Here is a 57671-nt window from a genome sequence, read left to right on the forward strand (position 1 = left end):
TGCCGCTGCCACCGATGCTGCCGGTGGCGCTGCCGTCAATGCTGCCGCTGCCGCTGCCGTCAATGCTGCCGCTGCCGTCAATGCTGCCGGTGGCGCTGCCGTCAATGCTGCCGCTGCCGTCAATGCTGCCGCTGCCACCGATGCTGCCGGTGGCGCTGCCGTCAATGCTGCCGCTGCCGCTGCCGTCAATGCTGCCGCTGCCGTCAATGCTGCCGGTGGCGCTGCCGTCAATGCTGCCGCTGCCGTCAATGCTGCCGCTGCCACCGATGCTGCCGGTGGCGCTGCCGTCAATGCTGCCGCTGCCGCTGCCGTCAATGCTGCCGCTGCCGCCGATGCTGCCGGTGCCGCTGCCGCTGCCGGTGGCGCTGCCGTCAATGCTGCCGCTGCCGCCGATGCTGCCGGTGCCGCTGCCGCTGCCGGTGGCGTGGTCGCCGACGCTGCCGCTGCCGGCGATGGTGTCCCTACTAGCTGTGCCTGTCGGATGGCCCTCGCCAGTGGTGAGCGGCGGGCACAAGCGACATTGCTGCCCCGCCGAGATCTGGCGCTCAATCGCCTGCGCAAATGCTGGAACGGTCGCCGCTGAGCCGAAAAACAGCACCATACCGGTGCCGGCGAGGAGATGATGGATGGTTTTCATTGTGTTGCTCCCTAAGACTTTCACCTTGGGTTAACAATTGAAACTCAGAGCTTGTTAAATCGGTTCCCTGCCATGTCGTTCTTAGGCGGGCCGTGGCCGGAAGCTGGCCGTTTTGGCAAGCGCCTGGGGTTGAATTTTGAAACGCAGGCGAGCCGCTGGACGCGATCTCGCCAAGCCGCTGGCGTAATTAGGCGCCAGAGACTCCCTCGTGCTTAGCTTCTTGATCAGCCGCCGCCGCTTCCAGTTCAAGCCGCGCCAAATGGGCTTTGATCTCCTCGGGCTGGGCGTGCTCGAGCCCGACGACATTGTTCCTCGTTTCCTTCAATGCGACAATGATCTCGTCGAGCTTCGCATGGATGGCAGCAGTGTCGCGATAGCCCTGAATCAGCACGACGCCGGTAATCACTATCGCAGCCACTGAGAGCGCATAAGTGATTACGTTTGTGAGCCCAAACGGAACCATCGCAGTGCAGGCGATCATTGCAGCGATTAGCACATAGAAGCCGGGCGGTCGGGATAGAAAGTCGGCCATCACAAAGAGAAATCGGTTCATGCGAATCCCCGTATGAACGATGTGATCCGATTGGGGCTGCATTTCGGGTGCTCGTCAAGGGCACCGTGTTAATGGCCATGTTCGTCGTCACGCCGACCTGATCTGTGGCTGGCCAGGTTCTGCCTGTTGCCCGCGAGCGCTTGGAACCACGGCAGACACGCGGCGTTTGGCGTTCTCACAGGAGACAAGCCATGCCCGACAACGATCAGGAATTCAAAAGCAAGTTTTGGGATTCGATCCGTTCCGACATGACGGCAATGATCGGCGTCCCGAGCGTCCACCCTCGACCGATGACAGCGCAGTTCGATGGTGACCGCAACGTAATCTACTTCTTCACAGCGAAGGACACCGACTTGGCCGAGGCCGTTGCATCTGCAAAGGAAGCGACACTGGTCTACTCCGCCAAGGGACACGACTTGTTCGCCACCGTTGAAGGCACACTGAGGATCGACGATGATCGGGCAGTCATCGACCGGTTGTGGAATCGCTTCGTCGCCGCATGGTTCGAAGAAGGCAAGGAAGATCCGAAGCTGTGCTTGCTCAGGTTTGATCCTGCGGACGCCGAAATCTGGAAAGATGCTTCCAGCATCGTCGCCGGGGTGAAACTTTTCCTCGGGATGGGCGACCCGAAAGCGGACTACAGGGACAGCGTGGCACAGGTTCGCATGAAATAACCCGCCCTCTAGATTGGACCCAGGCGAGGAGTGGACGGCGTTCCTTTTCACTGCCGACCGTATGCAGCCATTCATGCCGCGCTGCGAGTCGCAACTGCAGTTCTATCGGGATACACCGACGGATTCTCGTATATCGAAGATGCCGTCATGACTCCGATCGGGCTTTCGAAGCCAAGCAAAACCCAGCTCCAGGTCACAATCAACTGAAAACGAGAGCTCCTCCTGACTTTGTGTTTGGAGTGCATCAGCGAGGTGCAAGAAACTCTGCGCCCGGCACCCTATTCACGTCACGAGTTGTACACGCAACTGCGCTAAGGCGCGAATGCCAAGGCGCTTGCGCCACTCGATCTTCTCTCCTTCGCTGCCGAGGCGCATAGCCGGAAAGCGCGCGATGATACGTTCGAACGCGATCGCGGCCTCCGCCCGAGCGAGTTGGAAACCGAGGCAGAAATGCACGCCTGTGCCGAAGGAGAGGTGCGCGTTTGGGTGGCGCGTGATGTCGAAACGGTGCGGATCCTCAAACTTGGCGGGATCGCTGTTTGCCGCCGTCAGGAAACCGGCGAACATCTCGCCGCGGCGGAATTGCCGTCCCTGCCAAACCATGTCGCGGGTCGCGAAGCGCGGCTTGGTCATTTGCACTGGCGATACATAGCGCAGGCACTCCTCGACGCAGGTGGGCATCAGGCTAGGGTCGCTCTGCAGCCTGCGGCGTTGGTCCTCGTGAGACAACAATGAAAAGAGCCCGCCGGAGATCAAATGGGTCGTGGTTTCCTGCCCCGCGCCGAAAAGCAGAAAGATCATCGAGACGAGTTCATCCTCGCTGAGCTTCTGCCCATCGGTTTCAGCATCGCGCAGCGCCACGATCAATCCATCGGGCAGCGCTCCGCCTCCCTGCCGTGACACGCGGCGAAGATAGCGGACTGCACGGATCACACCGGGAATGGCGCGGAGCACGGCGCCGATATTGGCCGTGTCCTTCAGCCCACCCAGCCAGTTCTTGAATCGATCGTGTTCCTGCTCCGGCAGGCCGAGCAGCGCACAGATGACCGAAAGCGGAAGATCGCGACAGAACTCGGCCATCAGATCGACCTCCGGCCTTCCCTCCAGCTTGTCGAGAAGCCGATCGGCTATTTGCGTGATCATCGGCTTCATGGCCTCAACGGTTCGGCGCTGGAACGCCTGGTCGACGAGGCCACGCAGGCGCCGGTGCTCCGGGTCGTCATGGCCGAGCATATTCAGCGCCAGAAGACCGAGCGACCTCGGCAGAATTCTCAGTATCCGCGCCTGTGTCCTGCTCCCCGCGTTGGCAGGGTCGCGCGCGAAGCTCTCGTGATCCTTCAACAAGGTTGCGCAGGCGTCGTGTGTCACGGCGAGCCAGGTGCGGCCGATAATCGGCAGCCTCATGGAAACCACTGGTCCTTCGGTGCGCATGCGGTCAACCGTGGGGAAGGGGTTTGCGTGGAAGCCCGGCGATAAGATGTCGAAATCGCGCGTCTCGACCATACCCTCACTCCAATGTCGTCAGTCCTTCATGAGGCGCTGCGCTTCGCCGGTTAATCCGCCTCGGCCCTTCGAACGCACCGGAACGCTAGCATAAAAGATGACCGAGGGGTCGACTGATCCGAAACGGATGAAATCATATCAGCTGGCGTTCCTTGCTGCTCGAGCCACATAAATCTGGTTGGGACTGGAGCCTGTGAATTGGCGGCCGTTGAAGTCACCGTATCGTCCGGGATTGCAGCCATGATCGGGGTTGATCCCAAGACCCTGCGCAAGCATTACCGCCATGAGTTGAAGATCGGCCACACCAAGGCCAATTCGGCTGTGGCGCAAAGCCTCTTTCGCAAAGCCACAGGCGAAGGCCCTCAATCCGTTACCGCGGCAATCTTCTGGGCCAAGACCCGCATGGGCTGGAAGGAAACGATCGTGAACGAACACAGCGGTGAGCCAGTGCGTAAGATCACTCGCATCATCATCTCTCCGCCGGATTCGCAAACTCTTCGAGCAAGACGCGCCATCGCAATCGAACCTGAGCCGGTCCAATGGGAACCGGTCAGCTCACGCCAGCGGGTTTTGCTTGAGAGTCCTGTGACACACCCCGCGATAGTGAATAAATAACGAGCCAGATCCGACGGTTAGCTTGCTATCCAAGGCCGGCGAGCACACTGCAAACGGTGGTTTGCAGTTTGAACACCCCGGGGATTAGCAACATGCCGCGCGCGGTCGCCTACTATCGAGTCTCGACACAGCGGCAAGGACGTTCTGGGTTGGGCATCGAGGCCCAGCGCGTCGCGGTCGCCCGCTTTGCCGAGGCCGAGGGAATGATCATCCTCCAGGAGTTCACCGAGATCGAAACCGGAAAGGGCGCGGATGCACTTGATCGACGTCCGCAACTGACCGCTGCCCTCGCCCTTGCCCGGCAGGTTAAATGCCCAGTCGTTGTGGCGAAGCTTGACCGCCTGTCGCGCGATGTTGCCTTCATTGCCGGCCTGATGGTTCAGCGGGTCCCGTTTATCGTCGCCGAACTTGGCGCCGACGCCGATCCATTCATGCTGCACCTTTACGCCGCGTTGGCAGAGAAAGAACGGCGGTTGATCTCGGAACGGACCAAGGCCGCCCTCGCCTCTCGCAAGACCACTGGAATGAAGCTCGGCAATCCGACCAACACAGCGGAAGCTGCAGCGAGAGGTCGGAAGATCTCGATCCGGGAGGCTGACAGATTTGCCCAAACCGTGCTGCCGATCATCGCCTCCATCCAGCAGTCCGGCATCACTAGCCTACGTGGACTGGCAATCGCTCTAAACAACCGCGGCGTTCGCACAGCGCGCAATGGCCAATGGCAGGTGTCGAACGTGCGCAACGTTCTCGCGCGGCAAGCCCCTACTCTTATATAAGCGGGAAATACCCACCGGCGCGGCCGGAACAAACGGGATCGACGCCGGTTAAATACTATCGAAGGGACCGCAACCGCAGAGGACGCGGGAAAAATGTTTGAATTTTATCGCCTCGAAGTGGCCAAGGCCAGACAGGGTGTAAAACGAGCCGAGAACTCTCTGAAGCGCGCGAATGAGTTGCTGGACGAGGACGGTGGCGTCGCCCTGAATCTCGCGTTGTGCGGCCGAATAAGGGCCGAGCAAAGGCGCGTGATCGATGCCAGAGAGCGACTGACGAAGATCGATCCGAACAGCACGGATAACGTGGGCTGAGCCTTTCGGCCCGTTGGGAAGGCATGATCCCCGTCGGCGCACCATCCCGATTTCTACAATGGGGCGATGACGGCGAAGAATTGCCCGGCGGTGTCCGGCGTATAATCAGCGATCGCTAAATTGGGACGGAGCAGCCGTAAAGCAGAAAAGCGTCCGTTTTTGGGCCGGGGCCAACCATGGCCAACATGCTCCCTGTTCTGATAAGGCCCGGGCCGGCCCGACGCGCGCCGGCACCGTAGGTTCTGGAGCACTATTGCTGGTCGAGGTAAGTCGGCGTAACCCTTGCCGCAGTTCGCCTGCCGAAAGGGACTTTGTCCGGGGCGGTGAGAGTCATGTCAAACCGTGCCGCGTGGGTATGAGCCGGTCTGCAAAGACTGGGTGAACCACCCCGGAACGGCCACCAAACCAGCCCGCAATCGCGCCAAGCACAAGGGAAGCGAATGCCAGGAGTGCGCCGGACGATACGACCGAAGCAGCGATATCTGCGGCTTCCGCCGCTTGTTGCTTCGCCTGCTCGACGGCTTGGTGATATTGTTGTTCCATCTGCGTCACCTGCTGCGTGGCTTGTTCGAGAGGGATGCCGCGCGCCGTCGCCAGTGCTTGTGCCGCGTTTTGACGCGCTGCGTTCGCATCCGCCTCGTTGCCCATGATGAGAGCGCGCATCGCGTTAATGGCCGCATTGTTAAGGGCTTCTGGATCTGTTCCGGTCGAGCGCACCTGAGCTTCAATAGCTTCGAGAGGATTGGCCTCTGCGACGATCGGGGCCGCAGTCTGCGCAACAGTCTCGCTCAAGCCGCCGACGGCACGTGCGATGCCATTGAAAGCTCCGCCAACAATCATGCCGACGGTGCTGGTGAGGAAATATAAGACCAGCAAGGTTGTGAGTGCCCACGTTGTCAGACCATGGAAGGCGCCCGTGGTCGGGAGCGTCTTGCCGGACATCCGAGCAGCGATGTAGCCGCCAACAAACGCAGCAACAATGCCGGACAGGACATACCAGATACCGGCTACAATCGAGAAGGTCGACGCTTCGGGATTGTCACCGGTCCCGGGATCGAGCGTGGCGATGCCGATACCCGCACCCAGCAAAGTCAGCAGGACTTGGACCACGAGAGCGACGACCACCCCGGCGAAAATGGCGCCCCAGCTAACTTTGTTCAGCAAGATCGTGTGAGCGTCATCACTGGCGGTCGTGTAAGCCAAGTTTTCGTCCTGGCGGGAGTGGGGAAATGCGTCGCTCATCAGTTTTATCCTTAATTATTACGGCGAGTTACTGGGGGAAATTATTGCGGCGAGTTACTGGGGGACCAGCGCTGCGAATGATTTGCCTCGGCTTGCTGGTGACTGCATCGAAAGGGTCACTCCTAAACGCGCGCCTCGTCGAACTGGAGGGCGGCGGCGGAGATGGCCGAGGTGGTTACGGCACCGCCCGAACCCTTTTCGCCAAACGTTCCTAGGAGCCGGTGGCGCGCGCGGCTCAAGCGGCTCTTGATCGTTCCGATGGCGCAGCCGCATATGCTTGCCGCATCGTCGTAACTGGTCCCGAGAACGCCTATCAAAACAACAACCTGGCGCTGATCGTCGGGCAAAGCTTCGATGGCCCGCGCCATCTCCTGGCTGCGTAGCGACCATTCCTGGCTCGCCGCGATCGCGGGCCGGCTCGAAGCGCAATCGAGCAGACCGGGTCCCTCGCGATTCGCCATTTTGATGCGCGTATAGAAAGTGTTGCGCATTATGGTGAAAAGCCAGGATTTCATATTGGTCCCGGGCTGGAAGCGGTTGATGTTTGCGATACCTTTCATCAGCGTCTCCTGGACCAGGTCGTCGGCATCGTAGGCATCCCTAGAGAGCGTGCGGGCGAAGGCCCGCAAGGCAGGGATGAGGGTCACAAACTCGCTCCGCTCTGTTGGCATGTTTATCTCCGAGTTCGAATAAGCTTGGTCGGTCTGATAAGCCCACGCTAACCCGTCGAAAGAAGGTCGGTTCCACATTGGCGTCGCGGTTTTGGAATTACTTACGTGCAGACTAACAAATGCTAATTTTCCGGCATCGTGCGGGTCGGGACGACAGCTTCGAATCTTATTGGCGGTCGTCTTCGCGAGCGAGACGACACGCCCTCATCAAGCATTTAGCTGTCCGTGAGGGTTACCTCCGTTCCGCACATTCGGACCTGATGGGCGCGGCGCGTGGGACGAAACGGAGCCCCGGACCGACAAAGGGGATTGGCCAGCAAACCGCAATCGCTTAAAATAGGGGTTGGTCTGATCATCGGTGTTTCCTCGCCCGATGAGCGACCATAAGCACCAGAAGGAGAAGGCTGTGCCACAACGCGACCAACCACCTCCCTGGGGCGTCGGTGCCCCCGGCATATTATGACTGGCACTTTCACAGCGCTGATCCTGGCTCTCGAGCGCCGAGACCACATCAGCGAGGAAGAGAAGAGGTTATTGGAGCAGCTGCCGTTCCGAATCCGGACGTTTGCTGCTGGCGAGAAACTTGTGGTGGAGAGCTCCCGTCCAACCGAAAGCTGTCTTGTCCTGAACGGCTTTGCGGCCCGCCAGCAATACGTCTCCGAGGGCAAGCGCCAACTTACGGCAGTTCATATAGCGGGCGACTTCGTTGACCTGCACTCGATGCTGCTAAAGGTCATGGACCACAGCGTCGTGTCGCTTGGGGATTGCATCGCTGCGTTCGTGCCCCATACCAGTCTCCAAGCCATAATCGCTGCGTCGCCACATCTCGGTCGTCTGCTGTGGCTCTCTACTGTGATAGATGCCGCCATAGAGCGGAACTGGGTCACCTGCCTTGGCCGCCGGCCGTCCAATACTCACCTTGCTCACTTGATCTGCGAGCTCTACGCACGTCTGGAAACTGTGGGGCTTGTCCGTGGCCAAAGCTTCCAACTACCCGTTACGCAGTCCGACATTGCCGATATCGTTGGTTTATCAGTCGTACACGTTAACCGGATGATCCAGGAGTTGCGCGCATCTGGGCTGATCAGATGGGATCGCAAAATGGTGACCGTTCTCGATATCGATCGCCTTCACGAGTTGGCGGATTTTGACCCGACTTACTTGAACTTGATACGAGAGGCTCGGTAATGGTGAGTGCAGTTTTCGCCACGACCACTAGATCGATTGCTTTTAGCTTCGCATAGCTGAACATGATCTATGAGCGGCTTCCGCAACATGTGACCAGGCGCTGCCGATCGCCGAGAAGCCGATGGGCCGACGCACCGCAGTGGTTGCGGACACACGCTTGGGAGACCCCGGAGGAACTGTAGTCCGGCGTTGCGCCTACAAATGTTCTCGCCGCCGCTCTGCGATTCTTGTTGTGGATGGCGGTGGCGGCGATGGCCGCGTGCCCCACGGCCACGGTAATCTGATTTAGTTCGTCAACAATGTCGCCCGCGCGAATGGCTGGAAACCAACGCCTATCTGCCGGTCCGGGCGATCGACGAGGAAAGCGAGACGGACGGCAGCGCGTAGGCGGGGCGCGACCCGTATGCAGAAGACCCGCCGCTACATTTGCGAAGCGACGGGCCTCCACCCCACCCCATACCTGACCAGGCAAGTACGGTGCCAGACTTATTGACTCATTGCGGGGCACCTTTGGGCTTCTACACAGCGGAATTACCGATTCATGCATCCAGTCATCGCCTTGGGGCGGCTTGGCGACCAAGGTAGGCATCATTGGCGGAATGAACTCAAGCCGGCCGAGTCCGGCACACACTGGTTTACGCACGGGGCCACAATCACAGAGCCAGGCTGTCACCCCTTACGCCCTGCTCCGCAATTTCAAAATGACCCACTACCGCAGCTTCTGGACTCTCGCCCGGAATGGCGTCATTCTCTCTTCGGGGAGAGCGGGCGTGGGCAAAGGCCTCCGCAGGGCGGGTGGCGCGGCTTCGCAAAGCGCACATGATTTCGTCACGAGAGATGCCGATGTCGCCAAGGACGCCATCGGGTAAACGGCTCAACTGGTCCGTTGCCGATAACAGAGCCTTTCGCTCGGCGTGCGTGCCCGCACGGCGGGCGGTGGCTGGCCCCGGGCCACGCATATAATAAAGCTCCGGCCGGTAGCGCCGCGCGGCGAATTTGCGAAACGCCGCAGCAAGTTTTGTGAAGGGAGCCAAGAATTTCATGACCGTTCCCTTTCCCTTCGCCTGCTTGAACACGAGCCGGCGGGCCTGGATGTTGCAAACAAGGATATGCCAGTCGGACCAGGCTCGGCTGTGGGAATTCCCACACCGGGGAAAACATTGGAAAAATCCGCTCCCAGTTTAGCTTTCCGGAAAGCGGGGCCTGCGGCCATCAAATTTCCTTGGATAGGGAGTAAGATGAAGTACACCTGATTGAACAACCACACCTACGGCCCCGATTAGGCCGATCCGGCCAATCCAAGCGTCCCTCGCCGACATCGAGGCGCCCGACCCCACGACATCGACCGCAGCCGCCTATCAGGCCTGCGTTCAACATGTGACAGGCTGGTCATCCGGCCCGTCCTTCCGGCCACTGAAACCCAGTGTTAACGTCGTTCGCGGGTGAGAGGATGCAGCCGCAGCTGAAAGTGTAGGGTACAGCTCGCTGCCAGGCACGGAGGCGAAAATGAAATTGCTTGGGATTGCGATTTTGTGCACGGGCATGATCAGCGCAGCAATGCCGGCCGTTCGCGCTGAGGATCAGCTTGTACCACCTAACCATGTTGAAGCGCCAGAGCCGGCAGTTCATTGCGAGGGCCAAAACTGCCTTCCACCAGCCGATAACCCTGTCGAGGAATGCAAGGGGGAGGATTGCGCGCCGGCTCCGCCGGTGGACCCAGGTCCACAGATTGAACACGTCGACTGAACAGCATCAGCCGAACACCCCGACTACGAAGGTGATCGCGGATCCGCGGAGAAGGTTGGATTTCAGGTCCTCTCCCTCCGCCATCTGCCGTTGATTTATCTAAGTAATTCATCGATTTGCCAGAGTTACTTCTTCCAGTAGAGAAGGGCCCGCCACATGAGGCCGGCGAAGCGAAGTGAGCTACGACCTACCGCCCAGGAACACGGGAGCCTTCGATCTGCATTTGACAGACTTGGAGTTCGAAGGACTACTGGCTTTCCTTAGATCTCAACAGAGAATAGGCCGAGCCTGGATTTTCGGCTCCCGGCGGTCTGGTCGGCGCCGGTCAAAGGATGTCGTTAAGCCCGCTGATATCGACGTTGCCGTCGAACTCGTGGACGTTCCTGAAGCAGACACGCTACTGGCGATGTTCGATGTCCGGTTCGCTGCCAGCGATTTTTTCGTGCATGGGCACCCGCAATATGGCCTCTCGACTACGGAAGGTCAGGCTGGCTTTGTTCAAATCGAGTTTCCTGGCAAAGAAGGCCCGACCGTCGCGGCGTTCATCACCGCCGACGGCGCCACCCGGATCTTTGAGCGGGCCGGCTTGCTGCCGGGGTAGCTTACGCGATCAGGCTTGACGCTCTGCCCTGCCGCGCGATGCTGAGTACGGCTTGGGGAGATCATTTGCTTACCCGCGGTGGGAGGGGAACATGACTCCTGAGTTCTTTGGGAGTTGGCTGCTCCAAGTAGCCGTGATGCTTTGCGTCGTTGCGGGATTGGCAATGACCATCGTTGCGGTTCGCACTGGATGGAGCTCCATTGGTTTCGTGATGATCGGCTTTGCCAGGCGAGGCCGACACGAGTACATGCGGTCTGTGTCATCGTGGTCAAGAAGATCCTGACCACGTATCTGCGGGAAAAGGGCTACCTGCCGAAAGGCGCAGCAGAATAGCTATGCTCGTCACCGTCAGCCGGGAGGAGTGTAGAGCGGCTCTCTGCATCGATGAACCAAGCACTGGCCATCGAGCGTCGGCACAAACCCTACCGCTGGGATTTCCGACCAGTCGCACGCATTGCTGTACCGGCGGACGTAGAGGGCATAGGTGTTCGGGCCGGTGGTCAGCACCGCCGAGCCATGGCTCTGGATTAGCGCCTGCGTCTGTTGGCAGGTCATGGCGCGGGTGTCCGGCCTGGCCTGGGCGAGGGTTGTGAAGGCAAGCGTGACCGCTGCCGAGGTCAACGCAATCCGGCGAATGGACATGACGAGACTCCCATGATGAGCCATTTGGTTGACAAACTCGCATGTCGCAGGGCAGCTGTGCAATGGCGGCCTCCAAATCGGAATTTCCGGACTGGAGCAAACCGCCCGCCCCGTGCGAATTGACGGCGTGCCGCTGGAGCCCGCAACCGAGGACGCTCTCAACCTGCCGGCGGTCACGGCCGGCAGCCTTGCAATTTGAGCAAACAAATAGCCCGACCAGGTCGTCATGCATCGAGCCGTGGTCACGGCCGAGCCTGTCAATCAGCGCCTGGATGTCGAGCTTCGTCGATCTGCAGCACGTATTCATCAGCCAAGTGGAACACGCCCCCGAAGGCTCGCCAGGCCCAGCGACCTCCTCCGCAACCAAAGCCGCTGGGCCGCCCCGCTCCGCCAGTCCGGCTAGAGCTTCCCTTTGAACCGATCTCCATTCATGGGGCTGGGCAGCTACATCACAGGCGAACGAATCCTATAAGCGGCAGATGATCGGAGGCGACCCGCGAAAGCGGCGTGTCATGGGCTTCGACGGAGGAGATCATTCCGTGTCGGTTTGCCATGATCCGGTCGAGCGACAGCAGCGGCAGACTCGATGGAAAGGTGGGGACCGCCGGTGGCGCGGGACCGAAAGTCGTGTGCAGCGTATTCAGCGCGGAACGGTTTCCGAGTCGCCATTCGTTCAAATCGCCGAGCAGCAGTGTTGGCTTTTCGTCCGGTCTGTTCATGATTTCGAGCACGACACGGGCCTGTTCGGAGCGCGATCGGCGCAGCAAGCCGAGATGGGCTGCGATAATGCGCAGAGTTCGTTTCTCGTCCAGATCGATTTCGGCAACCAGGGCTCCGCGCGGCTCCAGCCCCGGGAGCTTTATCTGATGGACATTGCGAACGATGCCACGTTTGAAAAGCAGAACGTTGCCGTGCCAGCCGTGTCCTTTGCCGTTTCCGGACACCGGCACCGGCACCAGGCCTGTTTCCAATTCGAGACGCAGCAGATCCAGAAGGCCGGCACGATCTCCAAAGCGATTGTCCGCTTCCTGCAACGCAATGACATCCGGGCCGATTTCCCGGATGACGCGACCGATTCGTTCGGGATCGAACTTTCTGTCGACGCCCACGCATTTGTGAACGTTGTAAGATGCGACCAGAGTCCCCGCGGGGCGTGCCCCTTCGGACGGCGCAGCCTTCGCCTTCTGCTTTTTTCTGTCGCGAATGGATTTGAGCACACTTGCAGGAAAGCTATGTCCAGTTCTTTGCATGAGTCTGCTGCTCGTCCTCACCACCTTCAAGACTTAGCTTTGTCTCACTCAAACAGGATGTGCAATCGCTGCTTCCTGCCCTGACGAGATGCGGCGCTCGAAAGGAGCGATGGCTGCGTCGCCCGAATTGCCGCGGGCAGAACGAGAAAGCCTCTAAAGGTAGGGCGATCCCAGCCACAACACTCGGTCGAACAGGCGGACGATGAATGGCCGGGCTCTCAAGGTTTCGATCGTTACAGACGTGGCGGAGGCGATTGCCGATCCGATCCGCGCTTCAATCTCCGCGGCAAAGCCTGCATCAAGAACCTCTACATCAATCTCAAAATTCAGCCGCAGGGACCGGGCGTCAAGATTGGAGGATCCTATAAAAGCCCAAACCCCATCGACCGACAGCAGCTTCGAATGATCGAACGAGCCCTGCGTGCGCCATACGCGGCAATAGTGCTTCAGGACCTGATCGAATTGCGCCGTCATCGCCCGGTCAATAAGGAAAAGATTGTTCGTCGCCGGTACCACGATGTCGATCTCGACGCCTCGCCTGGCTGCGGTCGTCAGCGCGCTGATCAGTTCCCGATCCGGCAGGAAATAGGGCGACATGATGCGGATCGATTTGCGGGCGACGGAAAATGCCCCGATCAGCAAGTTGTGGTTCGTTTCGATGCTGGCATCCGGCCCGGATGCAACCGCCCGCGCCAGCATTGGTTGACCGGGAGCCGCGGGAAGCGCGGCCACTTGCCAGGTGTCGCCTTTCAGGAGCTCGCCGCTCACGAAGCGCCAATCTTCGGCGGCAACCGAAAAAAGGTCGGCAACGACCGGCCCGGTGACCTGAAAATGCGTGTCCCTCGCGCTGGAGGAGCCGGCGAACTCGGCTGAGAATCCCTTTCGGATGTTCATCCCTCCGGTGAACGCAATCGTGCCGTCGACGACCAGGATCTTCCGGTGCGTTCTGAGGTTGGCGTAGGGAAGACGCAGGCCCATGCCAATGTTGCCGTTGAAGAGGTCTGCTGTGATTCCTGCCTCTCGCAGGCGCCCAAGAATGCTGGGGACGGAGTAACGCGCCCCGACGGCATCGATCAGCACGCGAACGCTGACACCCCGCTGGACGGCTCCGGCGAGAGATTCCACGAAAAGCCGCCCGACATCGTCATTGTCGAAGATGTAGGTCTCGAGCAGGATAGCGCGTTGAGCGCCATCAATCGCTCGGCACATTGCGGCATAGGCCTCGTCACCTGTCTCCAATATCGCAATCGCGTTTCCCGAGGTCAGGGCACGCCGGGCCACCCTGTCGCCCAATGTCTTCAGGCCGGTGAAGCGTTGGCCGTACCGCTCGGCAATCAATTCCTCGGCGGCAAAGTTGCGCTCATGTTTTGCGGAAGCCGCCTCGCTGGAAGGGGGCCGCATGGCGCTGATCGTTGCACGACGAATGCGGTTTATGCCGGCAACGGCGTAGATGATCGCGCCGAGGAATGGCGACAGGAACATCACGCCGACCCAACCTGTGGCGGCGCGGACGTCTTCCTTCGTCATTATGGCGTGGACGATGCCGATGGCCGCCATCACCACCGAAATGATCGCGAGGACCTGGGGCCAATGAGTCATCAAGGTCTGCAACATCGCCAGGACTATCCAGCGAGCGGTTGCAGAACGCAATGCAACTCATCCCCGGGGTCAGACCACGGTAACAAACTGGACAGAGCCGCTGTCGGGTTCGATGGAACGGCCCCGTCGCCGGAGGCCAACAGCCACGAGCGGGCACTACAGGCCTAACTTCTCCCGGAGTGCATCGATGCGTTTAGAGGCTTCCGCCTTGCTGAGGCCGTCAGCATAGGCGTCAGGGTCGTCGGCCTGTTCGGCTAAAGTTTTCAAATAGGAGGCTTGTGCGGGGGTCATGGGATCATCTCCGCTGATCCAATCTTCCGGGTCCTTTTCGACATTTGCCGGTGCCTCGATTTTTGGGTTGTGCCGGTCACCCATGATCAATCTCCCTTGATGATCACCACAATGAGAATGATCATGATTTGTTCCGCCAGATTGGTATGCGCGTCGCGTCCGCCCGCGTAGGCCTCAAATCGGTGAGGACGCCCGTGAGCAGCGATCAGGGCATTGGAGCCGTGCCTGGCTCATAAACGACCCCCAACTCGGGAGTCGGCTTCTTCAAATTTTTTGGCCTTCAGCCATGTGCTCGACAGTCCGCTCCTGTAGCGGCTGTCGGCGCGCTTCGAGATAATTCCATTGAGCCCGATCTTCTCGACGGTGCGGAAGAGCGCCAGCGCGCTGCCCTCGAAATGCTCACTGTATTGGATCTTGCCGAGGCCAGGCTCAATCAGTTGCCACAGCGCCTGCTTGCGCTGCAGCAGCGGCAAGGAGCCTAGATCGTGGCCGTCGAGATGGAGGATATCGAACGCGACGAACACCAGCCGGCTCGGCTCGTTCCAGATCGCCGCTTCCAGCGCAGGGCAATCGAAAGCGCTCTGCTCGCCGGGAACAATGACTTCGCCGTCGAGAATGGCAGTCCGGCATGGCAGATCGACGGCTAGTGCGATGGGCCAGTATTTCGTGGTCCAGTCGCGGCCGTTCTTGTTGTAAAGACGCACACCGCCATTATCGATGATGATCTGGGTTCGATAGCCGTCGAGATTGGCCTCGTGGACCCAGCCCTCACCTTCAGGCGGCCGCTCGACCCGAGTCGGGATCTGCGGCGGAAGAAACTCCAGCCGGCCGCCAACGACCTTGGCACGCTTACTCAATGACGCCACCTTTGACCGCGCAGCGGCGGCTATCGGCACAGGCAACACGACATCTCCCCAACATGATGCCTGCCACCTGTGCCGAGCCCCCGCCAAGCCGCCGAGCCCCCGCCAAGCATTGCAAGCATCTACGCACGAAGCCGATCTGTCGTTAGCTTTGCATCCTAATACTTATCCCGGCGTACATATCTTGCCCGGCGCGGCGCTCTTGCACCGTTCCCGACCGGCTAATTGCTGTCCGGGATCGCCGCCAGCCTACGCAGCCCTTTGCTGGTGAGATAATCCGGGCTAGAGCGGTTCGTCATTTCAAGGAACCGCAGAACCGCTCTATCTCTTTGTTTCTTGACTTGGCAAACATACGACTCGCGGTCTCAACAAGTGTCTTATGCTGCGTAGTTGCAATGTATGCTCCGCTGTGATGCGCGGCGACATCGATGAACAGTTGGTCGATAAATTGGGAATTGGCTATAATTGATGGCGCGGTGGACGCGACACGAAAATATTCTGGTCCATGAGCTTCCCGATCCTGTACTCAGCTTCCGAGCGCTTTGAGCCAATGTTCAAAGGAAGAGGCCTCCTCGTGTCCGGTATGCGAAACAGAGTGGGCGGGGCGCGGTAACACCACGGAGCTTCGGACTTCGCGGGGGCTGTAGCCGAATTCCTTGCTAAAAGCTCGGCTGAAATTAGCCGCTGAACTAAACCCGACGGCTTCGGCAATATTAACAATGCGCCGGCTGTCCGCCGGATTGCTAAGCGCAACATGGGCTGCCAGAAGTCGGCGACTTTGTATGTAGTGGAGAACACCACCGCTCGGTTCGAACAACTGATACAGACGAGAGCGCGAGACGCCGAGCGCCCGGCACATTGAATCCGGCGTCAGATGAGCCGCATCCAGATTGTTGTGGACGTATCGACGGGCTCGCTCCATCAGCGCGACACTCACCAATTGTTCGGTGGCCGCGGCATGTTCCGCCGGGGGCGAGAGGCAGGCAATGATCATGCTGCGTGTTGCGTGCACGATGCGGGGCAGATCGTCAACCGTGAGACTGCGCAGTCTTGCTTCGATGTTCTTGAGGTAGTCGAGCAAAAGGTTGGCAAAGTTGCCGGACAGAATTGAATTATTCTTTGCGTCCAGGGTTGCCGCCGCATCGGCGAACAAATCACGCGGCAAATAGAGAAAGAGACTTTGGGATTCCGTTGCCCTCCCCCGAAACGGGTAGCCAAGCGATCTAATCTCCAATTTGCCCGGCTGGTTTTCCGCTACGCGGCGATCGACCTCCGTCCACGACCGGCCAGTATGCGGCAAAGCGATATACCAGTGATCGATCGAGCTGGACCGAAGCTTCGCAGCAGAACGCATATAACTATGTGCCGGTGCGCGCTGTTGAACGATCAGCATGCCGCCGAGGTTCCAAGCCGTGTGGTCGGCGGGAAAGCCATCGTCGAGCGATTTGTCATCCGGCAACTTGATCTCGACAAGCGGAGCCATATGCGCCTGCCAAGCGACGAATTGATCTTCTGGCGCCAGTTCGAGCGTCGAAAAGGGCAAAGGTTCGAGCGCCGGCGCAAGTGACGGGGCAGCCTCATTGTAAGGCTGAGCTTCGCGCGGCCAACGACGTCGATCGCGCTCAAGCGCCTGCCTCGCAAGCGCCTTGTCCTGCCTCTTAGCGTCCATCGCGTAGTGCCGTATCCGATTCCGGTATGCCCATCGCCACCGCAATCATGTGGTGTATCACAGCCATCTGGCAAGACCAGCTGAACGCGAGTCCACAGAGGGCTATCACACTGGGTTACAGCAAGAAATGCATTCCGAGATAAGTTTCTGGATGCGACGATAACGACACTCTTCAACGTGGTGCGTATAGAGTCTGGCACGGTGAAAGCGTAGTTGAGGAGGCAACGAAATGAACGCAAACCTCAAAACAGAAGCTCGTCGCAAGATAATTCTTGATGGATATTTTAATAACGAACCTTTGAAAGATATTGCAGCCAAGGTCGGATGCTCACTGGCGAGTTTGAAAGTCACCGCCAGTAGACTCGGTTGCACACGAACTCCGAAAGAGGCGGCGGAATTTCGGCGAGGATTTCATGTCCCAGAACAAAAATTGCGGGATTACCGCCAACTTATGATTGCTGGACAGTATAGAGCTCGCGAGTGCGCCCTGATTTTGGGACTATTGAAAGACCAATTATCGGTCAGCGAGTAAACTTATTCCAATCACGCCTCAGCGGTTCATCGACAAAAAAAATCCGCCGCAAACACTGGCAACAGGCCCTGAAAGGTTCGCACAGATGCTGCGTCGGCGTTTCAATCGCACCTGCCTCAGCCCTCATGATCTGGCTATTTGCGAACGCGTGTTCGATCAGGTTTGCGCAGATGAACACATAGACTCTTCAAGCCGGGATGCCGAGGCCTTAGCGGTGGCGATTGTCGCAATCTTCCGAAACATTACTACCAAGGAGCGCGAACTGCTGGATGAATTGAGGTCTCTTCGTCTCTCAAAGGGCGCAGAGAAGGCGCACTAGCTGGGCGGCTTTCCCTGACGAATTGTTCTAGTCCCGCGTTGGCATTCGCATCTGCATTGCCCCATTGAGTCCCGCCAGAGTGTAGCCACAGCGCTTGCGAAGGAGATGGAAATGGGTTTAGCCCAAGACTTGTCTGATGTTGCGCTCACATTCGATTGTCCGGATTGCTCGCATCCGGCGGTAAGGAAGGGCTCTGCGCTAAGAACGATCGCGCACTTCAGATGCGACGGGTGCAACGCCAAGGTACGGATCACCTATCCGCAGAAGCTAGCGATCTTCGAAAAGTACAGGCTATTAGCCGCCCAAGGGGCATTGCGATAAGACGATCCGGAAACGCGTCGCCAATGGCGGTGACGCGGACCAGATGCAAAAGGTCGATGCCCCTGGTGGGTCCCCGCTAAAGAAATAACGGCAGTAGCGCACGTTCCCGCAGCTGCACTCGGCTTTGACGAGCATGTTGTGCCGGGTCGCCTTGCCGAGCGTATCGATCGGATCATGCGCCATGGAGGATTCGCAGTATCGAGTCCCGGCTACGTCAACCGATTTGCGACTTCTCCCAAATTTCTCGTGAAGCGCTGGGGGATAAGCGCACTGACCCATTTGCGGCGGAATCGGTGTCCATTACCGTTCCGTTAACAAATGAACGATTAGATATTGGTGGGGTCAACCGCGAAAATGTTGCGAGAACGAGGAGCCCATCAATGGCTGCGATTGCCCTTCCTGGCGATTGGACCGAACAGTACAAAGGATCGGAGCTGAACCTCTCCGGGTTCAACCTCTCCTTTTCCGACGAGTTCAATACGCTTGATGTCGTGCCGAACAACGGCACCGGTAAGTGGTTCGCGCCTGTTCACGCCCCCGCGGGGGCCGCAAAGTACATGCCGCCGGTCGGAGAAACCAACCCGTTCTCCGTCTCTGACGGGCTTCTGACGATAACCATGAAGCAGGTGGACGGCGCCTGGCAGTCGGGAACGATGCAAACGGTTAACAGCGCCGGCGAGGGTTTCGCGCAAGAGTACGGGTATTTCGAGATGCGCGCCGCCTTTCACGGCGGAGCGGGAGCGTGGCCGGCCTTCTGGATGCTGTCGCCCGATCAGACTGTGCCACGCGTCGAGGTCGACATCGTTGAAGCGTATGGCGGCGATCCCGATGCTCATCACCAGGCGGTGCACTTGAGCAATAAGGAAAGCCACGCTTGGGAAAGCAACTATACGGGCCTCGACGGTTCGCTGTTCGACGGAGCGTTTCACACGTACGGCGCGAGGATAACGACTGACTGGATCACCACATATTATGACGGCAAAGAGCTGAGCCGCTTTCCAATGAGCGACTTTTTCCGCACGCCGCTCTATATGCTGGTCACGTTAAGCATGTATTCCTCCGAGCAGGCTTCCGGCACGTACGACATGGTCGTCGACTACGTGCGAGCCTATGCTGCGCCGGACGTGATGGAGCAGCACCCGACCGGGACGGATGCGGCGGATATCCTGAACGGCGGCAATTTTGATGACGTTCTGGACGGCGGAGCTGGTGCTGACAAAATGTCCGGCGGTTTCGGCAACGATACCTACCGCGTCGACAACGCATTCGACGTAGTCATCGAGGCTAAGGGCGCCGGCATCGATCTGGTCATCACCTCGATGACGTATTCGCTGTCCGGCCAGCAAATAGAGCAGCTCACACTCACCGGCGTTGCCGACATCGACGCGATTGGTAACGAACTCGACAACAGGCTGGTCGGCAACGCTGGCAGCAACCTGCTCGACGGCGGGGTCGGAATCGACAGCATGGAGGGCGGCGCAGGCAACGATACCTACTATGTCGACAATGCGCTCGACCGCGTGGTCGAGGCCGATGCGGCGGGCAACGATTGGGTGTTCAGCTCGATCACCTATTCACTGCCATCCTATGTCGAAAATCTGACTCTCATCGGCCTTGCCGCTATCGATGGTCGCGGCAATTCTTCCGACAATGAGCTGACCGGGAACAATGGGAACAACACGCTTGTCGGCCTTGCCGGCAACGACACCATAAGGGGCGGGGCGGGTAGCGACCGGTTAGCGGGCTATGATGGCGCCGACCTTCTCGATGGCGGGACCGGGGCCGACCAGATGAATGGCGGAGCCGGCAACGATACCTATTATGTGGACAATGTGCTGGACAACGTCATCGACGAAGCGGGCCTCGACCAGATTTTCAGCTTGGTCACGTACTCACTGGCGGTCGATCGCCGGCTGGTAGAAAATCTGCGTCTGACCGGAAACGCCAACGTCGGAGCCACGGGAAATTCCCTCGACAACGTGCTCGACGGCAACGACAGCGACAACAAACTGGACGGCGGCCGAGGCAATGATACCGTGCTTGGGCGGGGTGGCAACGATGCACTAACGGGCGGCCTGGGCATTGACCGGCTTACTGGTGGCGCCGGCAACGATTTCTTCGTTTTCAGCGCGCCGCTCTCAGTGGCCAACCGCGACATCATCACGGATTTCAACCATACGGCCGATACATTCAGGCTCCAGAATTCGATAATGCAGGGGCTTGGAGCCACCGGAGCCCTCGAGCCAGGGTACTTCTTCGCTGGGACTAGCGCGCACGACGCCGACGACCACATCGTCTATGACAAGGTTACGGGTGCGTTGTTTTACGATTCCAACGGAAACGTCGCAGGCGGCGTGACACAGCTCGCGACGCTGACGAACAGGCCGACGCTGCTGGCCGACGATTTTTTCGTGATCTGATCCGACACCTACAGCGATGCGCGTGAAAAAGAGATCAAGCACCGCTGTAACTTCTTGTTTGCGCATCGCTTTGTTCGAAAAACCGGTGACCTCTTTTCGAGCAATGCTCAAATTATATTGCTAGGCGATACGTATCAAATCTCTATCTGACGACGTCCTCAGGTCTGCCGCAACGTTTCAAAAATTCGATGACGAACCATCATGTAGAGTGAGTGCGCCGGCCGGCGTGATCGTGAGATCCTCGCTTACTCGAACATGATCCGAGAGGTTCCTCTTTCTGCGATCGACATTCTCCGAGCTTCCTGGATCCGCTCGGCCTGTTGTTTGGTATAGGGACCCATCGGCCGGGTCTTTTCACCGCCGCGACGAACCCGGCAGTACCAGTGGCCGCTGTCAGAGAAGATTTCAACCGAGGTCGGTGCATCGTTGGCCGCCTCCTTGGCGACCTCGTCGATGAATTTCACGACCTTTGAATAGTACTGGGCGGGTGCAACCGTGCGCAAACCACTGGTGACGCTAAGTTCCTGCTGCACTGGGGACATGGTCGAACTCCTGTCGGTCATTTGCTTGCGCTCCCTCCCACCGGCGCTGCGCAGCATTCAGCGCAGAGCTGGGTGGATAATCTCGAAGCCTATTGCTCTGACTAGCTATCTAGAAAACGAAATTGATTGACATTTAAACGCAATTTTTATGCTATATGTTTTATGGACATTGAACTCGCCCGGACTTTCATCGAGATCGTTTCGACAGGGAGTTTCATTCGGGCATCGGAGCGCTTGAATGTCGCCCAGACGACCGTAAGCGCACGGATTCGCAGCCTCGAGCAGCAATTGGGCCGCGCGCTTTTTGTTCGCCACAAAGGCGGAGCTTCTCTCACCCCGGCCGGTGAGCAATTTCTGCGCCACGCCCCGATGTTCGTCCAACTATGGCAACGCACCCTTCACCAGGTTGCCGTGCCCCCGGGACGTCGAGCTGTTCTGACGGTCGGCAGCGAAGTCAGCCTAGCGCAACCTCTTCTGCTCGATTGGGTCCGATGGATGCGCGGGTCGCTTCAGGACATTGCACTTCGAGTACACGTCGATGTGCCGAAGGATTTGATCAATCAGGTCGCGTCAGGAATGGTCGACTTGGCTATCATGTACGCGCCCCCCCACAGACCGGGTTTGAAAATCGATCTGCTTCTGGAGGAAAAACTCGTCCTCGTGACGACCAATTCCGAAGCGCGCCTCCTGGACGAATCCGATTATGTTTATATGGATTGGGGGCCGGATTTTGAACTTCACCACGGGATGAATTTCCCGAGTGCTGCTCCGGATCTTTCTTTCGATCTCGGTCCGCTCGCACTGAGCTATGTTCTTGCGACTGGCGGCTCCGGATATTTCAGGATGAGTTCTGTGCGGCCTCACATGGAGGCCGGCCGGCTGCACCTTGTGCCTGAAATGCCGCAGTTCTCCTATCCGGTTTACGCGGTGCAATCCGCAAGTGCGGACGAGAGCGTGGTAGGTCCTGCCCTGGCAGGATTGCATTCCGTCGCGAGCGCCGACATCAAATTGTAGGAGTTGTTGGGCGTCTAAAGGTCCGCTTGGATTGACGGGAACAGAAGGTCGACCGTTGTTCCAATCCCTCGCTCACTCTTTATCCGGATCCGACCACCAACCATTTGCGCCAATGCCTGCACTTGCAACATCCCTATCCCGGTGCCCTTCTCACCCTTCGTCGTAAAGAAAGGATCAAATACCTTTCGCAAGACTTCCGGAGCCATGCCGCAACCATCGTCCTTGACGCGAACGCATGCGTAGGTTTCGGGTCCGGGCAGGTCAGGCGTCGGGGCCGTCTGCACCAATCGCTCAGTGGTGACGCGGATCTCCCCGGCACTTGGCATCGCATCTCGTGCGTTCATTACGAGATTAAGCACTGCAGAGTCGAACAGCGCCGGGTCGATCAAGCAGTTCGGGATATCGGAACCAAGCTCCAGCTTGACGCGGACATCGGGGCCTGCGCCATATCTCAGGAAAGGCTCAAAAGACCTGAGGAATTCATTCAAATTGCCAGCGTGGATTTCGAGTTCCTGATGTTTTGCGAAGGCCAGTACCAGTGATGTCAGTTCGATACCTCGATCGATTCCCTGCCGCGCTGCAGCAATGTAGGTCCTCACGCTTTCGGGCTCCTCGGCTCTTATTTCGGCAAGCCTCAGGCCGGATCCGATGACTGCCAGGAGGTTTCTGAAATCATGGGCAATACCGCCAGTCATCTCGCCTAAGGCGGCAAGCCGATGTGTGGCACGCTCACGTTGTTGGGCTGCGGCCCGAGCACCGAGAGGCATATCTACCTGACGCTCGTCGCGCTTCGCTCGTGTTTCATTATCGTATGGAAACGCGCTGCCGGTCATGATGGTCGCCCCTATCGATCATTGACGACAAACAGGAAACTCGGGCTCCCATTCGCATCGTCGTTTGGGTTCTCCTGTTGCTGGTGTCACGCATCCTGCACGCATGCCTAGGCGCGCCGCACGATCCCTTTCGTCATGATGTCTTCGACCATCGGAAAGGCCTTGACGGCCTCTTCCGGTAGGTCTCCCTTCGCTCCGGTTAGCTCCGTCCAGTCATGCGCCTCGGGCTCGCCGACGACGATACGACCGACCATTCCAGCATGCTCATGCGGAATGCAGTAATAATCATAGACCCCCTGCTCGGTGAAAGTAACCGAAAAGCTTTCGTCGGGCAGTAGATAGTCAGAATCCCAAGATTTTGCCGCTTTCGGCATGCGGAGCGGCCGCTCGAAGTTTGTGGGATTGTATGCCGTCGTCGTGTGCGAATTGCCGGGGTTGAGATTGGTCCAGCGGATCGTCTGTCCTGGTTTGATCAGAATGCCTATCGGGTCGAACCAGACGTGTGAACCGTCGTCGCGCCCTTGCATCTTGACTTCGATCATCTCGCCACCCAACACGGCCAGAGAAGAGAGGGAAAGGGCGGCGGCGAGCCCGCCGCCAGCGCCCAGTATCTCACGACGCGTCAGTGTCATTTGGCGACCTGTGCCTCGTCAGCCGCCGAAACATGCCACAGCACGACATGGACATGCGGCTCTTCTACCCCCGGATGGCCGGCATTGTAGTAGACGTCCACATGGTCGACATTGCCGCCGGGTGAAGCGAGGTCGTCAAAACGCTTGTCCGGATTGAGGTCTTTGATCGGCAGCATGTAAATCGTGCTGACAAGCTCGCCATCGTGGTCATAGGCAAGGAATGGTCCGGCAGGCAATGTCGTCGGATCGACGAAAAGTTGGCCCATGCCCGGCAGGAAGTCGGGCAGTTTCACAAGCTTGCTGACCTGTTCGTAAGGAGCGGCTGGCGGAGCTTTGGTGACCTCATTCGCCGCCATGGCGCAAAGCGAACTGCCCACTGTCAAGGCAACTGCGAGGACGAGTTTTTTCATCACGGCATCTCCTGGTTGAAATAAAAATTGCGACGGCTGAAGATCTGGAAGTCCGTCTAAAAATTCGATTTTCACTTTCTGACACGGCATGTTCGCGCCCAGCTAGTAAGCAGGAGACTGTTCTGTTCGTCAAACGAAAATAACTGGCATTTAAAAGCATTATTTCTGTTAGTCAGGCCCGTACCTGTTTTGCTTGATTTTCAAAATATCTTCCACTACCTCTGAATTTCTATGAATATTTTCAGCCTCAATTTTCGGCGGGAGCCTAAACGCCTCAAAACGGGCCATTAGCCCGGACGCGAGAGAGTTCGCGTCCGGGACAGCCAGCCTCATCTCCACTCCTCAGTCCACTGAGAACTCTGTCCTGCTTGACCAGTGCGGCTGAACGCTCATTTGCGATCGCGTCTGGATCGACACGGAGGTTGACCCTGATGATCTCCCCCATCCTGTCAGAAGAAGACATTTCGCTTGATCTTGTGACGAAGGGAAAGCAATCAGCCTTGTCAAGAATTGCGATCAGGATTGCTCGGAGAAATGGGCTTGACGAGCAGATGGTTATCCGTGGTCTTTTCGACCGTGAGTGTCTCGGCTCGACGGGCATCGGTCGTGGCGTCGCGATCCCCCACGCTCTGCTCGGTATGATCTCTTCGCCTGCCGCGTCTTTGACACGTTTGGCTCAGCCTATCGATTTCGACGGCCCGGACGACGATCCCGTCGACCTCATTTACACTATACTTTGGCCGGCCTCTGCCACGTCCGCCTTCCTCCCTGCCCTCTCCCAAATATGCCGGCTGCTTCGGGCATCTCAGGTTCGGGCGCGACTCCGACAGGCACGGACATCCGATGAGGCGTTGGCGATTCTCGAAGCTAAGCCGGTTCCGGCAATTTCCACCAACTTGCATACTTGCTGCTTCGAGCCTGGCGTTCTGGTGTCCAGGCACCTGAGCAATGCCTAGTCAGATGGCCCTGCTCGACCAGCGCCTTCAGATGGTCCTTGATCGTGTTGCGGCTCGCGCCGCTGACCCTCGCGGTCTCGGCCACCGTAGCCCGGCCATGCTCACTCGCCAGTTCGAGGATCGGGACCGATGACTCCGGCAGCGCAGCGAGCATGACCTGCTCGCGCTCCATCTTTTTCTCGAGGTGCTGTTTTTGGCTCTGCAAGGCCCGCAGGAAGAACTCCAGCCATGGGTTCCAGTCCGGCGCATCCATCCGGATCGTCCCCTGCGTCCGCCGAAGCGACAGGTAATAACTTCCTTGTTCTGCTCGATCACGCTCTCCAGCGAGCTTGTAGGGCACGCAGGCATAGCCCGCGCGCAGCAGCAGCAGCGTCGTCAGGTGATGCCGCCATGGCCGTTTGTCCACCTGTTTCCATCCAATTGTCGTTCTGCGCAACACTCCTAACAGAGGATGGCCGGAAGGGGCCGTAGCGTAATCCAAGCGCACCTCCGCGCACATCGCTGGCAAGCATCGCACATCGCGGAATCGCCAGATATACAGTAAGCGTTCGTTATCATTGCGCTTTGTGAGTTGTGGCCTTTCTGTTCCAAACTCCGTTTCTAACCTCCACAAACGATGAAGCTCGGCCATCGTGCCGCGCTGCTCAGTCTCCTTTGACACGCGCGGTGAACGGCGAGCGACCGCACCCCTAAAGTTTGGAAAGACTGCTCCAGAACAAAGACTGCTCCAGATTGGTATCGAGTTCGTGGCGTCGCCGTGGTTCCGCGCAGTTGCGGGTTGCGCCGACGCATCTTGCACGGCAAGCTGCCTCGAAGCACTCCAGCGATCGCACGTGGCCGCTCCAATGAGGCTGTTCTGGATCTTCAGGTTCTGGCGTTCCTTCTCAGCCGCTGGCCTGCTGATCGGAACACTCTTCTTGGCGGCCTCGCTCACCCCTACGCTGCTTCCACGCACGTTTGTGACGCAAGGCATTCTATCGGGATGTTCTTTCGCGGCCGGATATGGGCTTGGCGTGTTCGGGCGCTGGCTGGCCGACTACCTGGAGTTGCCCAAGCCCACCGGCCGCATCTTGCGGGCCATCAAACTCGTCGCTGCGGCCACCTGCATCCTGGTTGCCGTGGCGTTTCTCTGGCAGGCTTCGGAATGGCAAAATTCGATCCGGCAGCTCATGAGGCTCGAGCCGGTAGACACTGCGCACCCCCTGAAGGTCGGTCTGATCGCGTTGCTGACCTTCGTGCTCTTGATCCTCTTGGCGCGATTGTTTCAGGTCACGTTCCTGTTCATCTCGCGAATGCTTGGCCGGATCGTGCCGATACGCGTGTCATACGTGATCGGCATTGCCGCTGCAGCTGCGTTATTCTGGACAGTGGTCAACGGCGTTTTCTTCAGGGTTGCGGTCCATGCCGCGGATTCGTCGTTCCAGGCATTCGATGAACTGATCGAGCCCGAGACCCAACAGCCTGCCGACCCCAGCAAGACCGGAAGCGATACCTCGCTGATCGAGTGGGATGAGCTAGGAAGGGCGGGACGGGAGTTCATCGCGACCGGGCCGACGAGCAAGGATTTAGGCTCGTTCCTGGGGATGGATGCGCGTGAGCCGATCCGCGTCTATGTCGGATTGCGGTCTGCGGAGACAGCCGAGGAGCGCGCAAAGCTCGCCCTCGAGGAGCTCAAGCGCGTCGGCGGATTCGATCGCTCGGTGCTGATCGTAGTGATGCCGACAGGTACCGGTTGGATAGACCCTGCTGCAATGGACACCGTCGAATATCTCCACGGCGGCGACGTCGCGAGCGTCGCCATGCAGTATTCGTATCTCACAAGCTGGCTGTCTCTCCTGGTCGAGCCCGGCTATGGCGCCGAGGCCGCTCGTACCCTGTTTGCGGAAATCTACGCGCATTGGACCACGCTTCCCAAGGAAAGGCGCCCAAGGCTCTACCTGCATGGGCTGAGCCTTGGCGCCTTGAGCTCCGAGCAATCCGCCGAGTTGTTCGAAGTGATCGGCGACCCGTATCAGGGGGCACTTTGGAGCGGCCCGCCATTTCCGAGCAGGATCTGGCGTTCCGTCACCGACGACCGCGAGCGAGGATCGCCGGCCTGGCTGCCACGCTTCAGGGACGGGTCGTATGTGCGGTTCACGAGCCAGGAGAACGGCCTGGCGATCCCGGACGCACATTGGGGACCGATGCGGATCGTCTATCTTCAATATGCGAGCGACCCGGTGACGTTCTTCGACTACCGCTCCCTGTACCGACAGCCGGAATGGATGGCGGGGCCGCGCGGTTCCGACGTGTCTCCCGAGCTCAAATGGTATCCGGTGGTGACGCTTCTCCAGCTCACCGTCGACATGGCGATGGCCACAACGGCCCCGATGGGGTACGGGCATGTCTATGCGCCGGAGCATTACATCGATGCCTGGATCGAAGTGACTGACGTTCGGGGATGGACCGCGGAGCAGATCAACCGGCTGAAGCTGGAATTTTTGCGACGGCGGTGAAGGGAGCGGCTGGCGAAGGCCAAGCGCCTGGACGTATGCCGTTCACGACCATTCCGGGCGCGCCTGAGCTGCGCCTCCAACTGGCCGAAGACGTTGGCCGCGGCGGCAGCCGCCTGCTTCTCGTCGTTCCCGACCTGCACCGTCGGCTGGGCGAAATTGATGCCGTTCGCCGCGAAGGCCTGCGGATCATGGTGTAGGCGCGCGGCCTGACGACGGACTGGTGGCCGGGTCTGGCCATGAATGCGAAGCTCAATTCCATACCACCTCTTCTGCCACAGCGCAGGGTTTTGCCGATCGACTCGAAAATAACCCGGCTTTTGATCCATTTCTCTCAGTCGCCCACGACCTGCCAGGTATCGTCCGGATTGAAGCGGTCGATGTATTTGACGATCTGCTCGGTGGCTGGCCCGAGATCCGCCTCGTAGACGACGCCGTGCTGGTTGACGGCGAAGGTTTTTGCGCCTGTCTCGCCATATTTGGCCGGCCAGGCGATAAGGCCGAAGCCGGCGATCATGTTGCCGTTGATGACGTAGTCGTAGGCGCCGCCGGCGATCTGATCGCCCTGGCCGGTCAGGATCTTGTATTTGTAGCCGAAATAGCCTTCGCCCTTGGCCGCGTCCTGAAGTTCGGCCTGATCGATATTGCCACCGGCCGGGCTCTCGCCGTTGATGTCGTCGGTCGGCCAGTAGAGGCCGTCGGTCGCGCCCTCCGAGCTTATCAGTTTCTGCGCAAACTCCTCGACGCCATCCTCGTCGCGGTCCTGCGACGCATAGTCCTCCTGCGCGTCGACATAGGTGCGCATCGTCTCGATCGCGGTGAGCTCGTTCTCGCCGACATACCGGTTCACGATCTCTTCGAGCCCGGCATAGGTGTCGAAAGCCCACTTGCCGTCCTCGCCCTTGACGATCGGAAAAGGCAGCGGCCACAGCTTGTCGCCGATCTGCAGCGTGCGGCGGTCGCCCTCGCCATCGAGGACAAGCTGCTTGGCCACACCCTCCTTGATCGCCGCCAGCGTCTCGTCTGCGTTCTCGTCGGCCTTCAGCTTTTCCGCATCGAGGCCGAGTAGGGCCGCAACCGCACCGTTGCCGGCGTCGTTGAGCGCCTGCTTGAATGCTTCGACCGCTGCCTCGGGCGTATCGAAGACAGGCGGCTCGGCGGCGGCCGCAAAGGCGGTGATCTCCGGCGCATCCGGCGCATCCTGTGCAGCGGCTGGCTGCGAGACGGCGATGCTGGCTGCAAGCGCCACGGCGCAGACAGTGCGGAGAACGATCGTATGCAAAAGTCCCGTGTGACGGGTGGTGCTGAACATCTGTGTCATGGTCCTGTCCTCCCGTACCGTTAACGCCGGCGTCCGCCGCCGCCGCGTTTGATCTGCTTGTGGCTGCCGCCACGGCTGCCGCCACCCATCGACTTGTGGCCACGGTTGGAGCTGACCTTGGTCGCCTTGCCGCGATCGACGTTGCCAAGCCCCGACGGTTTCTTCGGCCGGTTGTCGACCCTTGCCGCAGGTTTTGGCTTGCCAGCCGGACGGTTCACCTTGGCCGGATTCGCCGCCGGGCGGTTGGCGGTAGGCCTGGCCGCAGGTTTCTGGATGTTGGCGGGCTTGGCGGGGCGGGTCACGTTGGCGGGCTTGGCCTTCAGCCCGTCGAGCGTGCTCTTGCGCACGTCTCTCGTTCCCGCCGTCTTGCCCGGCGCCCTGTTGGCGAGGCTGTCGTTCTTCTTGATGTCGCGGGCGCGGTCGCGGATGGCGTTGTCGCCATTCTTCTCGATCCTGTTCTTGATGTTGTTCTGGTCGAACTTGTTCAACTGATCGCGGTCGATCTTGATCTTGCTGCGATCGACATTCTTCCAGTCGACGTCGTTGATGTTGATATTGCCGTTGAAGTCGCGGTTGTTGAAACAGTTGTTGCAGTCGATATCGATGTCGTTGCCGTTCCAGCCTCCACCCCATACCCCCCAGTCGTCCCAGTCGACGGCGGCGGCCCAGATGGCGCCCGTCACCGCCCCGGCGAAGAAGGTCGCGCCCGGATACACATAATAGGGGTAAGGATCGGGATAATAGCGGATCGGTTCCCACACGTAACCCGGCTCATAAAACATCTGCGGCGGATATTGCGGGACGTAGATCACTTCGGAGCTCGCCGACTTGATGACGACATTGTCGTTCTCCTTGACCACCTGGATCTTGTCGTCGGTCTTGATCACGCCCTTGGCGACCGCCTCGTCGCGCAGCTGCTGGATGGCAACCAGCACGTCCTTCTGCTGGTAGGCGATGGCGTCGCCGAGCGTCTGCGTCCATTCGAGGTCGTCGCTCATCATCTTGACGATGTCCGGATAGTTGAGCAGCGACACGACGGAGCCGTCCCAGCTGTCCTTGGGTGTCAGGCTCTTGTCTTTCTCGTAGCGGTCTAGGAAGCGCGCCGCCTCGACGATCTGCAGCGGATAAAGCGCAGCCGCCGTGATCACCGCGATCAGTTCGTCCGGATAGAGCGCAATGCGCGCAACCAGGACCTCCATCTCGTCGGCGCTCAGCGGCCCCGGCGAGGCCGCCGCATCGCCGGATGCGTCAGCCGCCGCGACCTGTTCTTGTGCAAGGACAGGGTACGCCGAACCAGGCCCGGCAAGCAGCAGCGCCAGCGCCGCTGCACCGACCTTCAACATCTCATTGCCCGTCATGCGTTGATCCTCCCTGTCTGTCTCTGTCTCGGCAAGCCTTACGCCGTTCGGTCCGAAGCCTTCGTCGTGATTGAACTGGAGAGGAACACCGATCAGCGAGGCGATCGGATTGGAAAGCTTCTTGGCAAGATCCTGGCTGTCGTCTTGGGCCAGTGCGTCCGCGAAAGGCAACCCCAAGAGAGCAACGACAGTGGCAAGAAAGGCCTTCAACTCATCTCCTCCTGGCCGGCAGAAAGGCTTTGAGGGCCGGCACCAACGAGGACGCCTGTCCGCAGGCTGAAACGATGCGCCAATAGGCCCAGCTGCACCAGCGACTCTATGTAATTTACGTCGAACGCGAGCAGCCAAATGCGGGCGACCGCGCAGTTGGCGGTGAGCGGAAAACTGCACCTCGCCAGCGCCAATTCTGGATCCAATGCTCGACATATCGCGCCGATAAGAGATGTCCCGCAGAATACGCGGAGCGTCGAGAAGGCTGGTTCGAAGCATCGTGAAGAGAGATGGAGCCGGCGCGATTGCGCCGAAACGAGCCGCTTCAGAGATTCGGCCGACGACCGAGTCCGGCGCCACAACTCTACAACCTCAAGAGCCAGGCCTCTACTTTCCCTTTGCCCTTGACTTCTATAGCGCCGCGCGGCTCGAAAACGAACTGGTCCTTAAGCCGCTCGTAGACGGCCCGCGTCACCTGAACCGCGTCGGGAATGCTACCTGATTCCATGCGGCTCGCGAGATTCACCGTGTCACCCCACAGGTCGTAGATGTACTTGCTCTTGCCGATGACGCCGGCCACCACCGGCCCGCTGTTGACGCCAACCCTAAGCTTCATCGGGACGTTGTGCTCCATGGCGTGCTCGCGGGTAATGTGGACCATGCGGATGGCCATGCGCACCATGCGCTCGGCGTGGTTGGCGACCGGCACGGGCAGACCGCACACCGCCATATAGGCATCGCCCACAGTCTTGATCTTCTCGATGCCGAGATCGTTGGCCGCGGCATCGAAGCGCGTGAACAGCCCGTTGAGAAACGTCACGACCTCCTGCGGCGGCATCTCCGATGTGAGAGCGGTGAACCCGACAAGATCGGCGAAGGCCACCGTGACCTCCGCGAAGCCGTCGGCGATCCTCTCTTCGCCTCCGCGCAGCCGATTGGCGATCGGCGCCGGCAGGACGTTCAGTAGCAGCTCCTCATTCTCGCGGTTCTTGTTCTCGATGACGACATTCTTTTCGCGCAGATCCTCGACCATGCCGTTGAAAGCTGCGCACAGCTGGCCGATTTCGTCGCGCGTGCGCACTGGCACGCTGGCGCGATAGTCGCCGGCAGCGAAGCGTTTTACTCCGGCAGTGAGCTCGCGCAGCGGTCCGAGCAGCGCGCGCGACAGCCACGCGGCGGTGGCGGCCACCACCAGCAGGGCCAGTCCCCCTACAAGCAGCAGATCCTGGCGGAGCCGGGCGATCGGCGCGAAGGCCTCGGCGCTGTCGACCTTGGCGACGAGGGCCCAGGTGACGCCGGGAATCGCCAGCGGCCCCCACGAAGCGAGCGTCGGGACGCCACGGTATCCGATGATCTCGCCGGTGCCCTCGACACCGGCCAGTGCCGCCTGAGTGGCCTTGGTGTCGATGCGCTGATGCAACACTGGCGTCCCGTAACGCTGAATTGCGTCGAGCTCCTCGTCGTCGGGGCCAACGGACTTTAGTTCGGCGAAGTAGGTCTCCCGGTTCTCGTAGAACGCCCGCGGGCCGGAGCGAACCAGATAATCGGGCCCCACGAGATAGGCCTCACCCGTTTCGCCGAACCCCTCCTGCCGCCAGCGGCGACCGCCGGTGACAACGTCGTCGATCTCCTCGTTCGACAATTGCGCGATCAGCACGCCGATGACGATCCCTTGGTCGATCACCGGTGCTCCCATGAAGGCAACCGGCGCGCCGCCAGAGGGCGCATAAGGAGCGAAATCCTCGAGACAGACGGCCGATCGGTCGGCGCTCTCCGCGCAGCGGGCGACGACGGCGGCGGCGTTGGAGCGGCGGTACGGACCGAACTGGAGGGACGTGGTGAAGTCGACCTCCTTCTGGACGGTGTAGATCAGGCGACCGGATTTGGAATCGGCGATCATGAAATCGAAAAAGCCGACGGTCGTAGCCGCGGCGCGCATCAATGGATGATAAACGGCGTGCAGCCTGCTGTAGTCGCTCCTGTCGCCGGCGTCGTCCAGAAGCTTGCGCCGCTCCGCCGGGTTCGGATTTTCCACAATGTAGTGATGCTGCAGATGGTAGGGGGCGCCACCGACCGGCAGGTAGTCCGACAGGGGTGGTTCCCTGCCCAGGATACCCGTCATCTGGGGGATAAAGTTCGCGGCGTACCAGTCGCCGACCTTCTTCTGCAGTTCGGGCGGCACGCCCGCCCGGTCAAGTTGGTCGACTGCAATCCGGAACTCGCGCGTCGCATCGACCACCATCTTGGAGGTGGCGAGCAGGCGCAGATCGGCCTGTATCGTACGGAAGTAGGTTTCAACCTGGCGCGTCTTGGTCTGGCGGGCGGCCGTGAGCTGGTCGAAGACTGCCTTTTCGAGAGCATTCTGTGCGCGGAAGTAACCGAGCACCCCAGTCACTAGCACCGCGATAGCGCCGAGCAGGACGAGGGTTGTAAACAGCTTCGCCGCCAAGCCCCAGCGCGCGGGTCGAAACGATCCAGCCGCCTTCATAGAAGACATCAGTTAACCCGCTAACCCGCCGCGGCAGAAACGACATCTGCAGCGCGAACAGGGAATGTGAGCATGGCGCTGCAAGCACAATAAAGAACAAGGCGCTTCATGTCAGATCGCATTGGAGACCTCTTCTGCCAAAGCACAGCGTTTTGCCGATCGACTCGAAAATAATCCGGTTTTCGATACATTGATATTAGCGTTGGCAGATGGAACGCGGTTTTCCTCAATCGGCCACCACTTCCCAGGTGTCGCCGGGATTGAAGCGGTCGATATGTTTTACGATCGCCTCGGTAGCCGGGCCGAGATCGGTCTCGTGCCGGGCGTTTTTAGCAGTATTTGTCACGTTCTGCGTGCAATGCAGCGGAAACCTAAATGGCACGTCGACGTGTCGATCGGCTGCGCCATCCGCGCGGCCGGGCGGTAGCGCCGGCAATAGTTGGGCGCGCAAAGATGCGATCCGCCTTTCATCACCTTGCGCGGGATTCTGATCTGCGGCTGCCGTGGATCGAGGCTGTCGTCCCGTTTGGCACCGCGGGGGTTGTCAACCGTGCAGCACGGGCTGTCGATCTTGCCGTGTTCCTGGTACCAATCCGTGGTCCACTGCCAGACATTGCCAGCCATGTCGTAGAGGCCGTAGCCATTGGCGGCAAAGGAGGCGACGGGTGACGTCCCCTCGTAGCCGTCCTCGCAGAAATTCTGCCATGGGAACTCACCTTGCCAGGTATTGGCCATGTGTCGGCCATCGGGTGCCATTTCATCGCCCCAGACAAATTCGGCCGCGTCGAGCCCGCCCCGCGCCGCGAATTCCCACTCGGCCTCGGTGGGCAATTCCTTGCCCGCCCACGATGCGTAGGCTTCGGCATCCTCAAAGTTCACATGCACGACCGGATGGTCGGCCAGCCGCTTGATCGAACTCGCCGGCCCGCGCGGATGGCGCCAATTGGCGCCGCGCACGTAGACCCACCAATTGTAGTGATCGCGAAGATCGACACGCTGTTTGGCCTTGCTGAACACCACGGACGATGGCGCCAGCATGTCCGGCTTCGCTCCGGGATAATCGTCGGGATTTACGGGACGTTCGGCCGAGGTGACGTAACCAGTTGCATCGACGAAGCGGGCAAACTCGCGGTTGGTGACGGTGCAGGCGTCCATCCAGAAGCCGCCCACTGTCACCCTATGCGCCGGCGCCTCCTCGGGATAGTGCTTGTCCGATCCCATGAGGAATGTACCGCCAGGAATCCAGACCATGTTCAGGAATGGCTCTTCGACCTGTGTAGATTGAGCCCGGCGTTCCACAAATTGACGCATCGTCTTGCTCCGACTCCTTACTTCTCGAAGGCGAACACCCGGTTCCAATCCTTCTTCATATCGACAACCGTCCAACCAGAATCGACTGCGGCGTCGAGACCCTTGTCCAGACGGCCGATGCTTGACTGCCGGTCATAGGCCCATTCGCGCTCCGCGTCTGTATGATGGACATACAGGCAGAAGCGCGGGGCTGGTCCGGCGCAGGTCCATTGCAGCATCTGCAGATCGCCGTCGGAATTGCCGAAGGCCGCGATCGGCCGCCGCCCAATATGCTTTTGGATGGCCACCGGCTTGCCCGCCTTGTCGTCAATGAAATCAACTTCCGGCAGCTTGTTGAGAACCATCTGGTCCCCTTTCAACTCGAATTTCATTTTGCCGCTGCTGCCGATTACCTGCTCGGGCGGAATGCCATAAACCTGCTCGCTGAATACTCGCACGAACTCGATGCCGCCGCCCGAGGCTATGAATGTCTTGAAACCGTTGGCGCGCAAATAGTCCAGCAGCTCCAACATCGGCTGGTAGATCATCTCCGTGTAGGGTTTGCCTGTCTTCGGATGCTTTGCGCTCGCAAACCAGTCGCGGACGATCTGTTCGAACTCGTCGGTCGTCATGCCGGAATGCGCGGCCATCACGATATCCAGCATCGCGTGTTCTCCGCCAGCTAGCGCCGCTTTCACATCGCCCTTCAACAGCGAGGCAAAGGGCTCCTGCGTGTTCCATTCGGGATGTTGGGGCGCGAGCGCCTTGACCCGGTCGAGCGCGAACAGAAGCTGAAAATACATGGGCTGTTCGCCCCACAGCGTCCCGTCATTGTCGAACACCGCGATGCGTTCGGGGACAGGCACGAAATCCGCCGACCCTTCCTTGGTCACGCTTTCGACGAACCGCACGATGGATTGCTTCGCCTCGCCTTCGTTCCATGACGCGAGTACTTCCGCGCCTTGCGCGGAAGGCGCAATCGCCATCAACAGAAAAAGGGGCAGCAAATAGCGCCTGGTGGCGCGAGCGAGAACGGTCATGGCTTGACACCTTTGCTTTCTGAAATTTGAGCGGGACGGTGTTCGAACAGCAGCGTCCAGAGCCTGCCTTCGCCGAGGGCGACATTCAGTTCCCTGGACGCCAAATAGGGGATCAATATCAGCAGCATGATCAGGCTTGTCGCCAGCGTCTGAGGCAGCTTGGCGCCTCCGAACTCAGCGAGCGAGGCGGCGACCGATCGCCCATGAATCAAACCGACGACGACTTCCTCGAGGACCGAGAGAACGAGAAGCAGGATCAGATAGAGCAAGGCCTTGTAGGCTATAACGTAGGCGATTCTGCCTCCTCCACGCCGGTCTCCCAAGCGGATCATCTGTCCGAGCATTATGAACTTCGCCAGGATCAGTGCCTTGATGGCCGCCAGACCTGATGGCAGATAGCTGATGCCCTCCTCGCCAAGGATCGCTGCCTTGTAGAGAATAAGCGCACCAAAGCAGACGAATAGATACAAGGACAGGAGCGCGTACTCGCGCAGTTCGTTCTTTGCCCGCTGAGCAATGGTCTCGGTCGAGGAATTGTTGTTCGCGACTGCCATTGATCTGCTTCCGAGTTAGCTTGGAGGCCGCGCCTGCCGATAGTGCGAGCGCGGCCTGTTCAGAGCGAAGACTCAGTTTCTGCCACCCTCCTGCAGTTTCGCCAGGACCTGGTCGAGCGCGAAGCTGCCGGGCCTCTGCCGCGGCGGGAACTCGACATAGGTCTGCAGGTGTTTGGCGACATAAGCCTGCGCCGGCACGAGCGCGAAGGCGTGCTCGACACGCCATCTGTCATATTCCCCAGCGTCCGTCTGCGCCCGTTCGAACGGGTCACCCTTGATGTCGAAGAGCTTCGGGAACCGCAGCGGAATCAGCGGATTCTCCCACACGGCAAGCCCCTCCTCGCGCTGCTCGAGGAAGACCATCTTCCAACGTTCGTAACGCAAGCCGGCGAGATTGCCGTCATCGGTCCAGTAGAAGTATTCGTGGCGCTTGCCTTCGCCTTCGCCGGCTAACACGTCGCGTTGGTTGTAGCCGTCCAGATGCACCTTGAACGTCTTGCCAGCAGCTTCGTATCCGTTCAACAGCTTGGCCGTCACGTCTGGTTCGCCTGCGGCGGCGACGAGCGTCGGCACGAAGTCTTCATGTGACGTTATGTGATTGATTTCGGTTCCGGGCTTGATGACGCCGGGCCAGCGCATCATGCACGGCACGCGGTAGCCACCTTCCCAGTTTGTGTTCTTCTCGCCTTTGAAGGGCGTGGTGCCGCCGTCCGGCCACGAGAAAACCTCCGCGCCGTTGTCGGTCGTCCAAAGGACGATGGTGTTGTCGGCGATGCCGAGGTCATCGAGCTTGCCCAGAAGCTCGCCAACCATGCCGTCCATCTCCACCATGGCGTCCGCATAGATGCCCAAGCCGGTCTTGCCCTTCGAAGCCTCCTTGAGAAACGTGTAGATGTGGGTCCGGGTCGAATTGAACCAGCAGAAGAACGGCTTCCCGTCGGCGTTCGAGCGGTCGATGAAGTTGAGCGCGCTGCCGAGGAACTCTTCGTCTACAGTTTCCATGCGCTTCTTCGTCAGCGGACCGGTGTCCTCGATCTCCTGTTTACCCACCCGCCCGAACCGCGGATCCTCGGTAGGATCGTCGGTTGCACTGGCCTTGCATTTCATCACGCCGCGTGGACCGAACTTGGCCTTGAACTCGGGGTTCTTCGGGTAGTCGGGATGCTCAGGCTCGTCCTCGGCATTGAGGTGATAGAGATTGCCGAAAAACTCATCGAAGCCGTGAACGGTGGGCAGATGCTCGTTGCGGTCGCCGAGATGGTTCTTGCCGAATTGCCCGGTAACATAGCCCTGCGGCTTGAGCAGTTCCGCAAGTGTCGGGTCCTTCTCCGACAGCCCTTCCTTGGCACCCGGCAGGCCTACCTTCAGCAGGCCGGTGCGGAAGCAGGATTGGCCGGTAATGAATGCGGCGCGCCCGGCTGTGCAGGACTGCTGGGCGTAGTGGTCGGTGAAGATCGCGCCCTCTTTGGCGATCCGATCGATGTTCGGCGTGCGATAGCCCATCATGCCCCGGTTGTAGGCGCTGAGGTTCCAATAACCGACGTCATCGCCGAAAATGACGAGGATGTTGGGTTTTGCACCGGCTGCTTGAGCTTTCGCGCTCGTGGCTATTCCGGATGCGACAGCTGAAATGGCGAGCACAGATCCTCCGGTCAGCAAAATGTCGCGCCGGTTCGGTTGTCGGTCTGGATTCGCCTGCTTGTCACTCATCTGACGTCCTCCTTTGATTGTACCGCTTTTCCAAAATGAGCCGGGTTTTCGGTTCCTTGGCGAGAAAAACATGCTCCGCGTTCTGTCGACGAGACGAACTCGTGGCAGGACGCTTCAACCATGCCTTCGACAAAATCGTCCTTCGTGAGGTTTGCCTATTGCCGCTCGGGGCGGAAGGTAATTAACGGTAACCTACGGACGGAATCCGCTCGGTTGCATCGAAAGCGGGCTATCCAGGATACGGCTAGCTCGATGGGACAAATGGCAGTAGGGAGATCCAATTCCCGGCGCCGATATACCGCGCAATGGCCTTGGGTCGGATCGGGAAGACATTGCGGGTTCTTTGAGGACCGCTGCCACAAGCGTGTCAATCCTCGGCCATCGGCGGATACAGCTTCACCAAGCAACAGTCTGACTGCGTAACTTACATACCGATACTGGCACCATCAAAAAGACTATGCGCATTCTAGCGCATAAGGGATGGCGCTATGGCAGCAAACGGCAAAACTCCTGGCAGGGAGCAGTGATATTCGGCGGCAAGCGACGCCTGCCAAATGCCGAATTTGCGATCCGCAAATGAGGCATTCCGCGACAGTAGGGTGTGGACGGTCGACACCGACGTCTCCTTCAGTGAAGCGACGGCGCAGTCTGGGTGGATGCCACGGCCGGTCCTCGCGGAAACTATTCGGTCAGGCCCGAGGTCTATTCTGGCCGGTGGGGCTCGTCGGCGCCGGCGAAGCCGACATCGACTGGATGTCGCCGTGGCGATCGGCTATCGTTTCAGCGATCGCGTCTCATCGGTCATCGGGTACCGGGCATTGGGCGTCGACTACAGCAACGACGACGGTTTCCTCGATGTCGCAGCAAGGTCCGATTCTGGGACTCGTTGTCCGGTTTTAGTGGCACAAGGAGTCCGATGGATTTTGACTTCGCCCTTAGCTTGCAGCCACTCTGCCCGGAGACGTAGCATGCAGCCAGAACAGTTGCCCATAAAAGGGCGAGGAGCCAATATGTGCAGCTGCGGCATTCAAAACTCGAGGCACTCATGAATTACAAGCTACGGCTCGGGTTCTTGCCAGTTATCGTCGTGCTCTTGCTAGCGCTCTTGCAGGGAACTTCGCTAGCTCAACAGCCCTCCCCAGACCTTCCGCCCGAAAAGGCAAAGCAGTTCCTCGAGCTTTTGTCCGATCCGCAACTAAAGGCGTGGCTCGAGGGAAAGATTCCAGCGGCCACGGACGAGCCCGGCCTGTCCATTTCCGAGGACATCTTGAGCTTGGAGGCGGGTATTCGTGCCCGTATCGGTGCGCTCGGCGCCGCGATCCCGCGCCTGCCGGAAGAACTGTCGCGCGCCGCCAAAATTGTCTCGCGTGACGTGAACTCCGGCAGGCCAGGGCTGGTCATGGGCATCCTGGCGGTCTTGATCGCGGTCGGTTTCGGAGCCGAGTGGGCGGTGCGACGAGCGCTCGCCAGGACGAGGAGCGCGGTTGCTCAGGAAGACGCCGGACAAGCGATCCTCTTCGAGACTGTCGCCCTGCTGACTTTTGCGCTCGCCAGCGCCGGTTCGTTCTTGGCACTCGGATGGCCACCCCTGCTCCGCAGGATCATTCTGACCCTGCTTCTTGCGTTCATAGCGTTCCGTATCGTTCGCGCGGCAGCCCGATTGCTGTTTGCGTTCGGCGGTGCGACGAGCGCTCCCTCGGACAGGCCGACTCCGCTTTTCGAAAGCGAAGCTTCGACCCGTTTCTGGCGGTGGCGAGTCAGCCTTGTGGCCGGGTTCCTGTTGTTCGGCTGGGCGATTGCCAGCCTCATGCCTGGCCTGGGCTTCTCTCCCGAGGCTGCAGAGCTCGCCGCCTTCCTGTTCGGGCTTGGCATTCTGGCAACCGCAATCGACGTCGTCTGGCACCGGCCCGACGTGCGAGGTTCTCTGGTCAAGCAATCGTTTCTCACCTTGTTCCTGATCGTGCTCTGGGGGGCTTGGGTCGCCGGCCTGCTCGGCGTCCTGTGGCTTGGGATTTTCGCCCTGGTGCTGCCGACAGCCTTGCGCGGGGTCGGCGCCGCGGCACAGGCCTTCGCCGGCAGGTCGAAGCGCAGCGGCGCGATGGGCGTCGTATTCAACGTGCTCATTGTCAGGGGCGCCAGGGCGGCGGTCATTGCCGCGGCGGTCGCATGGCTCGCCTATATCTGGCGGCTCAGGGCCGCAACTTTCGCCGGCAGCGAGACCGGCGGCTTCCTGATAGCCGGGCTGCTCAACGGCATCATCATTTTGCTCATCGCCGACATGCTTTGGCAACTGTCGAAGGCATTGATCGAATATCGGATGAACCTCGCGCCGACGGATGGGAGCAGCGCCGATGAACTGGCTCGCAGCGGCCGGCTTCGCACGCTGTTGCCGATTTTTCGCAACGCCCTTGCCGTGTTCATAGTCGCCGTCACCATTCTGACCGTCCTCGCTGGGCTCGGCGTGCAGATTGCGCCGCTGATTGCGGGTGCCGGAATTTTCGGCGTCGCCATCGGCTTCGGCTCGCAGACCCTGGTCAAAGATGTGCTGAGCGGCGTCTTCTACATGATGGACGACGCCTTCCGGGTCGGTGAATACATCCAGAGCGGCAGCTACAAAGGCACGGTCGAATCCTTCAGCCTGCGTTCGGTGCGTCTGCGGCATCATCGCGGCCCCGTCTACACCGTCCCATTCGGTGAGCTCGGGGCGGTCCAGAACATGAGCAGGGATTGGGTGCTCGACAAGATGATGATCAACGTTACCTACGATTCCGACGTGGATCTGGCGCGCAAGCTCATCAAGAAGATCGGCCAGGAACTGGCAGCCGATCCTGAATTTGCGACCGACACGATCGAACCGCTCAAGATGCAGGGCATCGACAGTTTCGGGGACTATGCGATCGTTCTGAGGATGAAGTTGATGACGAAGCCCGGGACCCAATTCGGCATCAAGCGGCGCGCACTCATGATGATCAAGGCGGCATTCGCGGAAAACGGTATCAAGATCGCGGTTCCCACCGTTCATGTCGAGGGTGGCGGGGAGACTGCGGCGGCTGCTCATCAGGCAACCCAAACCCTGAAAAAGAGCAAGGCCCCCTTGGAGGCGGTGAGGGACACGCCATAGAGCTGCGCGGTCCTGTCCACGTCATCCGAACTCGGCCTGACCTCTCTGAGAAAGGCATCGATGTTGACCGTGTACGTGGCTCAGATTTCAGGACGTGGGATTGTCGCCTCGACGCGGCGAACGAAGACGAGGCTAGAGCGCGGCTGGCAGACAGGACAATTCGGCGGGACCTGATTGTGTTTCCAAAACCAAGATCGTCCCCTTTGGAACGGCGTCTCGCAGCTTGCCCCCGATCTATCGGAGCCCTTCAAGAGCAAAGGTATTGCCGATCTCGAGGACGGCACCCTTGTCATTCGGGCAAAGTTCACGGCGAAACCGGGCAAGCAATTCGCGATCTGCCGGGCGGCACTGAAGGCGGTTCACAACGCATTCCGAGAGAACGGAATTCGGGCCGTGCCAAAGCCGACCAAAGGGCAATGGCTATCGCGTGATGGTCGTTCGCCGGATGTCGGCTATCTCTCAGGACGGCCGCAATGGGTCAAACCGGACATCATGCCGTCGTCGATGGCGTCGAGGACTGAACGGTCCGCAGTGCGCTGGCCAGCATTAGCCCGTAGGTTACAGTTATTTACGTTCCCTGACGTGAGCCGATCGGCCAAGGTCACTCACAGCGCGTAATATCGCCTCGCCCCGCAAGAGGACAGCAGCCTCTGAGCAATCGAAATGGGGGCGCCCATAGCCAGAAACAATCCTGCACACAAGGGGAATATCAATGCGAAAATTCATGACACTCATCGCGGCAACGTCAGTAGCACTTTCGTCTGCGATGGCAGCCTACGCACAAGATCAAAACCCCCTTCCCAAGGCCAGCGATGTGCTTGTGCGATACGGGGACGACATCGAGGGCTGGACGGTCTATGCCGATCAAACCCGCGGAGATTGCTTGATCGTGCGCCAAGATGGGCCAAGTGCGGTGCAAATGGGCGTTACCGCAAATCAGGAGGTCGGGTATCTTGGCGTGTTCACCAAGGAGGACATCGGCCTTCAGAACGGGAAGACGTCAGATATCTTCGTCTCTATCGACGGCCAACTCTTTAAGGGTGTCGCCACTAGCACGAGCGGCGAACTCAAGGGCGGATATTCTGGCGGCTACATCTTGACAGACGATCCGAAATTCAAGCGCGCCGTGGCGAAGAGATATAAAATGACCGTGTTTCCGGAAACCAAAGGGGCCTTTGTCGTCGATCTGAAGGGGACATACAAGGCAATGGCAATGGGCCGCAAGTGCCTCACGCAGTGACCCCCGCTGTGACCACTCATTTGCCTTCATGGGTCCGGAACGCGAGGTTGGCGTTTAAAACACAGAATTGAATTGGCAATTCTGTTCCACCCGATGCCTAATTGGGCACCGGGCGCGGGTGTATTTCTTGGGTGGGGCGGAGCACCGTGGTCCGCCGATCTGCGGGCAGAAGATAGGTGCAATTCCAACGCCGTCTTGAGCGTCGCAGGGTGGAAGGCCGTCGTCGGCCTCGTCGATCAGAACCGGCAGGAAGCGCCAAAAGCTGCCGTAGCGCCAGCGCGCAGGCGACCCTCGCCACGCACCCGGCAACTGGACGACGGCATAAGGGTAGATGGCACTAGCCGTCAAGTTTTCGGAGGAAATCGACTATTCGAGACGCGGCTTCCTCCGGCTGCTCCAAGGGTAGGAGATGCGCCGCCCCGGGGACGTTGACGAGCGTCCCCTTGCCTTGTTCATAGCCGCGGTCACCGTGCTAACGATCCTCGCCGGGCTCGGCGTGAAGATACTCCCGCTGATTGCCGGCGCCGGCATCTTCGGCATTGCCATCGGCTTCGGCTCGCAGACCCTGGTCAAGGACGTGCTGAGCGGCGTGTTCTACATGATGGACGACGCCTTCCGAGTCGGTGAATACATCCAGAGCGGCAGCTATAAAGGCACGGTCGAATCCTTCAGCCTGCGTTCGGTGCGTCTGCGTCATCATCGCGGCCCCGTCTATACCGTCCCGTTCGGTGAGCTCGGGGCGGTCCAGAACATGAGCAGGGATTGGGTGATCGACAAGATGATGATCAACATTACCTATGATTCCGACGTGGACCTGGCGCGCAAGCTCATCAAGAAGATCGGCCAGGAGCTGGCGGCAGACCCGGAATTTGCGGCCGACACGATTGAGCCGCTCAAGATGCAGGGCATCGACAGTTTTGGGGAATACGCGATCGTTCTGAGGATAAAGTTGACGACGAAGCCCGGGACCCAATTCGGCATCAAGCGGCGCGCATACATGATGATCAAGGCGGCATTCGCGGAAAACGGTATCAAGATGCCGGTTCCCACCGTTCACGTCGAGAGTGGCGGGGAAACTGCGGCCGCTGCTCATCAGGCAACCCAAACCCTGAAAAAGAGCAAGGCCCCCCTTGGAGGCGGTGAGGGACACGCCATAGAGCTGCGCGGTCCTGTCCACGTCATCCGAACTCGGCCTGACCTCTCTGAGAAAGGCATCGATGCGAGCATTCACCACGGGTCAGAGCCTTCGTGTGGGTCGGATCGCTGCTCGGATTTCATTGTACCCTTGGGGTCGCCCCACGCCCGCTCCATGAACATTGAATCAAGGCGCTCAATGCTCCAGAACGCTGCGGTCGTCCCGATGACATAGGCTGAGGCGACAACCGCCTGCCGCGGCAATTCATAAACGCGCTGGACTAGATGGATGGCGACCAGCACGACGGCAATAAACATCAGCTGGCCAAGTTCGACGCCGACGTTGAATGAGAAGAGCGCCAGCGGGACCATGGGATCCGCGCCCCATGGCCAACCGTACCCACTTGTCAGGGGAGGAGTTCGATCTCGCCCGGCTGCCAGGTCTTGTCGAACCATGGCTCCAGCGGCGCGTAGAGGCGAAGAAGAACGTTCCAGCCCTTGCCGGGAACCGTCTGGACCCAGTTGGTCTCATGGCCTTCCGGCGCTGTCGGGCCGAACCAGACATCGACCGAGGAGTCCGCGTTGATCACGATGTCTTTCTTGTCGCTGCCGATGCTGGGGAATTGCTGGTCCGTCTGCAGCATCGAACGGGTCTGGTTGTCATACAAGACGAACGACCAGAAATTCTTTGCCGGAATGTTTGGCGGCAGATGCACCTTATAGGTCTTGCCGCCATCGAACGGCTTGCCGTCCTTGTCGGTTGTGGCAGCGGCGTATTGCGAACCGATGCCGACGCGCTTTATCGCCATGGCCGGGGTGATGCCCGTCGCATAGTAGTGGAACAGGACACGGGCATCCAGATAGCGAACGCCGGGCTGCAGAAGAAACTCGTAGCTGCCGCCGACAAAACCGGTGAACCAGGCACTGTCCGGATAGTAGTAGGCATCCTTCATGCGGGTCTTGAAGGTGATGGTGCGCGCAGTCGCGTTGCCGACGGCAACGGCTTCGGTGAGGATCTTTTTCATCCGCTCGTCCGGCGCGAAGGGTTTGCCTTTTACAATGCCGATGGCGGCGAGTTGTCCCAACACTTCCGGGTGATAGGATTCCTCCGGCTCGTACTGGACGATGTCGTTCACTTCCTCGTAGAAATGGAAATCATTGGCATGGATGGTGTTGAACTCCTTGCCGGAAGAATTGATGATCTTCATCGGCGGCGGGTTGTCAGCTTCCGAAAGAGGATAAACCTTGGCGAATTTCCTGGTGTTTTCGACAGCAGTGGCGGTGCTGCCGTTCTCGAGGAAGCCGCGCCAGAAGAACAGGTTTCCGTAGGTCGACGTCTTAAACACGAAATAGCCTTCGGGTATCTCGCCTTGGTAACCCGGCGGCAAAAGCAGGTATTTTCCGCCCTTGCCCTTGTCAGGTCCGGCATTGCCGACGTCGCCGACATATTGGAACCAGTGATTGTCGATCATGCCCAGGATATTGGGCGGTGTCTCGATGACCAGCGGGCCAGCCTTGGTGTCCAGCCACATGAGATTGTAGATGCTTTCGGTGTTGGCCGTCAGGAACAGCGAATGCGAGTCCGCCAGGTTTTCGAACACCAGGATGGTCTGGTTGTTGTCGGCTCCCTGGCTGGCAAATCCAACCCGCATAGCTTCGACGGATGCACCAGGCATGGCGTTGAGAAAAGCATCGACGCCGCGCATGAAATCGAGATTGTCGTAGATCTTCTCCGAAGTGGCGTCATCCGGGAAGCCATCGAAAAATTTCAGTTTGCCAATCCTGGTGTCCACACTCTCCGGCGTGACGATAGAATCCGGTATCGGCGTGGTCATCTTCATCTTCGGCGCTTCGGCGGAAGCGGTGCTCATGCCCATCAGTACCGCCGCGGCGGTGGCGCAAAGCAGTCTCGTCGTGCGTGCAGCGGTCGCAGTAGAGCCGGCCAATTTCAGGTAGTGTTTCATGGCTTTCATCCTTCACAGCGGTTCAGGCCGCGGGGCGGCCGGTCTTCTCATTTTTTCGGGAACAGAAGCGTCCGGTCCATCAACCGACGGATCGGGAACCGACGCGCTGCGCTGAAAATGCTTTCTTGCCTTTTGGCCGATACTCGCTGGCATTGCGCCACGTTATTCAAAGCAACCTAGGCTCGGCATTCGTGCCGTGCCAGCCGCAGTATGTAAATTACGTGGACCAACCCGTAATTGACGAAGAAACGAGGCGCGGGCGGTCGAAAACCTCAACACGCGAGGGTACGGTGATCCGGGTCGGGTGCCTCCGCAGTAAGGAAGCTCAAACCCCTGCGCGGAAAGACTGTCGTGCCCAAGTCCACCGGATCGTGGACGGCATATCGGTGGCGCTCGTTCCCAAGGCCAGCGCTGGAGCATGCGTTTGCCTTGGGTGGTCGGGCGATTTCCTAACTATGCGGCTGACTGGGCCTTGCTGGCTTAAATCACCATCGACGAAGTCCGATTCACGCTTTCCGGCTGCCTCCGCCTCGTCGTCGCGGTCGGTCATCAGCGGCTTGATCGCGGACTTGATCCGACTCAGCGCGAACGCGCCAGAACAACGAGCCAGACCGGCAACACAACGATCAGGCGGGTCGTTTTGAGGAAGGAGCTTGTCGCATGTTTGAGCCTTCCTGTCTTGGCAGGCGGCGCACGATCCGCCTGCCCACAACAGCCAAGCAAAAACCGGCGTCTCCTTTAGTCGGCCGGCGTATACCAGATCGGCGAGGTGTAGGCGCGCTCCTGCATCTCCATCGTCGCTTCCTGCGGCATTTTTACGCCGAAATATTTGGCGTCGTAGGCCGTCCAACGCGGCGTCGGGATTTCCAGCACGCGGCCGTAATAGAACGCCCGCTGGGCCGGATCGAACTCGGGATCAACCCAGACGGCGACCAGTTCCGGCGCACCTATCGTGTTGGTCCAGATGGCGTCGGCGACATCGACTGTGCTACCGACAGCGGGCACCTTGCCGTCGGCGCCCGGGTTGCGGTCGCCCGACCACGCAACGTCATAGACCTTTTCCTGCACCTTTCCGGCGGCATCGAGCCATCCCTTGACGATCTGGTAGCGATCGAGGTTGGCGCCGATCGGATCCTTCAGCGCTGCGACCAGGAAGGTCGGCGCCTTGCCTTTGGGCGCGGCAGTGAGATCGCCGCCCATCGGCACGCCCTTGGTATAGCCGATGAAGGCGGGGCTGCGAGTATTGGCGTCGGCTGCAACGAAATCGAAGCCGCCGAAGAGCCGCACCAGCATCCGCGATCCGGTCGTGGCATAAGTCTCCCGGCGTGCCATCGCGTCGAAGATCGCCTCGCGGGTGTTCTCGGTGGCCCAGACCGCCGCGTAGCCGGAAGCAGTCTGCTCCCAGCCCATAATGGTCGCCTTCTCGGTCTTGACGAACGGGTGTGTGGCGCGGGCCGGCCCCGGCTCGCTGCTGGATGTCTTGCCGAAGAAATTGTCCTCCTCGACAGCGGCAAGGCCGGTATGCGCGTCGGTCGAGCCGACCATGCCGAACTTGTAGGGGTTCACCCCGAGTTCCTGCTCCAGCTTGAGCCCATTCTTCAGCGCCGAGCGCGCATACTCGAACTCCAGCATATCGGGCGTCTTTACGACGGTCAGGTCGAGATTGCCCTTGTCCCAGCGCTCGAAGCTGGCGAATTCGTCATTTGGTGACAGGAAGGGGTGCGTTTCGCCGTCGCCCTTGATCTGTGTCGCCTCGTAAAGACGCTCCCATTTGGCGCGCGTCTCCGCATATTCGCGGTCTATTGGCTTGTCGACGCCCGGCTCGATGATCGGGAACATGCGGCCATTGGAAAGGTTGCCGTTATGGGCGATGGCGAGCACGTCGCCGCCGGTTTTCTCCTCATAGGCCGCCATCCACTTCCACAGGTCGCGGGGATTGTCGCTGCCCGGTGCGAGCACGGTGAAAGGTACGATCTGGCGGGCGAGATCGCCATTGTCGCGGAAAATGACGTTGCGATGCAGGTTGTTGCCGCTCGTGTTGGAGGTCCATTCGTAGCCGATCACAGCAGTGAAGCGGCCTGGATCGTTCGCCTCCTCCGCCGCGTCAATGGTCTCCTGCCATGCCGAGCGATAGGGGGCGGAGTCGGGCGAATAAAGTAGCGGCCCGGTGAGTTGCCCTGCCCCGAAGGCAGTGATGAGCTCGATCGCGGCAGCGGCGCCCTGGCCGGACTGGATCATGTCGTACCACCGTCGTCCCTTGGGGTCCGCCACGATATCAGGCTTGCCGGCCAACAGGTCGTTGAAGAAGCCCATATTGTCGGAATGGTCGGTGACGACCAGGAAATCGAGCGGTCGAGACAGCTTGGTGAGTTGTCCCGAGGAGGCCATGATCTCCTCACCTTTGCCGAAGCGATAGGCATCGCGCGGTCCGAGGCGCGCACCGAAGGCGCCGGCATCGAAGGAGAAAGATGTGTGGGTGTGGGTGTCGCCGAACAGCGGCCTCGTCGGGAAGTTTCGGCCAGCCCAGGGAGAATAGGCCCGTTTGGCCGGATAGAGCTGGTCGGCGGTTCCCTTGTCCAAGGAACCGGAATCCAGCAGGGTATCCTGCGCTGCAGCGGGCAGCGCGCCTGTCAGGCTTGCAGCTACAAGAGCGGCGACTGAAACAAACTGCAAAAGTCCGAGCGGTCTCATCATAGTCCTCCTCCAACTGTTTGGTGCATGCCAAGCCAATCATTCCCTGGAAAACTGCTCATCGGGGACCACTGGACCGCGTGAACACGGCCTTGGAACTCCCGCCTTCATCAGCGCTTGAAAGGTACATAGCGATCGCGAAATGCGATGCGTCGTCCAGGCCAACGCCCGCATTCAGAATTTCACGCAGCCTGGGCACGAAACGAACGACTTTCCAATCGGACAGGTCATTTGCGACATTCCCGGCAAGCTCGGGGTGATGCGCGAGCAGGCGACCGTAAGCTTCTATGATCGCTGACCGCAGTTCGACTGCCCCGCCCGTCCCCTGTACCGACAATGCTTTGACGATTTCGAGCAGCTCTGAATGACTTCGGCCCGGCTCGACGAAGTATTCTTCCGCGAGCTGGGTCACCCCGTCCGCGCCCGTCATCTCGATGAGTGCAGTGGCGTAGGCACCGAGGTTGATCGTCAGCCCATACTCCGCCGCGGTCCTCAGTTTTCCGCGAACGAAGGCGATGTCTTCCGGGCGGTCCGACATGCCGAGCATGAGGATGTAGAGCCCATGCCATTCGACATGAAACAAGTCGTTGACGATTCGATAGATGTCGTCACGCGCAACTCTTGTTTTGAGATCGCGCAGCGTTGCGTAGGGCGCGCGCGCGACCTCGAGGAAGGCCAGTTCGGCGAGCCTGCGATCTTCGTGCCGGAGGTAAGTGGCGAAGAACACCGCGCGTCCGGCCAGCGTCTTCGAGCTCTTGTCCCATTGCGCCACCTGGCGCATTACACTTTGATACTCGCGCCCCGCCATGCCAAGCGCCCTCCAGGCCCCGCCGGGGCCGTTCTGGACAAGAATAATCTGGAGAGCCGGATACAGCTGGAGGGCGCGGGCCGTCGTCGAATCGAGGAACAGAGGGATGGCGCTGCCGTCGTAGCGTCCCTTGAATGTTTCCAGCACTGCGTAGGAGAAAGGTCTTGCCGGATTCTCGCGCGCGAAGACCGCCGTGCCGCTCCCGACGACCTGGTCGGTATTCGTCACCTTGGGATAGGGCATACAGAGCACACAGGCATGCGCCGGCGTCGCGGTCAGTAGGAACGCCGCGGCAATCATGCACATCAGCGATGCCAGTGCTGCGCTTGTCAGCCCGGTTCGCCGATCCCTGCGCGAGGTGTTCATATGCCGCCCTTCCCGACAATCTCAAAAGGTCGCCACACGTTCGATCACCCAGAACATTGCAATCGTGCCGATAGCGTATGGCGGCACGAGATCCAGCCAGGCCGGCAGCGATCGCCTGCGGACCTGGATCAGTGTGACAAGCGCAAGTACGGCTCCGACAAAAAGAAGCTGTCCGACCTCCACTCCGAGGTTGAAGAACAGTAGCGCAACGGGAATCTGTCCCGCCGGCAGTCCAATCTCGCTAAGGGCGCCTGCAAAACCGAAGCCATGGAGAAGCCCGAAAGCAAATGCTACCAGCCAGGGTGCTCGAGCGGCTAAACTTCTGCGCCCCTGCCGTACGTGGACGATCTCGACTGCGACGAACGCGATCGACAACGCAATCACCGCCTCGACCGGCGGCGAGGGTACGCTAACAAAGCCGAGCGTCGCCAGCGCCAGCGTGATGCTGTGCGCAACGGTAAAGGCGGTGACCGTCTTGACGATCCGCCACGAGCCCTCGGTGATGATGAGCAGGGCAAGCACGAAAAGCAGATGATCGAAGCCTGACAGAATGTGCTCGACGCCAAGTTTGAAATAAGTGGCGGCCGTAAACCAGCGGCTTGGAGTTGCAGGAACCGTCGCTTCCGGGGCGCCGGGCGTCAGCCGCTCGATCCACACGTCGCCGCTGGCGAACTCAACGCGCACGAGCGCATCGGTCATCGTGTTTTGCAGGCCGTCAATCGATACCACCTGGCCTTCCAACGGCTCGACCGCGCGCATCTGCCAGGTCTGCACCATTGCGTCGCCGGTCGGGCGCGAGACGACCGGCGTGAGGTTCTCGACCTTGCCCGAGAATGCTGCCGACAGCGCCAGACGCGCGTCACCCTGCATCGGTGTCTTGAACAGCACGCTGAACTCGTTCGGCGCCTCTTCCTGAACGCTGAGGTAGGCTGGGCGCACCTCGTGCGCCGAGGCAACCTGCGAGAACAGCATGGCGATGGCCGCTGTCAACACGACCAGCCGAACGCACCCCGTCGCGGCGCGGGCACCTCGGACGAGTGCAGACCATTTGGTCAGCGGGTTCATTGCGTGGCCACTTTCGGTGCGGGCTCGGGCCCCAATACCGCTTTCGTGGTGTCGTCCAGCTCGACGCCATACTTGTTGCGCAGCGCGATCAGATAATCGCGGCTGACCTCGGTCTGCTTCGCAGAGCGCCACTCAGAAAGGACCGCATCCCTGACCGTCTCGAAGGGCTTCAGGGTGGTCGCTGTACGCTTCGTGACGAGCACCAGATGAAAGCCATAGCCGGATTTCATAGGCCCCTGCCATCCGCCGGCTTCGAGTGCAAACACCGCGCGCGCAAAATCGGCACCGAACATTCCGGACAGTGCCAACTCGTCGGTATCGGCGAAGCTGTCGCCGAACAGCAGCCGGTCGCCCGCGGTCGAACCGTCCTCTGTATTCGCTGACAGCGCACCCAGCGCGGCGGTCGCGTCCGCCGCGGCATCCTTGCGATGCTCCGGGTTGAAGTAGACCTGCCGGAACGAGAGTTTTCCGGGCGTCTCGAAGGGTGCAGGGTTGGCCGCATGGAACTGCCGCAGTTCCGCTTCGGTCGGCTCGGCAAGCTGGGCGGTGTCCTCAACAAGGAATTTCAGCTTTTGCGCCAGGCGGCGGCGGATGATGGTGTCGTCCTTGTCGAGGCCTATCTCCTGCGCTTCGCGCGCCATCACTTTCTCATTCAGCAGATCGTCGACGAGACCCTTGAGCTCATCGGCGGTTGGCTCACGCAGCCATTGGCTCGACCAAGTCTGCTTGAGCCAGCGCACGTCGCCTTCACCGATCCGGATCGGCTCGGCGGCTGTCGCTTCGGTTTGCCTGTCGTTCAGCCAGGAATAGCCGCCAAACAGGATCGCACCGATGACAGCAAAATGTAGCAGAGGCTCCCTGAGCAATATCATACGCTTTCCTGCGCCCCCTGCCGTCGCATCCATGGTTCGGTCCAGGACGACAGCAACTCGCATCAGAGCCCTTCGAGTGTGATACCTCGACGACTACTTCTTTCGCTCTGCATGGATGGTAGGCCCAAAAATCCGGGGCGGAATGTAATTTACGTGGGCAAGCACGTAACAGGGCAACAACAAAGCCGCAGCTGAGCGTTTGAGGAGTCGTGCGCCAACCTCGAAAATTACTCCGCGCAGGCCAACCGAGGGCCTACTTCTTGCAACCTTTTGTGGCGGAGCCAACGCATTCCTTGCCAGCACTCGATTTCTGGTTGGCCTGGGAACCCGTCAAGGCGCCGATGTGATTGCCCAAATTTTCCCTGCTGTTTTGATCGACCGCTGCAACAGGTGCCGCAATCACCAACCCTGCCGCGCTGCCCGCCGCTGCCGCCACACCGGTCGTTGCGTGAATGATGGTATCGCCCAGGCCTATCCTGTTGTCGGTCAACGTCTGGCCGCCGGCCATACGCGCCCCAATCAGTTGAACGACCTGCGGTGACGAGGCGAACTTGCCGTGATGCAAAGGATCGCCGGATTTGACTTTCGTCAGATCGATGACGGTTATGTTGTTGCTGGCGAGATCTTCCTTGTATGGAGCTTGTTCCGGATCAATCGATCCGAGCCGGGGGATGTCGCCCCAGACCCGTCGCGAAACTTTGAGCGCGCGATCGTCCTGCGAGACAAAGAGGGTGAACTGCGGGTGCTGTTTGCCCATGTCGGCAATCTGAGTGCGAAAAACATCGACGTCGACGTCTGGCGCGGCCAGCATGACGTTCTTGAACTTCGCCGGAAGGCCGCCATTGCGGATGGCCATCTGGCGCAAGCCTTCCAACGCAAGCCAGTTGCCCATCGAATGGGCGAGGATCGAAACTTCCTTTATCTGGGGATCGCGTGCAAGATATTGGAACAGCAGTTCAAGCGCATTTCGCGTGTAGTTGGTGCTTTCACGATCGTAGCCATAAGCCAGCGCACTGCCTCGGGAGGGCCATGTGACCAGGATCGGGACGCTCTGCGTGTCGGTGTCCTTCGCGATCTGCGCAAAACGATAGACCGCGTCTTCAAAGCGATTGTTGAATCCGTGAATGAAGACGAGGACGCTGTGATCCGGGCTCTTCCTGACAGAGGCGCTAAGCCACCCCTTCGCTGTCTCGAGCGTCAATTCCTGGGCCTGCACGACGGCAAAATCGGTCGCCGGGTTTGATGGCAGCTTCTTGGGCCATGCGACCTCTCCAACCTTGCGGACCGAAGGCGGAGGGATCGAAACCGTGATTTCCGCGAACGAGGGGGCCAGTCCGCGCTCGCCCGTATACATTTGTGCCGGATTGGAGGAACGACTGCGTGTCGTTGCGACCAGCATCTCCACCTTGCTGGAGGAAGGCGAGGTATCGGCCACGGGCAGCAGCACATTCGTCGGACGGGACGCGCACCCCGACAGCAGGCCAACCAACGCCGACGCCAACAAGACGTTGCTGATACGCCTGACTTGGGACAGGCTCACGAAACAGTTTCCCAAACTCTTCTCCCGTTTCGAAGTCGTCTCAGGCGCAGAGCCAATCAGAACCGGAACCTGGCGCCGATGATTGGTCCCTGCATTGCTATGTCAAACACAAATCCGTCGTCGTCGTAGTCCACGGCAAGGTAGCGATAGCCCGCTTCCAGCGTGACCGAATCACTGTACCGGTATTGAAGCGTGCCCTGCACTTGCCAATCGAGGTCGGCGCCAAGGCCGAAGCCACCGATATCGGCCTCGCCATGGAGTCCGAATCCGTTGCCGAGAGCAACGTCGCCGGCCACGCCAATAATGGGGTCGACCCAGGTCTGGCTGCCGCTGGCCTCTCTTACGGCGAGAGGGCCAATAACGGTCAGATCCGCATCGAGGTGCCAGAGCCGCCCGCCGGCCAGAACGTCCAGGGTCGCGGTGCCATTATCGAAGACCCGATAGGATCCGCCGAAGGTCCACACCACCGTGTCCATGTTCGCTTCGGCCGAGAAAAGAGCCAACGGGCCGGGCGACGTGCCATCGGCCTCGAGTCCCAGGTAGATGAAGTCGGTGAAAAGAGCGTAGCGGCCATTGCGCGCCTCGCCGGCAAGCATGACCGGCGGGGGAGACCAATCGATGTGGTCGAAAATCTGGCCGAAATCGACGTCGATATCGACCGGCGACAGGCCCCTGACGCCGACCCTACCCTTCATGCCTGCCATCCAGAAATAGGGTTTTGCGGCGAAGGTCCAGGCCGTCGCGGCTTCAGCAGGCGCGGGGGCGGCTTCAGGAAGTTGCGTCGCAGCGTCCGCAGCGATCGCCGGCACCGCAAACAGCGCTGCCGCTGTTCCCGCCGAAGCCAACACGAGAGCTCGGATGATTCCCATATCGAAGTCCCCTCCAGTTCCGTCCTTTACTTCATGTCCGACGCGATCGTCTTGCACCCGCAGTGACAACATATCTCTATTCGCGCCGCTCAGCTAATGGATATCGGTTTCCGATCGTCTTTCATGTCGACAGGGGTTCATTTATTGCTGTCACCGACGGACAGTGCCAGGCCTACTTCGGAACAGCAGGCTGATTCCCGTGCGGAATCCGAAGCTGTCGGGGCTTACCGCCCAACACCGCACGCAGGTCAATTGCCATTCCAAGCCAGCCTCGGCTCAGTTCTGGCGTGGCGGCCAAGGAATGACATGCGGTTTCCGGGCGGCATCCGCGCGCAGCACGGCCCCGACCTCCCCAACCAACCGATCCACCAGTTCCTGCCATTCGGCTCGTCTGGACTCGCGCAATGCCGGCGGCACCTTGTCGATCCTCAAGAGTGCCAACTCCGCCTCAGCAAGTTCCTCGCACATATCCTGAAAGCCCTCACTTCGGCCCATCAGCCGATGGATCGCCAATTCAAATTGCGGGAACCGACGAACCGCAGTCGAGACCGCTCTTTGTCTATCAGCCGGTTCGTCGTCCATCCTCATGGCGCAAATTCGTGTCCTTCCGAAACCACCCTAGCCTATCGCAGGGAGGCGGCTGAGGAATGTAAGTTACGTGGGCAACAGGGTAATTTCTGGACATCCATACCGAGCTCGGTCGGGCACAAGCCTGTAAATCGCAAATTCAAACCGCGCTGCCGGTGAGGCCGCCTAACTCTTTGATTCGTTTGTCATCCGCCGGCGCATTGCGCGAACCGTTGCCGTCGTCCCAGCGTTATCCGTTCAGACTACTAGTATTGCAAGAACAGGCTCTCGCGGATATAAATTACGCAGCGGGGTAGCCGGCGAAAAATGAAATATAACTGGGAGTAGTACCCCCAGAACGTCAGGTGAGGGAAACCAAGGTGATCCGGGCCGAACCAGCCATAGGGAGGGAGCATGGGCTCGCCCCAGAGGATTGTCGTGCCCAGCTTGCCCGGATACTCAACAGCGCGGACTTCGATGCAACCGGTCGCGAGCGCCGCTTCCTCAGCCATGTGGTGGAGGAGACGCTGGCGGGTCGCGGTGATCGGATCAAGGCCTATTCGATCGCAGTCGAAGTGTTCGGCCGTGACATGTCCTTCGACCCGCAGACGGATCCGATTGTCCGCATCGAGGCTGGCCACCTCCGGCGCGGGCTCGAACGATACTACCTGACTGCCGGACACGACGATCCTATTCTCATCACGATCCCGAAAGGCGGTTACGTTCCAACGTTCTCGGTGCGATCGCCCCTCGAGACCATTGAGCCGGCCTTGACGGTCAACCGAGCAGAGAAAGTCCCGCCCCCTGCTCGATGGATGAAGGCATCATGGCTGACGGTGGCTCTTGCGGCAATCATCGCGGCACTGGCTGTTCTGGCATTGGGATTGGCGAGGAGCGACGTTCGCCCGACTTCGCCTGAGATCCCGCGACTGCTGGTCGAGACGTTTGACGACCTTTCAGGAACGGAAGCCTCCAAGGCCATCGCAAGTGGATTGAGGCAGGAAGTCGTCAGCCAGCTTTCCAAATTCAAGGATATCGTGGTCGTGGAGTCGGCCGCAAAGGGGGAGGATCCATCGATCTCGCCGGCACGATTTGTCCTGGCCGGAAGCGTGAACCTGTCGACCGATGCCTTCCGGCTTCGGGTCCGGCTGCTCAACCGGGCGGACAACTCGGTTCTGTGGGCAGAAAGCTATGATGGCGGGCTGAAAGTGGCGCAGCTTGTGGAAGTCCAGACGGACATCGCGCGTAATGTGTCATCGAGCCTGGCCCAGGCATATGGCGTCATCTTCCAGGCAGACGCCAATCTCCACGTCGTCAATCCGCCCGACGATTGGGCCGCCTACTCTTGCACGCTTTCTTTTTACGCATATCGGGTCGGTGTCGATGCAGAAAGCCGGTCATCGGTACGCGCGTGCCTTGAGAAGGCGGTGGACCGCTTTCCGACCTACGCCACCGCTTGGGGTCTTCTCTCGCTGATCTACATAGATGACTACCGATTCGAGTTTTCAGCCGACCCCGCTGAGTCCGCCGCTGCGCTCGATCGCGCCTTGGCGGCGGCAAGGCGATCTGTGGGGCTTGATCCTGTCAACATCCGGGGACGCCAGGCGGAAATGGTTGCGCTCTATTTCCACAAGGAGATCGATGCCGCATTGAAAGTGGGCAAGCAGACTTTGACCATCAACCCGAACGACACCGAGTTTATGGGCGAATATGGAGAGCGCCTGGCGGTTTCTGGAAATTGGCATGACGGATGCCAGTTGATAGCGGAGGCGCGTCAGAAGAACCCGGGGCCAGGCTACTATGACGTGGATCTGGCCCTTTGCTCGTATTTCAGCGGGGATTATCCTCAGGCAGCTATGTGGATCAACAAATCGCCATTTCCGTCGAATCCGATCTATCATTTGCTTGCCGCTGCCGTTTTCGGTGAGGGAGGCTACAAAATCGCGGCTGATCGCGAGGTCGCATGGCTGAACCAAAATCAACCTGATTTGGTGAAGAACATGCGCCAGGTGGTTTCGGCGCGGTTGGCCCGTCCGCAAGATGTCGAGTTGTTCCTCGGCTCGCTAAGGAAAGCGGGCCTTGGCGTCGCAGACGACTAAGAGGTCAGCGGCGCCCGCCCCTCACCTGCCCTGCGTCGAAGCCGGCATCAAAAACAACGAGATCTGGATGGACGGAAGTGTTCGTTCGGATGATGCTATTGCGTTGTCTTGAGCGCAGATTTTGCTCAGCCAGCACAGCGCCTCCTCTTAAGCCCGCTGGTCTTGGCCCGGCGGCCTGCTGACAGTCCCCCAGTAGAGCTGCCGGGCCACTCGAACTTGCTCAATGGAAGGCGCGGACTTCCAGGAAGAACCAACAAGCACACCAGAGGCATCATCTTTGGCGAGTTGCTGCATCATTGAGCACTTGCCAATGAAGAACGCAAAAAAGCCCCGCCGCTCCATTTGCGAAGCGGCGGGGCCCCCCACTCGCCCCCATCAATGCCCATGCAATTGCGGTGCCAGACATGTTGACCCATTGCGGCGCACCTTTGATGCCACGACCGCCTGTCGCAGTTGCGAGGGCTGTATCGAGCCGGTCGATGGAGTATCGACTTTTTTGCCGCAAAAGCCTTCCCGCCGGAACGCTTGCTCGTCTGGATGGTTGGTTGGGATGCAGGAGATGCAGGCGTGGCCAAGAAGCTGTCAATCGCGCAAACGTTGCGACGAACCTCCGACCAACTGAAGAGGATCCGCAAACATGTCGCCAATGGCGGTCATGTGGACCAGATGCAAGAGGTCGACGCCCTGGTGGGCCTCGCCAAAGAAGTGGCCGACCGGCAGTTGGCCGGGTTTGAAAGCCCGGCAGATGAAAACGATGGCTCTGTGCAAGACGATGACGATGCAAAGGACTGAGCGTTGTCGACCGGCTCGTGACATTCCGCGATAACGGAATTACTTGATTTGCCAAAATCGGTACTATCCAACGGCGGCGGACCCCCAATCCGCCTGGCCGGCGCCGTCGAGCGTTCTTACCCCACGCCCCCCAAGCGGCGCCGGCCGCTCGGCTGCGCACCCTCGTGTCCGGCCCCGAGGGCATGCTTTTGGGCAACATGCATTGGACCAGGAGACGCGCGGGTTTGACGGGTTTTTTCTGCAACTTGCGGCGATCTGTACACGCGCCACGCAATCGGCAGATTCCCATCGCTCTCGGCGGCCTTTAATACCCGATCTGCGATATCGCAGCGGATAATGGGATCGTCTGTTAGATGATCCATTGAATTCTGTGGATTCTGTTTGAAAAACATCTCCGCCCCCGCGCTTGGCGCTGAGAATGCTCAACGGATACCGCTTTGAACAGTCGTCAAATGACGACCACAGACGGATTTATACGCCATCCCACGACGCACGTTGGCGTAATTGCGTGGAGGCGAGACGCGGATCCTGCCGGTGGTCGGTGCAACAGAAGCTTGCAGCCGGGAACAACCACTCGACGGTTCGCGTTTGTGCAAAGGCCCGCTTCTTTTGCACGGGCAGCGAGCCTCGAAGGTTCGCAATGCCGCACCGGCCTTTCAATCGCACCCGCCTCAGCCCTCACGATCTGGCTATTTGTGAACGCGTGTACGATCAGGTTTGCGCAGATGAACACATCGACCCCTTGAGCCGGGATGCCGAAGCCTTGGCGGTGATGATTGTCGCAATCTTCCGAAACATTACGACCAGTGAGCGCGAACTGCTGGAGGAGGTCAGGTCGCTTCGTCGTTCAAAGGGCGCAGAACAGGCGCGCTAGCTTGGCGGCTTTCCCTGACGAATCTTTCCAGTCCCGCTTTGGCACAGCCGGATTGGCATCGTAATTGCCTTTTGAGTCTCGCCAGAGTGTAGCCACAGCGCTTGCGAAGGAGATGGAAATGGGTTTGGCCGAAGACCTGTCTGATGTTGCCCTCACATTCGCTTGTCCGGATTGCTCGCATCCGGCGGTAAGGAAGGGCTCTGCGTTGAAAACGATCGCCCACTTCAGATGCGACGGGTGCAACGCCAAGGTGCGGATCACTTATCCGCAGAAACTGGCGATCTTCGAAAAGCACAAGCTATTGACTGCGCACGGGGCATGGCAATAACTCAACGCAGCTAAGAGCCAGGTTCGATTTCCACGTGTTTCCAAAGGGTTTTGGCGAATTGATGAAT

Annotated in this window: 52 protein-coding genes and 2 pseudogenes; 20 read left to right on the forward strand and 34 right to left on the reverse strand. The window is 59.7% G+C overall.

Translation table 11 applies throughout. The features are described from left to right. Together AC0L2M_RS28710 and AC0L2M_RS28715 are read right to left on the reverse strand one after the other, a co-directional pair. The coding region (locus AC0L2M_RS28710) for a hypothetical protein (protein ID WP_473536515.1) at positions 1–637 on the reverse strand (637 nt) is incomplete at its 3' end. Positions 638–824: 187 nt separating this feature from the next. After that, positions 825–1190 (reverse strand): low affinity iron permease family protein, encoded by a 366-nt coding sequence (locus tag AC0L2M_RS28715; RefSeq protein WP_128187400.1) that lies wholly within the window; start codon positions 1188–1190, stop codon positions 825–827. 191 nt (positions 1191–1381) lie between these two features. On the opposite strand from AC0L2M_RS28715, the gene AC0L2M_RS28720 reads away from it, so the two are divergent. Further along, complete coding sequence (locus AC0L2M_RS28720; protein ID WP_473536516.1) at positions 1382–1864, forward strand: pyridoxamine 5'-phosphate oxidase family protein; 483 nt, start codon at positions 1382–1384, stop codon at positions 1862–1864. 282 nt (positions 1865–2146) lie between these two features. Here AC0L2M_RS28720 and AC0L2M_RS28725 read toward each other — a convergent pair whose 3' ends face one another. Continuing rightward, positions 2147–3367, reverse strand: coding sequence for a cytochrome P450 family protein (locus AC0L2M_RS28725; RefSeq protein WP_287173772.1), 1221 nt, complete (start codon positions 3365–3367; stop codon positions 2147–2149). A gap of 198 nt (positions 3368–3565) precedes the next feature. Between AC0L2M_RS28725 and AC0L2M_RS28730 the strand changes: the two genes are divergently transcribed. From AC0L2M_RS28730 to AC0L2M_RS28740, 3 genes are all read left to right on the forward strand, one after another. Continuing rightward, positions 3566–3982: a hypothetical protein gene (locus AC0L2M_RS28730; protein WP_287377521.1), complete on the forward strand. Its 417-nt coding sequence runs from the start codon at positions 3566–3568 to the stop codon at positions 3980–3982. A gap of 92 nt (positions 3983–4074) precedes the next feature. Continuing rightward, on the forward strand, positions 4075–4758 hold the full coding sequence (locus AC0L2M_RS28735) for a recombinase family protein (protein WP_473536517.1): 684 nt from the start codon (positions 4075–4077) through the stop codon (positions 4756–4758). Between the two features lie 93 nt (positions 4759–4851). After that, positions 4852–5070 (forward strand): hypothetical protein, encoded by a 219-nt coding sequence (locus tag AC0L2M_RS28740; RefSeq protein ID WP_128170964.1) that lies wholly within the window; start codon positions 4852–4854, stop codon positions 5068–5070. A 330-nt stretch (positions 5071–5400) separates the two neighbouring features. Here AC0L2M_RS28740 and AC0L2M_RS28745 read toward each other — a convergent pair whose 3' ends face one another. Together AC0L2M_RS28745 and AC0L2M_RS28750 are read right to left on the reverse strand one after the other, a co-directional pair. Continuing rightward, complete coding sequence (locus AC0L2M_RS28745; protein ID WP_128170963.1) at positions 5401–6312, reverse strand: PhnA-like protein; 912 nt, start codon at positions 6310–6312, stop codon at positions 5401–5403. 122 nt (positions 6313–6434) lie between these two features. Further along, positions 6435–6983, reverse strand: a complete 549-nt coding sequence (locus AC0L2M_RS28750; protein WP_128174637.1) for a sigma-70 family RNA polymerase sigma factor — start codon at positions 6981–6983, stop codon at positions 6435–6437. 459 nt (positions 6984–7442) lie between these two features. On the opposite strand from AC0L2M_RS28750, the gene AC0L2M_RS28755 reads away from it, so the two are divergent. Beyond that, a complete protein-coding gene (locus AC0L2M_RS28755; protein WP_128170961.1) occupies positions 7443–8171 on the forward strand; it encodes a Crp/Fnr family transcriptional regulator in 729 nt (242 codons plus the stop codon). Positions 8172–8824: 653 nt separating this feature from the next. On the opposite strand, the gene AC0L2M_RS28760 is transcribed toward AC0L2M_RS28755, so the two are convergent. After that, entirely contained in the window at positions 8825–9214 is a 390-nt protein-coding gene (locus AC0L2M_RS28760; protein ID WP_023798982.1) for a DUF1127 domain-containing protein, read from the reverse strand. Positions 9215–10092: 878 nt separating this feature from the next. On the opposite strand from AC0L2M_RS28760, the gene AC0L2M_RS28765 reads away from it, so the two are divergent. After that, positions 10093–10518 (forward strand): hypothetical protein, encoded by a 426-nt coding sequence (locus AC0L2M_RS28765; RefSeq protein WP_287174776.1) that lies wholly within the window; start codon positions 10093–10095, stop codon positions 10516–10518. A 348-nt stretch (positions 10519–10866) separates the two neighbouring features. Here the strand turns inward: AC0L2M_RS28765 and AC0L2M_RS28770 are convergent, their stop codons facing one another. From AC0L2M_RS28770 to AC0L2M_RS28795, 6 genes are all read right to left on the reverse strand, one after another. Next, a complete protein-coding gene (locus AC0L2M_RS28770) occupies positions 10867–11160 on the reverse strand; it encodes a hypothetical protein (protein ID WP_091591761.1) in 294 nt (97 codons plus the stop codon). A gap of 449 nt (positions 11161–11609) precedes the next feature. Beyond that, a complete protein-coding gene (locus AC0L2M_RS28775; RefSeq protein ID WP_027153963.1) occupies positions 11610–12410 on the reverse strand; it encodes an endonuclease/exonuclease/phosphatase family protein in 801 nt (266 codons plus the stop codon). A gap of 153 nt (positions 12411–12563) precedes the next feature. Beyond that, a complete protein-coding gene (locus tag AC0L2M_RS28780; RefSeq protein ID WP_473536588.1) occupies positions 12564–14024 on the reverse strand; it encodes a phospholipase D-like domain-containing protein in 1461 nt (486 codons plus the stop codon). A gap of 141 nt (positions 14025–14165) precedes the next feature. After that, positions 14166–14384, reverse strand: a complete 219-nt coding sequence (locus AC0L2M_RS28785; protein WP_091591041.1) for a DUF3072 domain-containing protein — start codon at positions 14382–14384, stop codon at positions 14166–14168. Positions 14385–14530: 146 nt separating this feature from the next. Next, positions 14531–15157 (reverse strand): ATP-dependent DNA ligase, encoded by a 627-nt coding sequence (locus tag AC0L2M_RS28790; RefSeq protein WP_473536518.1) that lies wholly within the window; start codon positions 15155–15157, stop codon positions 14531–14533. Between the two features lie 532 nt (positions 15158–15689). Next, positions 15690–16832, reverse strand: coding sequence for a helix-turn-helix domain-containing protein (locus AC0L2M_RS28795; RefSeq protein WP_473536519.1), 1143 nt, complete (start codon positions 16830–16832; stop codon positions 15690–15692). Positions 16833–17061: 229 nt separating this feature from the next. Here AC0L2M_RS28795 and AC0L2M_RS28800 point away from each other — a divergent pair, with 229 nt between their 5' ends. Together AC0L2M_RS28800 and AC0L2M_RS28805 are read left to right on the forward strand one after the other, a co-directional pair. Further along, complete coding sequence (locus AC0L2M_RS28800; protein ID WP_128172562.1) at positions 17062–17364, forward strand: hypothetical protein; 303 nt, start codon at positions 17062–17064, stop codon at positions 17362–17364. Positions 17365–18384: 1020 nt separating this feature from the next. After that, the gene (locus AC0L2M_RS28805) at positions 18385–20424 is read left to right on the forward strand and encodes a family 16 glycosylhydrolase (protein ID WP_287241521.1); all 2040 of its coding nucleotides are present in this window, start codon (positions 18385–18387) and stop codon (positions 20422–20424) included. A 245-nt stretch (positions 20425–20669) separates the two neighbouring features. On the opposite strand, the gene AC0L2M_RS28810 is transcribed toward AC0L2M_RS28805, so the two are convergent. Next, positions 20670–20987 (reverse strand): hypothetical protein, encoded by a 318-nt coding sequence (locus AC0L2M_RS28810; protein WP_287290404.1) that lies wholly within the window; start codon positions 20985–20987, stop codon positions 20670–20672. Between the two features lie 141 nt (positions 20988–21128). On the opposite strand from AC0L2M_RS28810, the gene AC0L2M_RS28815 reads away from it, so the two are divergent. Beyond that, positions 21129–21980 carry a LysR family transcriptional regulator gene (locus AC0L2M_RS28815; protein WP_473524325.1) on the forward strand — a complete coding sequence of 284 codons (852 nt, stop codon included), beginning with the start codon at positions 21129–21131 and terminating at the stop codon, positions 21978–21980. A gap of 14 nt (positions 21981–21994) precedes the next feature. Here AC0L2M_RS28815 and AC0L2M_RS28820 read toward each other — a convergent pair whose 3' ends face one another. The 3 genes from AC0L2M_RS28820 to AC0L2M_RS28830 all read right to left on the reverse strand — a co-directional run bounded on the left by AC0L2M_RS28820 (position 21995) and on the right by AC0L2M_RS28830 (position 23855). After that, the gene (locus AC0L2M_RS28820; RefSeq protein WP_473536520.1) at positions 21995–22813 is read right to left on the reverse strand and encodes an ATP-binding protein; all 819 of its coding nucleotides are present in this window, start codon (positions 22811–22813) and stop codon (positions 21995–21997) included. A 107-nt stretch (positions 22814–22920) separates the two neighbouring features. Beyond that, complete coding sequence (locus AC0L2M_RS28825) at positions 22921–23445, reverse strand: plastocyanin/azurin family copper-binding protein (RefSeq protein WP_027153956.1); 525 nt, start codon at positions 23443–23445, stop codon at positions 22921–22923. Beyond that, a complete protein-coding gene (locus AC0L2M_RS28830; protein WP_027153955.1) occupies positions 23442–23855 on the reverse strand; it encodes a DUF5602 domain-containing protein in 414 nt (137 codons plus the stop codon). The genes AC0L2M_RS28825 and AC0L2M_RS28830 overlap by 4 nt, the downstream gene beginning before the upstream one ends. Before the next feature lie 431 nt (positions 23856–24286). Between AC0L2M_RS28830 and AC0L2M_RS28835 the strand changes: the two genes are divergently transcribed. Then, on the forward strand, positions 24287–24811 hold the full coding sequence (locus tag AC0L2M_RS28835; RefSeq protein WP_287055665.1) for a PTS sugar transporter subunit IIA: 525 nt from the start codon (positions 24287–24289) through the stop codon (positions 24809–24811). On the opposite strand, the gene AC0L2M_RS28840 is transcribed toward AC0L2M_RS28835, so the two are convergent. Beyond that, positions 24723–25292, reverse strand: coding sequence for a winged helix-turn-helix domain-containing protein (locus tag AC0L2M_RS28840; protein WP_287241519.1), 570 nt, complete (start codon positions 25290–25292; stop codon positions 24723–24725). The genes AC0L2M_RS28835 and AC0L2M_RS28840 overlap by 89 nt on opposite strands. A 364-nt stretch (positions 25293–25656) precedes the next feature. Between AC0L2M_RS28840 and AC0L2M_RS28845 the strand changes: the two genes are divergently transcribed. Together AC0L2M_RS28845 and AC0L2M_RS28850 are read left to right on the forward strand one after the other, a co-directional pair. Further along, positions 25657–27306 carry an alpha/beta hydrolase gene (locus AC0L2M_RS28845; protein WP_473536521.1) on the forward strand — a complete coding sequence of 550 codons (1650 nt, stop codon included), beginning with the start codon at positions 25657–25659 and terminating at the stop codon, positions 27304–27306. 35 nt (positions 27307–27341) lie between these two features. Then, the gene (locus AC0L2M_RS28850; protein ID WP_023801807.1) at positions 27342–27503 is read left to right on the forward strand and encodes a hypothetical protein; all 162 of its coding nucleotides are present in this window, start codon (positions 27342–27344) and stop codon (positions 27501–27503) included. Positions 27504–27637: 134 nt separating this feature from the next. Here AC0L2M_RS28850 and AC0L2M_RS28855 read toward each other — a convergent pair whose 3' ends face one another. From AC0L2M_RS28855 to AC0L2M_RS28890, 8 genes are all read right to left on the reverse strand, one after another. Then, a complete protein-coding gene (locus AC0L2M_RS28855) occupies positions 27638–28624 on the reverse strand; it encodes a DUF2950 domain-containing protein (protein WP_473536522.1) in 987 nt (328 codons plus the stop codon). Between the two features lie 20 nt (positions 28625–28644). After that, positions 28645–29982, reverse strand: a complete 1338-nt coding sequence (locus AC0L2M_RS28860) for a DUF3300 domain-containing protein (RefSeq protein ID WP_473536589.1) — start codon at positions 29980–29982, stop codon at positions 28645–28647. Positions 29983–30556: 574 nt separating this feature from the next. After that, positions 30557–32689 carry an adenylate/guanylate cyclase domain-containing protein gene (locus tag AC0L2M_RS28865; protein WP_473536523.1) on the reverse strand — a complete coding sequence of 711 codons (2133 nt, stop codon included), beginning with the start codon at positions 32687–32689 and terminating at the stop codon, positions 30557–30559. Positions 32690–32906: 217 nt separating this feature from the next. Then, positions 32907–33026, reverse strand: coding sequence for a DUF2950 family protein (locus AC0L2M_RS28870; RefSeq protein ID WP_287342612.1), 120 nt, complete (start codon positions 33024–33026; stop codon positions 32907–32909). Beyond that, positions 33023–33991, reverse strand: a complete 969-nt coding sequence (locus AC0L2M_RS28875; RefSeq protein WP_473536524.1) for a formylglycine-generating enzyme family protein — start codon at positions 33989–33991, stop codon at positions 33023–33025. Before AC0L2M_RS28875 ends, AC0L2M_RS28870 begins: the two co-directional genes overlap by 4 nt. Before the next feature lie 17 nt (positions 33992–34008). Further along, complete coding sequence (locus tag AC0L2M_RS28880; RefSeq protein WP_287342608.1) at positions 34009–35010, reverse strand: HAD family hydrolase; 1002 nt, start codon at positions 35008–35010, stop codon at positions 34009–34011. Continuing rightward, positions 35007–35564, reverse strand: a complete 558-nt coding sequence (locus tag AC0L2M_RS28885; protein ID WP_287342606.1) for a hypothetical protein — start codon at positions 35562–35564, stop codon at positions 35007–35009. The genes AC0L2M_RS28880 and AC0L2M_RS28885 overlap by 4 nt, the downstream gene beginning before the upstream one ends. Positions 35565–35636: 72 nt before the next feature. Then, on the reverse strand, positions 35637–37274 hold the full coding sequence (locus AC0L2M_RS28890) for an arylsulfatase (RefSeq protein WP_287342604.1): 1638 nt from the start codon (positions 37272–37274) through the stop codon (positions 35637–35639). Between the two features lie 596 nt (positions 37275–37870). Here AC0L2M_RS28890 and AC0L2M_RS28895 point away from each other — a divergent pair. The 4 genes and pseudogenes from AC0L2M_RS28895 to AC0L2M_RS28910 all read left to right on the forward strand — a co-directional run. Then, a pseudogene (locus AC0L2M_RS28895) lies at positions 37871–38174 on the forward strand (hypothetical protein); the annotation flags it as partial. A 145-nt stretch (positions 38175–38319) separates the two neighbouring features. After that, the gene (locus AC0L2M_RS28900; protein ID WP_287174803.1) at positions 38320–40395 is read left to right on the forward strand and encodes a mechanosensitive ion channel family protein; all 2076 of its coding nucleotides are present in this window, start codon (positions 38320–38322) and stop codon (positions 40393–40395) included. Between the two features lie 712 nt (positions 40396–41107). Next, positions 41108–41635 carry a hypothetical protein gene (locus tag AC0L2M_RS28905; RefSeq protein WP_473536525.1) on the forward strand — a complete coding sequence of 176 codons (528 nt, stop codon included), beginning with the start codon at positions 41108–41110 and terminating at the stop codon, positions 41633–41635. Between the two features lie 442 nt (positions 41636–42077). Beyond that, positions 42078–42767 (forward strand): annotated as a pseudogene (locus tag AC0L2M_RS28910) (mechanosensitive ion channel family protein); the annotation flags it as partial. 95 nt (positions 42768–42862) lie between these two features. On the opposite strand, the gene AC0L2M_RS28915 reads toward AC0L2M_RS28910, so the two are convergent. The 9 genes from AC0L2M_RS28915 to AC0L2M_RS28955 all read right to left on the reverse strand — a co-directional run bounded on the left by AC0L2M_RS28915 (position 42863) and on the right by AC0L2M_RS28955 (position 53526). Beyond that, a complete protein-coding gene (locus AC0L2M_RS28915; protein ID WP_473536526.1) occupies positions 42863–43225 on the reverse strand; it encodes a HupE/UreJ family protein in 363 nt (120 codons plus the stop codon). Then, positions 43177–44733 carry a DUF1254 domain-containing protein gene (locus AC0L2M_RS28920; protein ID WP_473536528.1) on the reverse strand — a complete coding sequence of 519 codons (1557 nt, stop codon included), beginning with the start codon at positions 44731–44733 and terminating at the stop codon, positions 43177–43179. The genes AC0L2M_RS28915 and AC0L2M_RS28920 overlap by 49 nt, the downstream gene beginning before the upstream one ends. Positions 44734–45471: 738 nt before the next feature. After that, entirely contained in the window at positions 45472–47424 is a 1953-nt protein-coding gene (locus AC0L2M_RS28925) for a DUF3604 domain-containing protein (RefSeq protein WP_287234235.1), read from the reverse strand. A gap of 58 nt (positions 47425–47482) precedes the next feature. Then, positions 47483–48598 carry a hypothetical protein gene (locus tag AC0L2M_RS28930; RefSeq protein ID WP_473536530.1) on the reverse strand — a complete coding sequence of 372 codons (1116 nt, stop codon included), beginning with the start codon at positions 48596–48598 and terminating at the stop codon, positions 47483–47485. Positions 48599–48619: 21 nt separating this feature from the next. Beyond that, positions 48620–49663, reverse strand: coding sequence for a HupE/UreJ family protein (locus AC0L2M_RS28935; RefSeq protein ID WP_473536532.1), 1044 nt, complete (start codon positions 49661–49663; stop codon positions 48620–48622). Next, a complete protein-coding gene (locus AC0L2M_RS28940) occupies positions 49660–50568 on the reverse strand; it encodes a peptidyl-prolyl cis-trans isomerase (RefSeq protein WP_473536533.1) in 909 nt (302 codons plus the stop codon). Before AC0L2M_RS28940 ends, AC0L2M_RS28935 begins: the two co-directional genes overlap by 4 nt. Before the next feature lie 220 nt (positions 50569–50788). Then, positions 50789–52069 (reverse strand): alpha/beta hydrolase, encoded by a 1281-nt coding sequence (locus AC0L2M_RS28945; protein ID WP_287260183.1) that lies wholly within the window; start codon positions 52067–52069, stop codon positions 50789–50791. 62 nt (positions 52070–52131) lie between these two features. After that, the gene (locus tag AC0L2M_RS28950) at positions 52132–53016 is read right to left on the reverse strand and encodes a porin family protein (RefSeq protein WP_473536534.1); all 885 of its coding nucleotides are present in this window, start codon (positions 53014–53016) and stop codon (positions 52132–52134) included. Positions 53017–53220: 204 nt separating this feature from the next. After that, a complete protein-coding gene (locus AC0L2M_RS28955; protein ID WP_292395898.1) occupies positions 53221–53526 on the reverse strand; it encodes a hypothetical protein in 306 nt (101 codons plus the stop codon). A 365-nt stretch (positions 53527–53891) separates the two neighbouring features. Here AC0L2M_RS28955 and AC0L2M_RS28960 point away from each other — a divergent pair, with 365 nt between their 5' ends. The 4 genes from AC0L2M_RS28960 (at position 53892) to AC0L2M_RS28975 (ending at position 57604) form a co-directional block, all read left to right on the forward strand. Continuing rightward, on the forward strand, positions 53892–55610 hold the full coding sequence (locus tag AC0L2M_RS28960) for a hypothetical protein (RefSeq protein ID WP_473536535.1): 1719 nt from the start codon (positions 53892–53894) through the stop codon (positions 55608–55610). A gap of 567 nt (positions 55611–56177) precedes the next feature. Then, on the forward strand, positions 56178–56402 hold the full coding sequence (locus AC0L2M_RS28965) for a hypothetical protein (RefSeq protein WP_128245053.1): 225 nt from the start codon (positions 56178–56180) through the stop codon (positions 56400–56402). 640 nt (positions 56403–57042) lie between these two features. Beyond that, the gene (locus tag AC0L2M_RS28970; RefSeq protein ID WP_473536536.1) at positions 57043–57276 is read left to right on the forward strand and encodes a hypothetical protein; all 234 of its coding nucleotides are present in this window, start codon (positions 57043–57045) and stop codon (positions 57274–57276) included. 118 nt (positions 57277–57394) lie between these two features. Further along, positions 57395–57604 carry a hypothetical protein gene (locus AC0L2M_RS28975; RefSeq protein WP_023801824.1) on the forward strand — a complete coding sequence of 70 codons (210 nt, stop codon included), beginning with the start codon at positions 57395–57397 and terminating at the stop codon, positions 57602–57604. Positions 57605–57671: the final 67 nt, after the last annotated feature.

This window comes from Mesorhizobium sp. WSM4806, from assembly GCF_055811635.1.

Coding starts and splice junctions, on each gene's coding strand:
- AC0L2M_RS28715 (WP_128187400.1), bottom strand. CDS start 1,190: ATGAACCGATTTCTCTTTGTGATGGCCGACTTTCTATCCCGACCGCCC.
- AC0L2M_RS28720 (WP_473536516.1), top strand. CDS start 1,382: ATGCCCGACAACGATCAGGAATTCAAAAGCAAGTTTTGGGATTCGATC.
- AC0L2M_RS28725 (WP_287173772.1), bottom strand. CDS start 3,367: ATGGTCGAGACGCGCGATTTCGACATCTTATCGCCGGGCTTCCACGCA.
- AC0L2M_RS28735 (WP_473536517.1), top strand. CDS start 4,075: ATGCCGCGCGCGGTCGCCTACTATCGAGTCTCGACACAGCGGCAAGGA.
- AC0L2M_RS28740 (WP_128170964.1), top strand. CDS start 4,852: ATGTTTGAATTTTATCGCCTCGAAGTGGCCAAGGCCAGACAGGGTGTA.
- AC0L2M_RS28745 (WP_128170963.1), bottom strand. CDS start 6,312: ATGAGCGACGCATTTCCCCACTCCCGCCAGGACGAAAACTTGGCTTAC.
- AC0L2M_RS28750 (WP_128174637.1), bottom strand. CDS start 6,983: ATGCCAACAGAGCGGAGCGAGTTTGTGACCCTCATCCCTGCCTTGCGG.
- AC0L2M_RS28755 (WP_128170961.1), top strand. CDS start 7,443: ATGACTGGCACTTTCACAGCGCTGATCCTGGCTCTCGAGCGCCGAGAC.
- AC0L2M_RS28760 (WP_023798982.1), bottom strand. CDS start 9,214: ATGAAATTCTTGGCTCCCTTCACAAAACTTGCTGCGGCGTTTCGCAAA.
- AC0L2M_RS28770 (WP_091591761.1), bottom strand. CDS start 11,160: ATGTCCATTCGCCGGATTGCGTTGACCTCGGCAGCGGTCACGCTTGCC.
- AC0L2M_RS28775 (WP_027153963.1), bottom strand. CDS start 12,410: ATGCAAAGAACTGGACATAGCTTTCCTGCAAGTGTGCTCAAATCCATT.
- AC0L2M_RS28780 (WP_473536588.1), bottom strand. CDS start 14,024: ATGTTGCAGACCTTGATGACTCATTGGCCCCAGGTCCTCGCGATCATT.
- AC0L2M_RS28785 (WP_091591041.1), bottom strand. CDS start 14,384: ATGGGTGACCGGCACAACCCAAAAATCGAGGCACCGGCAAATGTCGAA.
- AC0L2M_RS28795 (WP_473536519.1), bottom strand. CDS start 16,832: ATGGACGCTAAGAGGCAGGACAAGGCGCTTGCGAGGCAGGCGCTTGAG.
- AC0L2M_RS28800 (WP_128172562.1), top strand. CDS start 17,062: ATGAACGCAAACCTCAAAACAGAAGCTCGTCGCAAGATAATTCTTGAT.
- AC0L2M_RS28805 (WP_287241521.1), top strand. CDS start 18,385: ATGGCTGCGATTGCCCTTCCTGGCGATTGGACCGAACAGTACAAAGGA.
- AC0L2M_RS28810 (WP_287290404.1), bottom strand. CDS start 20,987: ATGACCGACAGGAGTTCGACCATGTCCCCAGTGCAGCAGGAACTTAGC.
- AC0L2M_RS28815 (WP_473524325.1), top strand. CDS start 21,129: ATGGACATTGAACTCGCCCGGACTTTCATCGAGATCGTTTCGACAGGG.
- AC0L2M_RS28820 (WP_473536520.1), bottom strand. CDS start 22,813: ATGACCGGCAGCGCGTTTCCATACGATAATGAAACACGAGCGAAGCGC.
- AC0L2M_RS28825 (WP_027153956.1), bottom strand. CDS start 23,445: ATGACACTGACGCGTCGTGAGATACTGGGCGCTGGCGGCGGGCTCGCC.
- AC0L2M_RS28830 (WP_027153955.1), bottom strand. CDS start 23,855: ATGAAAAAACTCGTCCTCGCAGTTGCCTTGACAGTGGGCAGTTCGCTT.
- AC0L2M_RS28835 (WP_287055665.1), top strand. CDS start 24,287: ATGATCTCCCCCATCCTGTCAGAAGAAGACATTTCGCTTGATCTTGTG.
- AC0L2M_RS28845 (WP_473536521.1), top strand. CDS start 25,657: ATGAGGCTGTTCTGGATCTTCAGGTTCTGGCGTTCCTTCTCAGCCGCT.
- AC0L2M_RS28850 (WP_023801807.1), top strand. CDS start 27,342: ATGCCGTTCACGACCATTCCGGGCGCGCCTGAGCTGCGCCTCCAACTG.
- AC0L2M_RS28855 (WP_473536522.1), bottom strand. CDS start 28,624: ATGACACAGATGTTCAGCACCACCCGTCACACGGGACTTTTGCATACG.
- AC0L2M_RS28860 (WP_473536589.1), bottom strand. CDS start 29,982: ATGACGGGCAATGAGATGTTGAAGGTCGGTGCAGCGGCGCTGGCGCTG.
- AC0L2M_RS28865 (WP_473536523.1), bottom strand. CDS start 32,689: ATGTCTTCTATGAAGGCGGCTGGATCGTTTCGACCCGCGCGCTGGGGC.
- AC0L2M_RS28875 (WP_473536524.1), bottom strand. CDS start 33,991: ATGCGTCAATTTGTGGAACGCCGGGCTCAATCTACACAGGTCGAAGAG.
- AC0L2M_RS28880 (WP_287342608.1), bottom strand. CDS start 35,010: ATGACCGTTCTCGCTCGCGCCACCAGGCGCTATTTGCTGCCCCTTTTT.
- AC0L2M_RS28885 (WP_287342606.1), bottom strand. CDS start 35,564: ATGGCAGTCGCGAACAACAATTCCTCGACCGAGACCATTGCTCAGCGG.
- AC0L2M_RS28890 (WP_287342604.1), bottom strand. CDS start 37,274: ATGAGTGACAAGCAGGCGAATCCAGACCGACAACCGAACCGGCGCGAC.
- AC0L2M_RS28900 (WP_287174803.1), top strand. CDS start 38,320: ATGAATTACAAGCTACGGCTCGGGTTCTTGCCAGTTATCGTCGTGCTC.
- AC0L2M_RS28905 (WP_473536525.1), top strand. CDS start 41,108: ATGCGAAAATTCATGACACTCATCGCGGCAACGTCAGTAGCACTTTCG.
- AC0L2M_RS28915 (WP_473536526.1), bottom strand. CDS start 43,225: ATGGTTCGACAAGACCTGGCAGCCGGGCGAGATCGAACTCCTCCCCTG.
- AC0L2M_RS28920 (WP_473536528.1), bottom strand. CDS start 44,733: ATGAAACACTACCTGAAATTGGCCGGCTCTACTGCGACCGCTGCACGC.
- AC0L2M_RS28925 (WP_287234235.1), bottom strand. CDS start 47,424: ATGAGACCGCTCGGACTTTTGCAGTTTGTTTCAGTCGCCGCTCTTGTA.
- AC0L2M_RS28930 (WP_473536530.1), bottom strand. CDS start 48,598: ATGAACACCTCGCGCAGGGATCGGCGAACCGGGCTGACAAGCGCAGCA.
- AC0L2M_RS28935 (WP_473536532.1), bottom strand. CDS start 49,663: ATGAACCCGCTGACCAAATGGTCTGCACTCGTCCGAGGTGCCCGCGCC.
- AC0L2M_RS28940 (WP_473536533.1), bottom strand. CDS start 50,568: ATGGATGCGACGGCAGGGGGCGCAGGAAAGCGTATGATATTGCTCAGG.
- AC0L2M_RS28950 (WP_473536534.1), bottom strand. CDS start 53,016: ATGTTGTCACTGCGGGTGCAAGACGATCGCGTCGGACATGAAGTAAAG.
- AC0L2M_RS28955 (WP_292395898.1), bottom strand. CDS start 53,526: ATGGACGACGAACCGGCTGATAGACAAAGAGCGGTCTCGACTGCGGTT.
- AC0L2M_RS28970 (WP_473536536.1), top strand. CDS start 57,043: ATGCCGCACCGGCCTTTCAATCGCACCCGCCTCAGCCCTCACGATCTG.
- AC0L2M_RS28975 (WP_023801824.1), top strand. CDS start 57,395: ATGGGTTTGGCCGAAGACCTGTCTGATGTTGCCCTCACATTCGCTTGT.